The organism is Mycoplana sp. MJR14, from assembly GCF_029210525.1.
GTDB lineage: Bacteria > Pseudomonadota > Alphaproteobacteria > Rhizobiales > Rhizobiaceae > Mycoplana.
This window is the reverse complement of sequence record NZ_JARGEO010000004.1, coordinates 400,631-457,411: the sequence shown is the minus strand read 5'-3', so window position 1 is coordinate 457,411 and position 56,781 is coordinate 400,631. Positions and strand designations below refer to the sequence as shown.

Here is a 56,781-nt window from a genome sequence, read left to right as displayed (position 1 = left end):
TTCTCGTTGCAGGGCCACTGCACCGAGCCCATCTTCTCCAGATAGTCGTAGGAGACGAGCGCGAAGCTCGGCGTGGTCGCGGCGATCTCGTCCATGATCTCGGACGGATGGCTGTAGTTCCAGGCGAGCCCCATCGCCTGCGCCAGCTTCTGCGTCACCTCCCAGTCGGCAAAGCCGTTGCGCGGCGTCATCACCCGCCGCACGCGGTTGATGCGGCGCTCGGCATTGGTGAAGGTGCCGTCCTTCTCCAGGAAGGTGGAGCCCGGCAGGAAGACATGGGCGTAGTTCGCCGTCTCGTTCAGGAACAGGTCCTGCACGACGACGCACTCCATCGCCGCGAGACCCGCGGAGACGTGCTTCGTGTCCGGATCGGACTGCAGGATGTCCTCGCCCTGGATGTAGATGCCCTTGAACGAGCCCTCGACGGCCGCGTCCAGCATGTTGGGAATGCGCAGGCCCGGCTCGTTGTTCAGCTTCACGTCCCAGAGCTTCTCGAAGGTCTCGCGCGTCGCGTCGTCGGAGATGTGGCGGTAGCCGGGAAGCTCGTGCGGGAACGAGCCCATGTCGCAGGAGCCCTGGACGTTGTTCTGCCCGCGCAGCGGGTTCACGCCGACGCCCGGACGGCCGATATTGCCGGTCGCCATCGCGAGGTTGGCGATCGCCATCACCGTCGTCGAGCCCTGGCTGTGCTCGGTCACGCCGAGACCGTAGTAGATCGAGCCGTTGCCGCCCTTGGCGAACAGCCGCGCCGCGCCGCGGACGAGCTCGGCCGGAACGCCGGTAAGCGTTTCGACCGCCTCGGGGCTATGCCGCTCCTCGGATACAAAGCCGGCCCAGTCTTCGAATTCCGACCAGTCGCAGCGCTCGCGGATGAACTTCTCGTCGTAGAGCCCTTCGGTCACGATCACGTGCGCCAGCGCGGTGACGACGGCGACGTTCGTGCCCGGCCGGAGCGGCAGGTGGTAGCTCGCCTGGACATGCGGCCCCTTCACGAGATCGATCCGGCGCGGATCGATGACGATCAGCTTCGCGCCCTGCCGCAGCCGCTTCTTCAGCCGCGAGGCGAATACCGGATGGCCGTCCGTCGGATTGGCGCCGATGACGATGACGACGTCGGTCTGCTCGACCGAATCGAAGTTCTGCGTTCCCGCCGACGTGCCGAAGGTCTGGCCGAGGCCGTAGCCCGTCGGCGAATGGCAGACGCGGGCGCAGGTGTCGACATTGTTGTTGCCGAAGCCGGCGCGCACCAGCTTCTGCACCAGGTAAGTCTCCTCGTTGGTGCAGCGCGACGAGGTGATGCCGCCGATCGAATCGCGGCCGTACTGGTACTGGATGCGGCGGAACTCGCTTGCCACATGCGCGTATGCCTCCTCCCAGGTGACCTCCCGCCAGGGATCGGAAATCTTCTCGCGGATCATCGGGTTGAGGATGCGGTCGCGATGGGTCGAGTAGCCGTAGGCGAAGCGGCCCTTCACGCAGGAATGGCCGCGGTTGGCCTGCCCGTCCTTCCACGGCACCATGCGCACCAGTTCCTCGCCGCGCATCTCCGCCTTGAACGAGCAGCCGACGCCGCAATAGGCGCAGGTGGTGACGACCGAATGCTCCGGTTGGCCGATTTCGATCACCGACTTTTCCGTCAGCGTCGCCGTCGGGCAGGCCTGCACGCAGGCGCCGCAGGAGACGCATTCGGAGGCGACGAAGGCCTCGTGCTGGCCGGCCGAGACGCGGCTGTCGAAGCCGCGGCCCTCGATGGTCAGCGCAAACGTGCCCTGCACCTCCTCGCAGGCGCGCACGCAGCGCGAACAGACGATGCACTTGGAGGCGTCGAAGGTGAAATAGGGGTTGGATTCGTCCTTCGGCTGCCACTTGATGTTGATCGCGCCGTCGTTGCGGGCGCGCACATGGTTCTCGCCGTCATAGCCGTAGCGCACGTCGCGCAGGCCGACGGCACCCGCCATGTCCTGCAGCTCGCAGTCGCCGTTGGCCGCACAGGTGAGGCAGTCGAGCGGGTGGTCGGAGATGTAGAGCTCCATCACCCCGCGGCGCACGTCCTTCAGCCGCGACGTCTGGGTGGAAACGACGAGCCCGGGTGCGACCGGCGTCGTGCACGAGGCCGGCATCCCGGCGCGCCCCTCGATCTCGACGAGACAGAGCCGGCAGGAGCCGAAGGCGTCGACCATGTCGGTGGCGCAGAGCTTCGGGATCTCGATGCCCGCTTCCATCGAGGCGCGCATGATCGAGGTGCCTTCCGGCACGGTGACTTCGCGCCCGTCGATCGTCAGCGTCACCAGCTTGTCCGACCTGGAGGCCGGCGTGCCGTAGTCGATTTCGGGAACGAGGGGCATGAAAACCTCCGGATCAAGTCAGATGCGCCACGGGTGAGCCCGGACGACTGGGTTCAAGTTCTAAGACTTCTCGGCCAGCGTGGCCGCGACGAGCGCATTGGCATGGCCGTGACCGAGACCGTGCGTCTCCTTCAGGAACGCCACGATCTGCATGTGCGCCTTGCCGTCCTGCGCGCGGATGATCGCCTTCCAATGCTCGATCGGCTGGCCATACTTCTTCTCGATCGAAGGGAAGTAGGACGCCGGGCCCTTCACTTTCTCCGTCTCGCTCATTCCGCAGCCTCCACTCTCGGCGCCGGCGTAAAATCCTCCGGGAAATGCGTCATCGCGCTCATCACCGGATAGGGCGTGAAGCCGCCGAGCGCGCAGAGCGAACCGAACTTCATCGTGTTGCAGAGGTCGGCCAGAAGTTCGCGGTTCTTCTCGGGTTCGACGCCATGGGCGATGTTGTCCGCCACCTCGACGCCGCGCGTGGAGCCGATGCGGCAGGGCGTGCACTTGCCGCAGCTCTCGATCGCGCAGAACTCCATGGCGAAGCGCGCCTGGTGCAGCATGTCCACCGTATCGTCGAAGACGACGATGCCGGCATGGCCGATCAGCCCGTCCTTGGCCGCGAAGGCCTCATAGTCGAACGGCGTGTCGAACAGGGCGCGCGGGAAATAGGCCCCGAGCGGCCCGCCGACCTGCACCGCCTTCACCGGCCGGCCCGATGCCGTGCCGCCGCCGATATGGTCGACGATCTCGCCGAGCGACAGGCCGAACGCGGTCTCGTAGAGCCCGCCATGCTTGACGTTGCCGGCGATCTGGATCGGGATCGTGCCGCGCGAGCGGCCCATGCCGAAGTCCCGGTAGAACGCCGCGCCGCGGTCGAGGATGACCGGCACGGAAGCGAGCGAGATGACGTTGTTGATGACGGTCGGACAGTCGAACAGCCCCTTGTGCGCCGGCAGCGGCGGCTTGGCGCGGACGACGCCGCGCTTGCCCTCGAGGCTGTTGAGCAGCGCCGTCTCTTCGCCGCAGACATAGGCGCCGGCACCGACGCGCACCTCCATGTCGAACGCCCGTCCGGAACCCAGCACCGACGGTCCGAGCACGCCCTCGCGCCGCGCGACCTCGATGGCCGCGCTCATGGCGGCGATCGCATGCGGATATTCGGAACGGGTGTAGATGAAGCCCATCGTGGCCCCGGTCGCGAGCCCCGCAATCGCCATCCCCTCGATCAGCACGAAGGGATCGCCCTCCATGATCATCCGGTCGGCGAAAGTGCCCGAATCGCCCTCGTCGGCGTTGCAGACGATGTATTTCCGCTCGCCGGCCGCCTCCAGCACCGTCTTCCACTTGATGCCCGTCGGAAAGCCCGCGCCGCCGCGGCCGCGCAGGCCGCTGTCGGTGACTTCCCTGACGATGTCGCCCGGCGCCATTTCGATCGCCTTCTCCAGCCCCGTCAGGCCGCGGAAGCGCCGATAGTCGTCGAGCGAGAGCGGATCGACGATGCCGCAGCGGGCAAAGGTCAGCCGCGTCTGCTGCTTCAGGAACGGAATGTCCTTCGTCGCGCCGCGACAGAGCGGATGCGCGCCGCCCTCGAGGAAGCCGGCGTCGAACAGCGAGGCCACGTCGTCCGGCCGGACCGGACCATAGGCGATGCGCTCGTGACCCACGACCACCTCGACCAGGGGCTCGAGCCAGTGCATGCCGCGCGAGCCGTTGCGGACGATCGAGACCGCCACGCCGCGTGCGATGGCCTCCCGCTCGATTGCGGCCGCCACCCGGTCGGCGCCGAGCGCAAGCGCGGCCGCATCCTTCGGAACGTAGAGCTTCACCGTCATCGGCGTGCCTCCCGCACGAGTTCCGCCGCAGCCGTCGCGTCGAGGCGACCATGGACCTCGCCGTCCAGCATCGCGCTCGGCGCGCAGGAACAGAGCCCGAGACAGTAGACCGGCTCCAGCGTCACCGCGCCGTCGAGCGTCGTCTGGTGGAAATCGATGCCGAGCAGGGCCTTGACGCGGGCTGCGACGGCATCGGCGCCCATAGACTGACAGGCCTCCGCGCGACAGAGCTTCAGCACATGGCGGCCGGTCGGGTGGTCGCGGAAATCGTGATAGAAGGTGACGACGCCGTGCACTTCGGCCCGCGACAGGTTCAACTCCCGTGCGATCACCGGCACGCTGTCCTGCGGCACATAGCCGAACTCGGCCTGGATCTCGTGCAGGATCGGCAGCAGCGGCCCTTCGGCTTCCTTCATCGCCGTGACGATGGAAAGGGTTCTCGACGCGACCTCGCCGGAAACAGGCAGGTTCATGCACATTCCTCCCGAACGGCACCGGCGCCTCGCCCGAGGCGGACGCCTGCCGCAATCCTCAGTACCCGGCAATCACGCCCGCCCGCGTTTATGCCTGATATTTCAAGCTTCTCAGGGAAGCCGCGGGGGGTCAATAAGGCTGTTCCGTCAATTGATAGAAAATTCCTATCAATTCATCTCCTGCTCGGCCAGCAGGCGCGCCTCGTGCAGCAGCGCCGACACCAGCGGCGTGAACGGCTCACGGTGGGTCGCCACCAGTCCGACGACGTGATGGGGCGCCGGGTCGACGATCGGGATGATGTTGATCTCGTCGTGAAATCCGAAGGAAAGCGCCACATTCCGCGGCATGATACTGCACCAGCGGCCCGTCCTGACGTGGGAGAAAAGCACGATCATCGAGTTCGATTCGAGCGTCGGCGTCACGCCGACACCCGCCTCGGCGAAGTGGCTGTTGATGATCCGCCGGTTCTGCATGTCCGCGGTCAATAGACAAAGACTAAGATCGGCCACCTCCCGCCAGGTCACGCTTTCTCGATCGGCGAGTGGACCGTGCTTCGCCGTGATCAGGTGATAGTGCTCCAGATGCAGGGGGACGCTGGTCACGCGGCCGAGCGGCTCGTTCTCGAGATAGGTGAGCCCGGCATCGATCTCCAGGTTTTCCAGAAGGCTGAGGATCTGGAGTGAATTGGCGGACAGCACCGAGAAGGTGACGTCCGGGTGCTTTTCCCGAAAGGGCGCGATGATCCGCGGCACCATCGCGAGCGCCGTCGGGATGGCGGCCAGGCGGATATGGCCGGAAAGCCCCTTTCGCGCCGCGCGCATCTCCTCGCGCATCGTGCGCGCATCGCCGACGATCCGCCGGGCCCATTCCAGCACCCGCTGCCCTTCCGGCGTGAGCCCCTGGAAGCGCGAGCCGCGATTGACGAGCACGACGCCGAGCTGCTCCTCCAGCTGGCGGATCGCCGCCGACAGCGTCGGTTGCGATATGCCGAGCTCCTCCGCGGCCCTGGCGAAATGCCGCTCGCGCGCCAGCGCGATGAAATATTCCAGCTTGTCGATCATTCGCAGCCACTCCCCGCTCCCTTCATACAAAAGAACGGTGGCGCGACAAACCGGGCAGGTCCTATAGATGAAGAAGGAAGAGCGGGAAGGGAGGCACGGCATGACATTCAGGGCACTCCTCGTGGAGAAGGGTGAAGACGGCACGATCTCGGCCACGGTGCAGGAGCTTGCCGACGACCGCCTGCCGGATGGCGAGGTGACGGTCGCCGTCGAATATTCCACGCTGAACTACAAGGACGGGCTGTGCATCACCGGCAAGGGCGGCCTGGTGCGCAGCTTCCCGCACGTGCCCGGCATCGATTTCGCCGGAACGGTCGAGGCCTCCGCCGATCCCAGGTTCCGCCCCGGCGACCAGGTCGTGCTGACCGGCTGGCGCGTGGGCGAGACCTGGTGGGGCGGCTACGCCACCCGCGCCAAGGTCAAGGGCGACTGGCTCGTGCCGCTGCCCAAGGCGCTCACGCCCCGCGAGGCGATGGCGATCGGCACCGCCGGCCTGACGGCGATGCTCGCGGTCATCGCGCTGGAGAAGGCGGGTGTTTCGCCGCCCCGCGGCGAGGTGCTGGTGACGGGCGCGGCCGGCGGCGTCGGCTCCGTCGCGGTCGCCATTCTCGCCCGCCTCGGCTACCGCGTCGCAGCCGTCACCGGCCGGCCGGAAGCGGCAGCCTACCTGCGCGAACTGGGCGCCGACACGATCGTCGACCGCGCCGAGCTTGCCGAGGCCTCGACCAAGCCGCTGGAATCCGAACGCTGGGCCGGCGCGATCGATTCCGTCGGCGGCGACATGCTGATGCGGATCCTCAAGCAGGTGCAGTACGACGGCGCGGTCGCCTCGATCGGCCTGGCCGGCGGCGCCGCCATCCCCTCCTTCACCGTGATCCCGTTCATCCTGCGCGGCGTGAGCCTGCTCGGCATCGATTCGGTGATGCGGCCGCGCGATGAGCGCCGCGATGCCTGGAGCCGCATCGCCACCGACCTGCCGCTGGACAAGCTGGACGACATGGTGAGCGAGCACGGCCTCGCCGACCTGCCGCAGCTGGCGCCCGCCGTGCTGGACGGCAAGGTCCGGGGTCGCGTGGTCATCGATGTCCGCCGATAGGCCTGGATACAGGCGGCGTGGCTGCCGTGCCGACGGGGTTCACACACCCTGCTCGCGCGCCATCAGCGGCCGGCAGAAGACGTCGTAGAGCGTCCCCATGACCGCGATGACCTGCTCGTTGGCGAGCCGGTAGTAGACCTGCCGGCCATCGCGGCGCGTGACGACGAGCTGGTCCTGGCGCAGGCGCGCCAGCTGCTGCGACACCACCGCCTGCGGCAGGTCGAGGATCTCCTCGATCTCGCCGACCGTCTTCTCGCCGTCGGTCAGCAGGCAGAGGATCAGAAGCCGCGTCTCGTGCGACAGCGCCTTCAGGAAGCGGCTCGCCTTCCTGGCCTGATTGACGAACAGGTCGAAACTTGCGCCCGGCTCCGCACCCGGCTCGCTGAACTGCCTCATTTAAACTCCCGACGCCAGATGCAGCTCCGATCGCATCAAACCGAATCGCAGAGTGTTCTTGTTCGTCAAAAACAAGGCACAACGGTGGAGGCCCGGGCCGGCAGCCACATTTCCGCCGCAGCGTTGCCGATCCGCATCAGCCGTTCAGCAGATGAGTTGGCCGCCGTTCACTTCCAGCACCTGGCCGGTAACGTAGCCTGACAGCGCATTGGAGGCGAGGAACAGATAGGCGGGAGCGCAATCCTGCGCGGTGCCGAGCCGCTGCAGCGGGATCGACTTGCGCGTCGCCTCCAGCTTCTCCGGCGTCGAATAGCGCTCGTGGAAATCGGTGGTGATCGTTCCGGGCGAGACGCAGTTGACGCGGATGCCGTCGGGCGCCAGTTCGCGCGCCAGCGCCTTGGAATAGGTCGACACGAACGCCTTGGTCGCCGAATAGATCGCCGAGCCGGGGCTGCCGCCCGTCAGCGCCGAGATCGACACGGTGTTGACGATCGCAGCCGTTCCGGCCCGCCGCAACGCCGGCAGCAGCCCGCGCGTCACCTCCATCACCGAGGTCTGGTTGAGGCGCACGACGGTCTCGTACTGCTCGTCCGTCAGCGACCCGGCCGGAAACCGGCCGACCATCGTGCCGGCATTGTTGACCAGAACGTGCACGGCCTCGAACACGCTGTCGGCGTGGCGGACCACCGCGGCGACGCCTTCCGGCGCGAGGAAATCGGCGTAGACGATGTGTGCGCGGGCCTCCTCGATCGCTTCCTCCAGGAAGTCCGGCAGGGGATCGAGCGGCGTGCGGCCGCCGTGCAGGAGCACGTGCGCCCCGCAATCCAGGAACTGCCGTGCGACCTCCAGGCCGATCCCGCGGCCGGCGCCGGTGACGACGACATTGGCGCCCTTGAACAAGGCCGGATGGAACATGGCGATCTCCCCCAATCGATACGCAGCCAACACGAAATATCACAAAAATGCCCGCGCCCACCAACAGACCGCGGAAGGAGAATTGCGATGCTTTCGTTTTTGCATATGATGAACCAAAACGAAAGTGCGGGGAGGAACCGATGTTTCTGACAGGCCGGCAAGCGGAGATCCTGGAGCTTGCCAAGACGGAGGGCCGCGTGCTCGTCGAGGATCTGGCGACGCGGTTCTCGGTCACCCCGCAGACGATCCGCAAGGACCTCAACGATCTCTGCGACAACAAGGCGCTGACGCGCATCCATGGCGGCGCGCTCTTTCCGAGCGGCAACGAAAACGTCAAGTACGAGGCCCGCCGGTCGATCGCGGCGGCGGAAAAGCAGGCGATCGGCCAGGCCGCCGCCGCCATGATCCCCGACAATTCCTCGCTCTTCATCAATATCGGCACGACCACCGAGGCCGTCGGCGAAGCGCTGCTCGACCACAAAGAACTGATGGTCATCACCAACAACATCAATGTTGCCAACAGGTTGCGCGGCTTCCCGTCGATCGAGGTGGTGATCACCGGCGGCGTGGTCCGCGGCACGGACGGGGGCATCGTCGGCGAGGCGGCCGTCGATTTCATCCGCCAGTTCAAGGTCGACTATGCCGTGATCGGCGTCTCCGCGATCGACCATGACGGCGCGCTTCTCGACTTCGACTACCGCGAAGTGAAGGTCGCCCAGGCGATCATCGCCAATGCCCGCCACGTGATCCTGGTCTCCGATTCCACCAAGTTCGAGCGGACCGCTCCGGTGCGCATCGGCCACCTCTCCCAGGTCCACACCTTCATCACCGACCGCTGTCCCCTCGACAATATCCGCGCCATCTGCCTCGACCAGGACGTGCGCCTGATGGAAACCTCCGGCGGCTGATCGACTTTCCCTCCACATTCGTTTGACATTCGGAAAATTTTCGTTTTAACTTCCATAGCTTTCGCAATTGCGCAAAATTGTGCGCTGCGAAATCGAAGGGGAAAACGTGACGGACGACGCGGTCAGGGACATTTTCGTAATCGGCGGCGGCATCAACGGATGCGGCATCGCCCGTGACGCGGCCGGCCGCGGCTATTCCGTCGTCCTGGCCGAGATGAAGGACTTCGCCTCCGGCACCTCGTCCGCCTCCACCAAGCTCATTCACGGCGGCCTGCGCTACCTCGAGCACTATGAATTCCGGCTGGTGCGCGAGGCGCTGATGGAGCGCGAGATCCTGTGGGCCATGGCGCCGCACGTGATCTGGCCGATGCGCTTCGTGCTGCCCTTCCACAAGGCCGGCATCCGCCCCGCCTGGCTGATCCGCCTCGGCCTCTTCCTCTATGATCACATCGGCGGCCGCAAGCTTCTGCCGGCGACGCGCACCCTCGACATGCGCAGCGACCCGTCCGGCAAGCCGCTGAAGAAACTGTTCGACAAGGCCTTCGAATATTCCGACGGCTGGGTAGACGATGCCCGCCTCGTCGTGCTCAACGCGCGCGACGCGGCCGACCGCGGCGCCGACATCCGCGTCGGCACCCGCGTCGTCTCCGCCCGCCGCGAAAACGCCCATTGGGACGTCGAGACCGAGAACGTCGCCTCCGGCAAGCGCGACGTCGTCAAGGCGCGCATGCTGGTCAATGCCAGCGGCCCCTGGGTCGACAAGGTGCTTGCCGGCGCCTTCGGCCAGAACGACGTGCACAATGTCCGCCTCGTGCAGGGCAGCCACATCGTCGTGCGCAAGAAGTTCTCGGACCCGCGCGCCTATTTCTTCCAGAACCCCGACGGCCGCATTATCTTCGCCATTCCCTATCAGGACGATTTCACCCTGATCGGCACGACGGACCGCGACTATGAGGGCGATCCGCGCGATGCTAGGATCAGCGACGAGGAGATCGACTATCTCTGCCGCTCGGCGAGCGAGTATTTCGTCGAGCCGGTCAAACGCGACGACATCGTCTGGACCTATTCCGGCGTCCGCCCGCTGTTCGACGACGGCGCCAGCAAGGCGCAGGAAGCGACCCGCGACTACGTCCTGAAGACGGACGGCAACAGCCACCAGGCACCGTTGCTCAACGTCTTCGGCGGCAAGCTCACGACATACCGCCGGCTGGCGGAATCGGCGCTGGAGAAGATCGGCGAAGCGATCGGCGAAAAGGGGCGCAAGTGGACGGCCGGATCGCGCCTGCCGGGCGGCGACTTCGGCGTCGGCGAATTCGACGCGGAGGTCGCCCGGCTGGCGAAGCGCTATCCCTTTCTCGCGCCCGCCCACGCACGCCGGCTGGTCCGCCTCTACGGCACGCGGGCATCGCAGCTTCTGGGCCAGGCGAGGACGATCGAAGACATGGGCCGCCATTTCGGCAGCGATCTCTACGAAGTCGAGGTCCGCTGGCTGATGGCGGAGGAATGGGCGCACCATGCCGAGGACGTGCTGTGGCGCCGCACCAAGCGCGGGCTGCACCTGACGGCCGCCGAGGCGGACGCACTTGAAGACTACATGACGAAGGCGTTGCGACCCCCGAACTGACGGGGCTTCCAATGGCTGGGAGGAGCATTGGAGACATGAATGCTTGAACTGAAAGACACCGCGAAGGTTGTGGGAGGGGAGACACATATCCACCCGACCAACCTCGTGCTCGAGCGCGGGTCGCTGAACGTGCTGCTCGGCCCGACACTATCCGGCAAGACCTCGCTGATGCGGCTGATGGCCGGCCTCGACAAGCCGACCTTCGGCTCGGTCTGGTTCGACGGCAAGGACGTCACCGGCCTGCGCGTGCAGGACCGCAGCGTCGCCATGGTCTACCAGCAGTTCATCAACTATCCGGCGATGACGGTCTACGAGAACATCGCCTCGCCGATGCGCATCAAAGGCGCCGACCAGGCGACGATCGACCGCGAGGTGCGCAAGGCCGCCGACCTCCTCAAGCTCACGCCCTATCTCGACCGCACGCCGCTGAACCTGTCCGGCGGCCAGCAGCAGCGCACGGCGCTGGCGCGCGCCATCGTCAAGAATGCCAGCCTCGTCCTCCTCGACGAGCCGCTGGCGAACCTCGACTACAAGCTGCGCGAGGAGTTGCGCGAGGAGCTGCCGAAGATCTTCGCCGCCTCCGGCGCGATCTTCGTCTATGCGACGACCGAGCCGTCCGAGGCGCTGTTGCTCGGCGGCAATACCGCAACGCTGTCGGAGGGGCGCATCACCCAGTTCGCCCCCACCATCGACGTCTATCGCCGCCCCGTCGACCTGATCACGGCGGAGACCTTCGCCGATCCGCCGCTGAACACCTTCGCGCTGACCAAGGCGAACGGGCACTTCGTGCTGGAAGGCGAGCGCGTCCTGTCGGTCCCGGCCCATCTGCGCGGCATTCCGGACGGCCCCTGCACGGTCGCGTTCCAGCCGCATCACCTGGCGCTGAGCCCGCAATCGGCGTCCGCCGCCCCGGTGACGGTCCGCACGGCGATCTCGGAGATCGCCGGTTCCGAAAGCTTCGTCCATGTCGAGTTCGCCGATACGCGCTGGGTCATGCTCGCGCCCGGCATCCACGACATCGAGCCGGACGCCGCGATCACCGTCTATGTCGACACGCGCCACCTGATGGCGTTCGCACCGGACGGCAGGGCGATCGCCCGCCCGGCGGCGGCCTGAGGAGAAAGCCATGGCACGCATCAATCTCGAACATATCCGCCACGCCTACGGCGAGAAGCCGAAGTCGGAAGCCGACTACGCCCTGAAGGAGGTCCATCACGAATGGAACGATGGCGGCGCCTATGCGCTGCTCGGTCCCTCCGGCTGCGGCAAGACCACGCTGCTGAACATCATCTCCGGCCTGCTGCAGCCCTCCGATGGCAAGATCCTGTTCGACGGCAGGGACGTGACCCGGCTTTCGACCCAGCAGCGCAACATCGCCCAGGTGTTCCAGTTCCCGGTGATCTACGACACGATGACCGTCTACGACAACCTGGCCTTCCCCTTGCGCAACCGGCGCGTCCCGGAGCCGGAGGTCGATCGGCGCGTCACCGAGATCATCGAAATGATCGGCCTTTCCGGCTGGGCGAAGAAGACGGCGCGCGGGCTGACCGCCGACCAGAAGCAGAAGATCTCGCTCGGTCGCGGCCTGGTGCGCAACGACGTCAACGCCATCCTCTTCGACGAGCCCCTGACGGTCATCGATCCGCACATGAAGTGGATCCTGCGCTCGCAGCTGAAGAAGCTGCACCGCCAGTTCGGCTTCACCATGGTCTACGTCACCCACGACCAGACCGAGGCGCTGACCTTCGCCGACAAGGTCGTCGTCATGTATGACGGCCAGATCGTCCAGATCGGCACGCCGGCCGAGCTGTTCGAGCGGCCGAGCCACACCTTCGTCGGCTACTTCATCGGCTCCCCGGGCATGAACCTGCTGCCGGCGCAGATCGACGGCAGCCGGGTGTCGCTCGGCACCGACACGATCGCGCTGGACTACAGCCCGAAGGTCGCCGCAGGCGCCAAGACCGAGCTCGGCATCCGCCCCGAATTCATCCGCCTCGGCCGCGAGGGCATGCATGTCCGCGTCAACAAGGTCGAGGACATCGGCCGGCAGAAGATCGTCCGCGCCGAATTCGCCGGCCGGCCGATCGCGATCGTCGTCCCGGAAGACGGCGAGATCCCCGCCGATCCGCGCGTCACCTTCGATCCGTCCGCCGTCAACATCTACGCCGACAGCTGGCGCGTCGGCAGGGAGGCCTGAGCCATGGAGAGAACCTGGAACAACAAGGCCTGGTTCATGGTGCTGCCGGTGTTGCTGCTGGTCGCCTTCTCGGCCGTCATCCCGCTGATGACGGTGGTGAACTATTCGGTCCAGGACACGTTCGGCAACAACCAGTTCTTCTGGGCCGGCACCGACTGGTTCGTCGAGATCCTGCATTCCGACCGCTTCTGGGAGGCGCTCGGCCGCAACCTGCTGTTCTCGGCGATCATTCTGTCGATCGAGATCCCGCTCGGCATCCTGATCGCGCTGAACATGCCGAAGAAGGGCCTCGGCGTGCCGGTCTGCCTCGTGCTGATGGCGCTGCCGCTCCTGATCCCGTGGAACGTCGTCGGCACGATCTGGCAGGTCTTCGGCCGCGTCGATATCGGCCTGCTCGGTTTCACCCTGAAGGCGCTCGGCTTCGACTACAACTACGTCAACGACGTCTTCGACGCCTGGATGACGCTGATCGTCATGGACGTCTGGCACTGGACGAGCCTCGTCGTGCTGCTCTGCTATGCCGGTCTCGTCTCGATCCCCGAGGCCTACTACCAGGCCGCCAAGATCGACGGCGCCTCGCGCTGGGCCGTCTTCCGCTACATTCAGCTGCCGAAGATGAAGCGCGTGCTGCTGATCGCCTTCCTGCTGCGCTTCATGGACAGTTTCATGATCTATACCGAACCCTTCGTCGTCACCGGCGGCGGTCCCGGCAACTCGACCACCTTCCTGTCGATCGACCTCGTCAAGATGGCGATCGGCCAGTTCGACCTCGGCCCGGCCGCGGCCATGTCGATCATCTACTTCCTCATCATCCTGCTGCTGTCGTGGATCTTCTACACGGTCATGACCAGCAGCGACGAACAGGCGTGAGGAGGAAACGATGACCGCCCGCGTTCAGACAGAGACATCCGCCCCCGCAACCGCAACGGCCACCGCGCCCGCACGGACACACACGATCGCGCTGGAGGAAGCCCCGCGCCGCAACCTCGGCTGGATCGTGCCGACCCTCTACATCGTGTTCTTGATGCTGCCGATCTACTGGCTCGTCAACATGAGCTTCAAGACCAACACCGAGATCACCGGCACCTTCTCGCTGTGGCCGCAGAGCCCGACGCTCAGGAACTATGCGGTGATCTTCACCGATCCCGCCTGGTATTCCGGCTACATCAACTCGATCATCTACGTGGTGATGAACACGGCGATCTCGGTCGCCGTCGCGCTGCCGGCGGCCTACGCCTTCTCGCGCTACCGCTTCCTCGGCGACAAGCACCTGTTCTTCTGGCTTTTGACGAACCGCATGGCGCCGCCGGCGGTCTTCGCCCTGCCCTTCTTCCAGCTCTATTCGGCCTTCGGCCTGATCGACACGCACATCGCCGTCGCGCTCGCCCACTGCCTGTTCAACGTGCCGCTCGCCGTCTGGATCCTCGAGGGCTTCATGTCGGGCGTGCCGAAGGAGATCGACGAGACCGCCTATATCGACGGCTATTCGTTCCCAAAATTCTTCGGCAAGATCTTCGTGCCGCTGATCGCCTCCGGCATCGGCGTCGCCGCCTTCTTCTGCTTCATGTTCTCCTGGGTCGAGCTTTTGATCGCCCGCACGCTGACGACGACCGACGCCAAGCCGATCGCCGCCACGATGACGCGCACGGTTTCGGCCTCGGGCATGGACTGGGGCGTGCTGGCCGCAGCCGGCGTGCTCACCATCATCCCCGGTGCGCTCGTCATCTACTTCGTCCGCAACTACATCGCCAAGGGCTTCGCGCTCGGGAGGGTATGATGGCCGTAACCACGAACAACAACAGCCGCTGGCCGCTGGCCCTGCTCGCCGTGCTGCTCATTTATGCGCTTGCGACCGGAATGCTGGTGCTGTCGCTGCCGGTCAAGGACGGCGACCGCGACTGGTTCGCCCCGCTCGTCCCCGGCGGCTGGATGGCCTGGTCGTTTCCGACCGCGATGTTCTTTCTCAGCATCTTCACGCTGCTGGCGCTGATGGCGGTGTGGGAATATGCGCGGCCGGGCGGACATCCGCGCGTCGGCATCCTGCGCTTCGAGACGACGCGCGGCGATCGCCTGTTCATCTCGCTGCTCGGCTCGGCATTCATCAATCTCGCATGGCTGGGGCTGGTCGGCCCCAACCTGTGGTGGGCACTCGCCTTGTGCGTGGTCTACGCCATCGGCGTGTTCCGCTACGTCTGACGCATCCAAGCTCGAAGGACCGGGGTCCCGATCCTTCAACCCGCATTCGCAAACCCCAGGGAGGACACTATGCGAAGGCATCTTCTGACGACTACGGCAGCCATGCTGCTCGCCTTCACCGGCACGGCATTCGCGGACATGGAGGCGGCGAAGAAATTCCTCGACGCCGAGATCGGCGACATGTCGACCCTCGATCGCGCCGCCCAGGAGGCGGAGATGCAGTGGTTCATCGACGCCGCCAAGCCCTTCGCCGGCATGGACATCAAGGTCGTGTCCGAGACGATCACCACGCACGAATACGAATCCAAGGTGCTGGCCAAGGCCTTCTCCGACATCACCGGCATCAAGATCACGCACGACCTGATCGGCGAAGGCGACGTCATCGAGAAGCTGCAGACGCAGATGCAGTCGGGCGAGAACATCTACGACGCCTATGTCAACGATTCCGACCTGATCGGCACGCACTGGCGCTATCAGCAGGCGCGTTCGCTGACCGACTTCATGGCCAACGAGGGCAAGGACGTCACCAACCCGGGCCTCGACCTCGCCGACTTCATCGGCACCTCGTTCACCACCGCTCCGGACGGCAAGCTCTACCAGCTGCCCGACCAGCAGTTCGCGAACCTCTACTGGTTCCGCTACGACTGGTTCAACGACGAGAAGAACAAGGCCGACTTCAAGGCGAAGTACGGCTACGACCTCGGCGTGCCGGTCAACTGGTCGGCCTATGAGGACATCGCCGAATTCTTCACCGGCCGCGAGATCGACGGCAAGAAGGTCTATGGCCACATGGACTACGGCAAGAAGGACCCCTCGCTCGGCTGGCGCTTCACCGACGCCTGGCTCTCGATGGCCGGCAACGGCGACAAGGGCATCCCGAACGGCAAGCCGGTCGACGAGTGGGGTATCAAGGTCGATGACCAGTCGCGTCCGGTGGGCTCGTGCGTCGCCCGCGGCGGCGACACCAACGGCCCGGCGTCGGTCTATTCGATCGAGAAATACCTGCAGTGGCTGAAGGCCTATGCGCCGGCCGCAGCCCAGGGCATGACTTTCTCCGAATCCGGCCCGGTCCCGAGCCAGGGCGAGGTGGCCCAGCAGATGTTCACCTACACCGCGTTCACCGCGGACTTCGTGAAGCCGGGTCTTCCGGTGGTCAACGAGGACGGCACGCCGAAGTGGCGCTTCGCCCCCAGCCCGCACGGCGTCTACTGGAAGGACGGCATGAAGCTCGGCTACCAGGACGTGGGCTCCTGGACCCTGCTCAAGTCCACGCCGGACGACCGCGCCAAGGCCGCCTGGCTCTATGCGCAGTTCGTCACCTCCAAGACCGTCGACGTCAAGAAGAGCCATGTCGGCCTGACGCTGATCCGCGAGTCGACGATCCAGCACAAGAGCTTCACGGATCGTGCGCCGAAGCTCGGCGGCCTGATCGAGTTCTACCGTTCGCCGGCCCGCGTCCAGTGGTCGCCGACCGGCACGAACATCCCGGACTACCCGAAGCTCGCGCAGCTGTGGTGGCAGGCGATCGGCGACGCGTCCTCGGGCGCCAAGACCGCCCAGGAAGCGATGGACTCGCTCTGCGCCGAGCAGGAGAAGGTGCTGGAGCGCCTCGAGCGCGCCGGCGTCATGGGCGACATGGGTCCGAAGCTCGCCGAAGAGCACGATCTGGAGTACTGGAACAAGGACGCCGTTTCCAAGGGCAACCTCGCTCCGCAGCTGAAGATCGAGAACGAGAAGGAAAAGCCGATCACCGTCAACTACGACGAGCTCGTCAAGAGCTGGCAGACGAACTGATCGGACGAGGACGGGGCTCACCGCGGACCTGAGCCCTGACGAACACGCCGCCCGGAGGGAAACTTCCGGGCGGCTTTCGTTTGAGCGAGTCCGGTGAAATCCTGAACCGGCGCCTACGTCCTGGTTCGGATAGAATCTGCAGCGGCGGCGCATTGTGGCGTCCGGTGCGGTCACATTGAAGGCACCGTGTCGCAGGACCCAGGAACACCGCCGCACGCGCCCCACCGGCCGGCGACTGCCGCCGGCGGTACTGGCAGGCGCCGGATCGGGCCGATTTTGCGAATGTCTCGGCCGCTCTAGATCCGCGTCGCCCCGAGCCGATCCTCGTCGAGCGTGACGCCGAGCCCGGGCGCCTCGCCGAGCTCCAGCCAACCATCCTTGTGCTGCAGCGGCCGGACCATCGGATAGTCGCGCCGGGCCTCGCTCCACTCGGGATTATCGTAGGGATATTCCAGGAACGGCGCGTCGCCGCAGCCGGCGGTCAGGTGCGCATTGGCGAGCACGCCGATGCCGTTCGTCCAGCTGTGCGGCGTGAACGTCACGCCCGCCTCGCGCGCCTGGTAGGCCAGCCTGCGGCAGCCGGTGATGCCGCCGACGAGCGCCACGTCCGGCTGGATCACGTCAAAGGCCCGCTCCTCGATGATGTCGCGGAACTCGTAGAGCTCGCGGGTCATCTCGCCGCCGGCGATCCGCACCGAGGTCGCCTCCTTCAGCGCCTTCATGCCCTTGCGGTCGGCGCGGAACAGCGGCTCCTCCATCCAGTAGATGCCGAGCCGCTCCAGCTCCTTCGCCACCGCCAGCGCGTCCTTGAAGGTCCAGGGCAGCGTCGTATCCCAGGGCATCCGCCAACCCTGGTTGCAGTCGACCATCAGCTCCAGCCGGTCGCCGACGCGGGCGCGGATCGCCTCCAGCGCCTTCACGTCGTCGCGCCAGCCGTCGCGACCGCCGGCGGACGAGGAGAAGCGCACCTTCATCGCCGGAAAACCCTCCGAAAGGTAGCGCTCCGCCTGGTCGGCCATGGCGGCGGGTTCGCGCAGCACGCCGGAGGACGCATAGAGCCGCACCCGGTCGGCGCGGCCGCCGAGCATGCGCCAGACCGGCTCGCCGGTGATCTTGCCGGAGAGATCCCAAAGCGCCAGGTCCAGCGGCCAGCAGCGGCCATAGTGGAAATTGATGTGTGACAGCACCTCGTAGTGCCGCTCGAGATGACGCGGGTCCTGGCCGACGAACAGGTCCTCGTGCCCCTCGAAGCCCTTCATCAGATCGCCCGAGCCGATGCCCTCGCGCCCCTCGTCGTCGCGCACGCGCACGATCGTGGCGTCGAAATGCCGGCGCGGCCGGCCGTCCCAGCTCGCCTTGAACGGCGGGTCCAGCGGCAGGCGATGGTGGGAAATCTCGATCGAAACGATGCGGCTCATGCTGTCTCTTCCCTCTTGTCTGTTGGCATCCCACGGCCCCTCATCCGCCTGCCGGCACCTTCTCCCCGTGAACGGGGAGAAGGGCGACCACCGCGCCCTTGCTACCCCCACCAGAACTAGGGTTTGCCACGTCCCCTCTCCCCGCCTGCGGGGAGAGGGCCAGGGTGAGGGGCAGGCGCCCGTGCGACGGCAAGTCATGTTTCACCCGAACTGCTGCCAGATCGTCTTGTAGTCGCAATATTTGTCGATCGCATGCACCGACCGGTCGCGCCCGAAGCCGGATTGCTTGAAGCCGCCGAAGGGGGTTGCGAAGGTCGACATGTCGTAGGTGTTGATCCAGACCGTACCCGCATGCAGGCCTTCCGAAAAACGGTGCGCCCGGTCCATGTCCCTGGTGAAGACGGCGCCGGCGAGACCGTAGATCGTGTCGTTGGCGATGGCGAGCGCCTCCTCCTCCGTATCGAACGGAATGGCCGCCAGCACCGGCCCGAAGATCTCCTGCCGCGCCAGGTTCATGTCGTTGGTCATGTCGACGAAGACGCCCGGCGAGACATAGTAGCCGCCGGTCTCCGAAAGCACCCGTTCGGCGCCGAAGGCGCGGCGCGCGCCTTCCCGTTCGCCGGCGGCGATCATGGAAAGCACCTTCTCCATGTGCGCCTCCTCGATCAGCGCGCCGATCTGGGCGGACGGATCGAGCGGATGCCTGAGCGCGATCTCGCGCTCGGTGACGTCCCTGATCCTCGCGATCAGCTCGTCCTGGACGGAACGCTGGACCAGAAGCCGCGTCGAGGCATGGCAGGTCTCGCCGGAATTGTAGAAGCAGCCCCAGGCGGCGGCCGAGGCGGCCGCATCGAGATCGGCGTCCGCGAAGACGACGAGCGGCGACTTGCCGCCGAGCTCCAGCGCCACCCGCTTGACGTTCGATTGCGCCGCATAGCCCATGATCAGCTTGCCGACCTCGGTCGAGCCGGTGAACGCGATCATGTCGACGTCCATGTGCAGCGCCAGCGGCTTGCCGGTCTCCTCGCCGTAGCCGGTGACGACGTTCAGCACCCCGGCCGGCAGGCCGGCCTCGTGGCCAAGTGCTGCCAGCCGCAGCGCCGACAGCGACGACTGCTCGGCCGGCTTCAGCACCACGGAATTGCCCGCGGCGATCGCCGGTCCGAGCTTCCAGGCGTCGATGATCATCGGGTAGTTCCACGGCGTGATCGCGCCGATGACGCCGAGCGGCACCTTCCGCACCAGCGCCCGCGCCTTCGGCCCGGTGGGTGCGATCTCGTCGTACATCTTGTCGATCATCTCGCCGTAGTACTGGATGCCGTCGGCGCAGAGGCGCACGTCGACATGGAGCGAGGCCATCACCGGCTTGCCGACGTCGATCGTCTCGAGCATCGCCAGTTCCTCGCCATGGGCGCGGATCAGCTCCGCCCACGTCAGCATGATCTTCTTCTTCTCGCCGGGCTCCTTGTGGCGCCAGACGCCGCTTGCGAACGCGGCCCGCGCCGAGGCGACGGCAGCATCGACATCGGCGGCGTTCCCGCGCGAGAGCGTGCCGCCCGGCCTGCCGTCCATCGGCCGGATGCGGGTGAAGGTCTCGCCGGAAACAGACGGCTGGAATTCGCCGTCGATGAAGTGGCGCCCCTCCAGCGTCAGACCGGCGAGCAGCTTCTCCCAGTGGTCACGGCTCAAATGCGTGGTCATGTCTCACCTCGAATGTCAGAGCGTCTTCGGCAGCGCCATGATGCGCCGGGCGAACGCATCGATGTCGGCATCGGAAATCTCGCGGACCGTCGCGCGCTGCATCGGCTGGTTCTCCGGCGCGCGCATCTCGCCGGCCAGTGCCGGGGCATCGTGGCCGGCAAAGGCTTTCGGCAAGGCACGCTCGATCCCCGTGCGGTCCATCAGGTTCGAAACGAAGGCGGGCAGCTCGGATGCCGAACCGAGGCCGCAGGCGCGGGCGGCCGCATTCAGCTCCGGCGTGTCCGCCTCGACCAGCCAGCCGAGCGTGGCCTCGAAGCCGAGCGCGGTCGCAAGCCCGTGGTGGACCGGCGCGAGCCCCGCCAGCGCATGGCTGATGTTGTGGGCGACCGCCGTGCCACAATTGTCGATCGCCACACCGGCATAGCAGGAGCCGAGCAGCACCTGCCCCCGCGCCTCCAGGTTCTGCGGCTCCCTGACCGCCGTCTCCAGCGCCCCGGAGAGAAGCTTCAGCGCCGCGTGCGCATAGAACTGGCCGCCGGCATGGGTGTTCCGGTTCGTCGCCGCCTCGAAGGCATGGATGAAGGCGTCGAGGCCGCACCAGGCCGTCAGGTTCGAAGGCAGCGTCGCCGTCAGCACCGGATCGAGCAGCACCAGATCCGCCTTCGTCTCCCGCCCCCAGATCCAGAGCTTCTTGCCCTCCGCACTTGCGAAGATGTTCGTGGCCGAGGTCTCCGAGCCGGTTCCGGCGGTCGTCGGCACGAGGATCTTCTTCAGCGGATTTTCCGGCAACGGGTTGGCGGCCAGCGCGTAGTGCATCGCATCCTTGCCGGAGGCCGCGCAGCAGGCCGCGATCTTGGCGATGTCCAGCGCCGATCCGCCCCCCACGCCGATCACGAGGTCGCATCCGGTGACGACGGCCGTCGCCTCGCGGACGTGCTTCAGCTTCGGCTCGCCCGAAAAGCCCGAGAAAGTCCGGCTGTCGATCCCCTCTTTTGCAAGCTGCGCGGCGATCCCATCGGCGAGCCCGGCCTGCGCCAGGAAGCCATCGACCACGATCGCCGCCCGCCTGGCGCCGAGGCCGGCGGCCGCCTTGCCGACGGTCTCGTGGAGATTGTTGCCGAAGCGGATTTCGGGAACGAAGGACGTGGTGAACTGCACGGGCGGCTCCTGATGCCGATGACTCCAGGACTTTACCCTGCATCACGATCTGATATTTTCAAATCCATCGAATTTTCGGCAATTTCGATAACTTCAAGTCATGATAAGGCCATGCTCGACAAGATCCCGCTCGAAGCCTTCCGCGTCTTCGACGCAGCCTGCCGGCACATGAACTTCTCGCGCGCCGGCCGCGAACTGAACATCACCCAGGCCGCCGTCAGCCGCCGCATCAAGGGGCTGGAGGGCCATCTGAACGCCGACCTGTTCGTCCGCCGCGGCAAGAACCTGGAACTGACGCCGGGCGGCGAACGGCTGTTCCAGCGCATCCGCGCCACGCTGGACTATCTGGAGGAGAGCCTGGAGCCGTTCCGCGGCAGTTCCGGGCAGACGATCGCCATCGCCGCCAGCGGTTCGGTCTCCCATCTCTGGCTCGGCCGGCGGCTGCGCGAATTCGGCAAGGCCAATGCCGGCCTGTCGATCCGCCTGCTCACCTCCGACAGTCCGTCCGATCTCGCCTCGGAGAACAACGACCTCGTGATCCTCTACTGTCTCGGCGAGCATCCCCGCTGGCTGCTGACCCCCCTTCTCGCCGAGGAGCTGGCGCCGGTCGCAGCCCCTGAATACCTGCGAAGCCGCGGGATCGACGATCCGGCCACCCTTACGCTGCCGGAGCTCGCAAGGCTCGACCTGATCGACTACGACCGCTTCAACGCCAATTGGGTCTCGTTCCGGCAATGGTTCGACCGGCTCGGCGCACAGGCCGAGGCAAGGGCGGCGCGGCCGCGCTTCACCTTCTCGACCTATCTGATGGCGGTGGACGCCGCAGTCCGCGGCGACGGCGTAGCGCTCGGCAGCCTCGGTCTTCTGCGGGAGGCGCTGGGCGAAGGACGGCTGGTCACCCTCGGCTCCAGAAGCCTCAGGACCGGCTACGGCTACTATCTCGGCCTGCCGCGTTTCCGTACCTCGCCGCAGGACGTCCTCGACCTGCACGCGGCGCTGGCCGCACCGGAGGAGGCCGCAGCCGGGACCGAGGCCTGACCACCCCCTCTTTCTGACGCTTGCCGGATGCCCCGTTGTGCCCTATCACCGGACGCCGGCAATCCCGGCGCCACCGGCCGACCGGCCCGAACCGGTCCGGTGACCGCGCAGCGATCGGGCAACGTCATTGGCGGCATGGCGGACCGTGAGAAGGGCAGATCCGGCAAGTTCCTGTTTGCGCTGCTGACGCTGGGCATCCTCTCTGCCATCGCGGCGACCGTGCTGCTCGCCAACGACTACCGCAACCTGAACAGGCTGCTCCAGCATTTCGGCTATCCCGCCATCCGATCGCAACAGGTGGCGCGGGAGCCGCGGTCCTACGAGATCCGCGGCAACCGGATCCCCCGGCCGCGGGTGGAGATCCCCGAGAGGCTGGTGTCGCGCATCGCCCCGATGGAGACGAAGTTCACCCGCCCGGTGCGCCGCGACCCCAGGCAGCTTTGCGAGGCGATGGAGCCCGCAGGCTTCGCCAGCGGCGGCTGGCAGGAGGGTCTGGCCGGCGGCGGCTGGGAATGCACCTCCCTGCGGGAGTTTCCCGCCGAAGGTGACGGCGACGGCGCAAAGACGTCGGCCTATCTCTCCATCCGCGGCAACGACGAGGAGCGCTTCAGCTCCTTCCGGATCAAGCTGAATCTCGAAAACGACAGGAGCCGTACCGCCCTGACCGACGCCGCCATCGCCGCGATCGACATCTTCTTCAAGGAACTGCGCTGGAGCGACGTGCCGGAAGTCGCAGAAAACATCCGGGCGCTGAAGGACTTCAACATCGTCGTGTTCGGCAACCGCTTCCAGCTGAAGCGGGAATTCGGAGAGACGCCGCGCTACAACTTCACCATCACGCCGGACCGCACCCGGCCGAAGAACACCTACCTGCCGGACTACTTCAACCGCGACCAGTGGCTGCCGATGCCCGAGCAGCCGATGGCCGACCGCAAGTGACGGAAACGCGTTCTCCCAAAGCGCATGATGAACTAAGCTGTGACGATGCAATCGTCGTCATACCGCCTCGTCGAAATCCCGGTCCGCCATCGCGCCAGGCGCAGGCTGCGCCTGGAGGGGCCGCCGCCGGCCATCTATGCCGTTGGCGACGTCCACGGCTGCTACGACCAGCTCGTCGCGGCTGAAGCACGGATCCGCCAGGATGTGGCGCGGCGGTCGGGTGGGGCGGCCCTGGTCGTCTATCTCGGCGACTATGTCGACCGCGGCCCGCAGTCGGCCGCCGTCCTGGATCACCTGACGAAGCCGCACGACGACGGCCTCGCCCGCATCGCCCTTTGCGGCAATCACGACGACACGTTCCTGAATTTCCTGGAAGACCCGGCCGGCTCCATGTACTGGCTCGGGCCGAATTTCGGCGGCGCAGTGACGCTGCAATCCTATGGCATCGACCCGGAGGAGGTCCTGTGGCGGGAGGGGGCCGGGCTCATGCGCACCGTTCCGCAGGCGCACCTGGCGTTCCTCGCCGCGCTGCCGGTCTTCCTGCACGTCGGGAACTATCTCTTCGTCCATGCCGGCGTGAGGCCGGCGATCGCGCTCGAAGACCAGGAGGACGAGGACCTCATCTGGATCCGCGAGCCGTTCCTGACCGACGGGCCCGGACTGCCGCTGATCGTGGTGCACGGCCACACGCCGAGCGCCGAGCCCGACCTCGCACCGGGCCGGATCGGCATCGACACGGGTTGCTTCGCCACCGGCCGATTGACCGTGCTGAGGGTCGACGGGACGGGGGCAAGGTTCGTCTGACCCGCCCCCGAAATCGCGCTATTGCCGCCCGAACTCGTCCTCGATGCGGATGATGTCGTCCTCGCCGAGATAGGATCCGGTCTGCACCTCGATCAGTTCGAGCAGGATCTTGCCGGGATTGGCCAGCCGATGCAGTTCGCCCTGAGGGATATAGACGGATTCGTTCTCGCGCAGCGGGATCACGCGCTCGCCCACGGTCACCTCCGCCGTGCCGCGCACGACGATCCAGTGCTCGGAGCGATGGTGATGCTTCTGCAGCGACAGCCTGCGCCCCGGCTTGACGAACAGCCGCTTCACCTGGAAGCGGTCGCCGCTCAGCACCGACGTATAGCCGCCCCAGGGGCGATAGGAGGTGCGATGGGTTTCGGTCAGCGGCGCGGTCGCCTTCTTCGAGGCGAGGAACTTCACCAGCTTGCCGACGTTCTGGCTGTCCTCCATCCGCCCGACATAGACGGCGTCCTCGCTGGCGATGACGGCGATGTCGGAAAGCCCCTGCACGGCCACATGGATGTCCTTGGACAGCACCAGCGAGTTGCGGGTGTCGAGCAGCGTCGTGCGGCCGTCGGCGACGTTGCCGTCGTCGTCCTGTGCGCCGAGCTTCCAGACCGAATCCCAGCTGCCGAGATCGGACCACTCGATCGGCGAGGGCACGACGGCCGCCATCGGCGTCTTCTCGAAGATCGCATAGTCGATCGAGATGTCCGGCGCTTTGGAAAAGGCGTCCTCGTCCAGCCGCACGAAATCGAGATCGTCCTTGGACGCCGAGACAGCCTGCGTGGCGGCGTCCATGACCTCGGGCGCAAGCTGCCGCAGCTCCTGCAGGAACAGGCCGACAGGCAGCATGAACATGCCGGAATTCCACAGGTAGCCGCCATCGGCGAGCAGCCGCTCGGCCTTCTCCTGGTCCGGCTTTTCGATGAAGCGCTTGACCGCGTAGGCGCCGCCGCCGAGGTCATCCCCCTTCTCGATGTAGCCGTAGCCGGTCGCCGGCTCCGTCGGCGTGATGCCGAAGGTCACGAGCCGTCCCTTGGCCGCGGCTGCGCGCGCGCGCGCCACGGCATCGAAATAGGCCTCGTTCTCGACGATCTCGTGGTCCGATGCCAGGACCTGCATGATCGCGTCCTCGCCGGATTCCCGCGCCACGACCAAGGCCGCGACCGCAAGCGCCGGCGCGGTGTTGCGCGCCACCGGCTCCAGCAGGATCTTGGCGAGCGGCCGGTCGATCAGGCGTGCCTGCTCGGCGACGAGAAAGCGGAATTCCGCATTGGTCAGGATGATCGGCGCCTCGTAGAGTTCATCGTTTCCGACCCGCTCGAGGGTGCGCTGGAACAGCGTCTTCCTGCCCATGAGGTCCATGAACTGCTTCGGAGCCGTCGAACGTGAGAGAGGCCACAGCCGCGTGCCCTTCCCGCCCGCCATCACGACGGGGATGATTTTCTGAGACATCGATCCTCATTCCGATACGTATAAGAGCCCGGCGCGCTGGCACCGGCGCCATTCAAGCAGCAAACCGCCGCGTTTTCAAAGCAAATAGTCCCGCCGCAGCGGCCGACTTTGCCATGTAGTTAAAGCAGGTCCGGCCGCGACGGTTCCATCATTTCAACAAAAAACCCCGCCGAAGCGGGGTTTGAATGGAGCTATTCAGCCTTTCAGGCGGGCAGGATCGTACCCTGCACGGTGCCGAGCTGGGCAATATAGCGCTCGATGCTGGCGCGATGCTCGTCGTTCGGGGCCGCATCGAGCTCGCCGCGGGCGACCTCGATCCGCTTGGCGATGTCGTCGCGGCTGATCTCGTCGATATGGACGGCCGATTCCGCCAGGAGCGTGCAGCCGGTCGGCAGGATGTCGGCGAAGCCGCCGAACACGACGTAGCGGTCCGTCTGGCCGTCGGCGAACGAGACCGTCACGACGCCGGGCTGGATCGTCGTCATCGTCGGGGCGTGGTTGGCCATGACGGTCATCTCGCCTTCCGAGGCCGGAATGACAACCGCGGTCACGCTGCCGGAGAGCAGCAACCGCTCGGGAGAAACGAGTTCAAAGTTGAAACTGTCGGCCATGACCATTCACTTCTGCTGATTTCATCAGGTCAGGAACGGACGCCCGCCGGGCAGGCAGGCATCCGGACTGTCGGGATCAAGCGGCTTCGGCAGCCAGCTTCTTCGCCTTCTCGACGGCTTCCTCGATGGAGCCGACCATGTAGAAGGCGGCTTCCGGCAGGTGGTCGTACTCGCCGTTGACCAGGCCCTTGAAGCCCTTGATCGTGTCTTCGAGAGCGACGAGCTTGCCCGGCGAGCCGGTGAAGACTTCGGCGACGAAGAACGGCTGGCTCAGGAAGCGCTCGATCTTGCGGGCACGGGCAACGGCCAGCTTGTCGTCTTCCGACAGCTCGTCCATGCCGAGGATGGCGATGATGTCCTGGAGCGACTTGTAGCGCTGCAGGGTCGTCTGCACCTTGCGCGACACCTCGTAGTGCTCCTCGCCGACGATCATCGGGTCGAGCATGCGCGAGGTGGAGTCCAGCGGATCCACGGCCGGGTAGATGCCCTTTTCGGCGATCGAGCGCGACAGAACCGTCGTTGCGTCCAGGTGGGCGAACGAGGTTGCCGGTGCCGGGTCGGTCAAGTCGTCGGCGGGAACGTAGATCGCCTGCACCGAGGTGATCGAGCCCTTGGTGGTGGTGGTGATGCGTTCCTGCATCTGACCCATGTCGGTTGCGAGCGTCGGCTGGTAGCCCACGGCCGAAGGAATACGGCCGAGCAGAGCCGACACTTCCGAGCCTGCCTGGGTGAAGCGGAAGATGTTGTCGACGAAGAACAGAACGTCCTGGCCCTTGTCGCGGAAGTCTTCGGCGATGGTCAGGCCGGTCAGGGCGACGCGGGCGCGCGCACCCGGCGGCTCGTTCATCTGGCCGTAGACGAGGGCTGCCTTGGAGCCTTCGCCGCCGCCGAGCTTGTTCACGCCCGACTCGATCATCTCGTGATAGAGGTCGTTGCCTTCGCGGGTACGCTCACCCACGCCTGCGAACACCGAGTAACCGCCGTGGGCCTTGGCGACGTTGTTGATCAGTTCCATGATCAGAACGGTCTTGCCGACGCCGGCGCCGCCGAACAGGCCGATCTTGCCGCCCTTGGCGTAGGGCGCGAGCAGGTCGACGACCTTGATGCCGGTGACGAGGATCTGCGCTTCCGTCGACTGCTCGACATAGGCCGGGGCGTCCTGGTGGATCGCGCGCCTGGCCTTGGTCTTCAGCGGACCGGCTTCGTCGACCGGCTCGCCGATGACGTTCATGATGCGGCCGAGGGTTTCGTCGCCGACCGGAACCGAGATCGGTGCGCCGGTGTCGACGACGGGCTGGCCGCGGACCAGACCTTCGGTCGCGTCCATGGCGATCGTGCGAACGGTGTTCTCGCCGAGGTGCTGGGCGACTTCGAGAACGAGGCGGTTGCCGTTGTTGTCGGTCTCAAGCGCGTTGAGGATGAGCGGCAGCTCACCGTCGAAGGCGACGTCGACGACGGCGCCGATGACCTGCGTCACGCGCCCGGTTGCGCCCTTTGCGGAGACGGCTGCCGATGCGGTCGGAGCGGCCTTGGCGGCTGCCGGCTTGCGCGGGGCAGCGGGCTTCTTCGCCGCTGCGGTTTCTTTCGGGGTAGCTGCCTTAGCCATGATTCTTACCCTCTTTGTCCTGGTCCTTAGAGCGCTTCGGCGCCCGAGATGATTTCGATGAGTTCCTTGGTGATCTGAGCCTGACGCTGGCGGTTGTAGCTGAGCGTCAGCTTGTTGATCATCTCACCGGCATTGCGCGTCGCGTTGTCCATGGCGCTCATCTTGGCACCCATCTCGCCGGCGACGTTCTCGAGCAGGGCCCGGAAGATCTGGACGGAAATGTTGCGCGGGATGAGATCGCCGAGGATCGCCGCCGCATCGGGCTCGTGGTCGTAGATCGCATCGGACTGCTCCGCCGCCTCGCCGGCCGAGGCCGGGATCAGCTGCTGGGCGGTCGGGATCTGCGCGATGACCGACTTGAACTCCGAATAGAACAGCGTGCAGACGTCGAACTCGCCCTTGTCGAACAGCGCGATGACCTTGCGGCCGATCTCGTCGGCATTGGTGAAGCCGATCTTCTTGACTTCGCGCAGGTCGACACGGTCGATGATCAGCGACGCGAATTCGCGGCGAAGGATGTCGAAGCCCTTCTTGCCGACGCAGATGATCTTGACCGTCTTGCCGTTGGCCAGGAGCTTGCGCGTATGGTCGCGGGCAAGGCGGGCGATCTGCGAGTTGAAGCCGCCGCAGAGGCCGCGTTCCGCCGTGCAGACGACGAGCAGGTGCACGTCGTCCTTGCCGGTGCCCGTCATCAGGCGCGGCGCGGTATCGTCCTGGCCGACCGCCTGGGCGATATTGGCCAGCACCGCGCTCATGCGCTGCGAATAAGGCCGGGCGGCCTCGGCCGCCTCCTGCGCACGCCGAAGCTTCGCCGCGGCGACCATCTTCATCGCCTTGGTGATCTTCTGCGTCGCCTTGACGGAGGCGATCCGGTTCTTCAGATCCTTAAGTGAAGGCATCCGTTTTCCGTCCTAGAATGGAGCCCGATCAGGCGAAGGATTTGGCGAAGGCGTCAAGAGCGGCCTTGAGCTTGCCCTTGGTGTCGTCGCTGATGGCCTTCTCCGTGCGGATCGACTCGAGGACGCCCTTGCCTTCCGTACGCATGTAGGAAAGCAGGCCCTGCTCGAACTTGCCGACCTGGTTGACCGGCAGCTTGTCGAGGTAGCCGTTGACGCCGGCGAAGATCACCGCGACCTGCTCTTCCGTCTTCAGCGGCGAGAACTGCGGCTGCTTCAAAAGCTCGGTCAGGCGTGCACCGCGGTTCAGCAGGCGCTGGGTCGCAGCGTCGAGGTCCGAACCGAACTGGGCGAAGGCGGCCATTTCGCGATACTGGGCGAGTTCGCCCTTGATCGAGCCTGCGACCTGCTTCATCGCCTTGATCTGCGCGGACGAGCCGACGCGGGAAACCGACAGACCGACGTTCACGGCCGGACGGATACCCTGGTAGAACAGGTCGGTTTCGAGGAAGATCTGGCCGTCGGTGATCGAGATCACGTTGGTCGGGATGAACGCCGAAACGTCGTTGCCCTGGGTCTCGATGACCGGCAGCGCCGTCAGCGAGCCTGCGCCCATCTCGTCGTTCAGCTTTGCAGCGCGCTCGAGCAGACGGGAGTGCAGGTAGAAGACGTCGCCCGGATAGGCTTCGCGGCCCGGCGGGCGGCGCAGCAGCAGCGACATCTGGCGGTAGGCGACGGCCTGCTTGGAGAGGTCGTCGTAGCCGATCAGCGCATGCTTGCCGTTGTCGCGGAAGTATTCACCCATCGCGCAGCCGGCGAACGGAGCGAGGTACTGCATCGGCGCCGGGTCGGAAGCGGTCGCAGCGACGATGATCGAGTACTGCAGCGCGCCGCGCTCTTCGAGCACCTTCACGAACTGGGCAACCGTCGAACGCTTCTGGCCGATGGCGACGTAGACGCAGTACAGCTTGTCCTGGTCCGGGCCGTTGTCGTGGATCGGCTTCTGGTTCAGGAACGTGTCGAGGATGATCGCGGTCTTGCCGGTCTGGCGGTCGCCGATGACGAGCTCGCGCTGGCCGCGGCCGACCGGGATGAGCGCGTCGATGGCCTTGAGGCCGGTCGACATCGGCTCGTGCACCGACTTGCGCGGAATGATGCCCGGAGCCTTGATGTCCACACGGGCGCGCTTCTTGGCGTTGATCGGGCCCTTGCCGTCGATCGGGTTGCCGAGCGCGTCGACGACGCGGCCGAGCAGTTCCGGACCGACCGGGACGTCCACGATGGCGCCGGTCCGCTTGACGGTGTCGCCTTCCTTGATGTCACGGTCCGAACCGAAGATAACGACACCGACGTTGTCGCTTTCGAGGTTCAGCGCCATGCCGCGAATTCCGCCCGGGAACTCGACCATTTCGCCGGCCTGGACGTTGTCGAGGCCGTAGACGCGGGCGATACCGTCACCGACGGAAAGCACCTGGCCGACTTCCGAGACTTCCGCCTCTTTGCCGAAGTTTTTGATCTGATCTTTGAGAATTGCGGAGATTTCCGCGGCGCGGATATCCATCAGCCGACCTCTTTCAGTGCAAGCTTAAGGGTAGAGAGTTTGGTGCGAAGCGAAGTGTCGATCTGGCGGGACCCGACCTTGACGATCAGACCACCGAGAATGGACGGGTCGACGGTGACGGCGATCGCCACGTCTTTGCCGGTGACGCTCTTGAGCGCCGCCTTCAATTCGGTCTCCTGCGCGGCGGAAAGCGCGTGCGCGGAGGTGATTTCTGCGGTGATCTCGCCGCGCTGGCGGGCAGCGATCACGCGGTAGGCCTTGACCATCCCCGGCACGGCGAAGAGCCGGCGGTTGGACGCCACGACCTTGAGGAAGTTTGCGACGAGGCCGGAGATGCCTGCCTTGGCGACGATAGCGGCAATGGCCTTCGTCTGCTCTTCGGCGGAGAAGACCGGGCTCTGGATCAGGCGCTTGAGGTCAGCGCTCTCATCGATCATCGCCTGGAAACGGGCGAGATCGGAACCCACCGCATCGACGCTCTTGGCTTCGAGCGCCAGCTCGAAAAGCGAGGACGCGTATCTTTCTGCAACACCGGAAATAAGCTGGGATGTGTCTGCCACGGGCACAAGCTTCTCTTATTTTCATCCAGAGCAGCAGCTTGCGGATTGCCCGTAAACCTAACACCCTGAATTCGTTGCGATTATCTTCAGTTCTCGCAAGCTGGGACGCCCGCTTTTTCTGAAATTCGCGGTTCGTCTAGCATAGGAACTTCGGACTCGCAACACGCGGCAGCACAGGAATCCTTGATAAGTGGGGCACCTTTGGCAGGAATTCCGGCAAAATTAGATTCGCCGGGATAAAAGCTGTGTCCGCCAGCGAAAAAAGCCTCAGACAAATCCGAAAACATAGGCGAGCGGCAGCAGCGACAGGACAAACTGCACGAGGAGCAGCGCCAGGTTCCTGAGCGTGAACGAAGCATCTGACATCATCGACAGGATCCGGCCGAACGACGCGAGCGCAAAGGCCGATCCGACCGCGAGATAGGCCCAGTCCTGCGCCACCATCACCGCGCAAAGCGCAAGCCCCGCATGGAAGCCGCCCAGTGAACGGGCCGCGGCGTAGCCTTCGTTGCTGCCGTCGCGCAACTGCAGACCGTTCAACCGCAAAGACAACCGCGGGGCGAACAACCCGACGAGACCCAAGAGGCAGGCGGCGAGTGCGGCGCAGAAGGCCAGAAGCTCGCCCGTATCGGTCGGAATGTAGAACTCCATGTGCGCTCCCCGGGCTGTCCTGATCCGTCCGCCTTATGGCACACTCGCACGCCGCACGGAATCCACCGGTGCCGGTTTTGCACGGCCCGGGCGAACATGGGTAGCGGGAGAAAGCCGCGCCCCGTCGGGCGAACACCTGCGACAAAGTGACACCGACGCACAGGCCATATCCCTGCGAGCGACACGCCCTACAGAAAGCTCTGCGGATCGATGTCCACCTGCACGAGCACGGAGCCGCGCTCCTTCGGGCCGTTCGAGAGCATCGTCCGGAGATAGGCCTGCATGTCGCTCGAACGCTGCCCGTGGACGAGAAGCCGGAACCGATGCCGGCCGCGCACCAGCGCCAGCGGCGCTTCCGCCGGCCCGAGGATCGCCACGCCCGAGACAGCGGGCGCCGACTGCCGCAGGCCGCGGGCATGGCCTTCCGCCTCCGCCCGGCTGTCGGCGGACACGATCACCGAGGCGAGCCGGCCGAACGGCGGCAGCAGCGCCTTCTCCCGTTCGCCGATCTCGCGCTCGTAGAAATCGCGGGCATCGCCGGAGACGATCGCCTGCATGACGGGATGCAGCGGCTGGTAGGTCTGGATCAGCCCGTGGCTCTTCAGGCCCGTGCGTCCGGCGCGGCCCGTCACCTGCGACAGAAGCTGGAAGGTCCGCTCCGCCGCCCGCGGGTCGCCGTTGGAGAGGCCGAGGTCCGCGTCGACGATGCCGACCAGCGTCATCAGCGGGAAGTTATGGCCCTTGGCGACGAGCTGCGTGCCGATGACGATGTCCGCCTCGCCCTTGGCGATCGCCTCCAGTTCCAGCCGCAGCCGCTTCACCCCCATCAGGTCCGACGACAGCACGATGGTGCGCGCCTCGGGAAAATGCCGCTCCACTTCCTCGGCAATTCGTTCCACCCCGGGACCGCAGGCTGCCAGATGGTCGAAGGTGCCGCATTCGGGGCAGGCCTCCGGCGTCCGCTCGGCATAGCCGCAGTGGTGGCACTGGATCTGGCCGCGGAAGCGATGCTCGACCAGCCAGCTCGAGCATTGCGGGCACTGGAAGCGGTGGCCGCAGACGCGGCAGAGCGTCAGCGGCGCGTAGCCGCGGCGATTGAGGAACAGCAACGCCTGCTCGCCCTTCTCGACGGTCTTGCCGATGGCGCGCAACATCACCGGCGACAGGAAGCCGCCGCGCTGCGGCGGATGCCGGCGCAGGTCGACGAGATGCAGGTCGGGCAGCGCCGCCTCGCCGAAGCGGGTCGGCAGGTGCAGCGCCCGGTAGCGCCCGCTGTCAGCGTTGACGCGGCTTTCGACAGACGGCGTTGCCGAGACGAGCACGGCCGGGAAATCGCCGATCCGGGCCCGCACCACCGCCATGTCGCGGGCGTTGTAGAAGACCCGCTCCTCCTGCTTGTAGGCCGGGTCGTGCTCCTCGTCGACGATGACGAGGCCGAGATCCTCGAAAGGCAGAAACAGCGCCGAGCGCGCGCCGGCGACGACCCGGACCTCGCCGGTCGCGACCTGCCGCCAGACCTTCTCGCGCGTCCTGGGCGCGAGGTCCGAATGCCACTCCGCCGGCTTGGCGCCGAACCGGTCCTGGAAGCGCTCGAGGAAGCTCGCCGTCAGCGCGATCTCGGGCAAAAGGATCAGCACCTGCCGCCCCTGCCGAAGCGTCTCGGCGATCGCCTCGAAATAGACCTCCGTCTTGCCGGAGCCGGTGATGCCGTCGATCAGCGCCACGGCGAAGCGGCCGTCGCGAACCTGCTCGACGAGATCGGCCGCCGCATCCGTCTGCGGCCCCTCCAGCCGCGGCGCGGCATAGCCGGGATCGGGTCTGGCCACCACCGGCGGCGGCGGCAGGAAGATCGTCTCGAAACTGCCCTGCGCCGTCAGCCCGTCGATGACGCTGGAAGACGTGCCGGCCGCATGCGCGAGCCCGGACCGCGTCCAGGGGATGCCCTCTTCGGCAAGCGCCAGCACCCGCTCGCGCGCCGCCGTCATCCGCTCCGGGCGGGTGCCGGTGAAGCGCAACCCCTCGACCATCGGCTCGGGGTCGAAGGCGGCGGGCGCCCGCAGCGCCATGCGCGCGACGAGGCCCGGCGGCGTCAGCGTATAGGCGGAGACCCAGTCGACGAAGGCGCGCATCTCCTTCGTCAGCGGCGGGCAGTCGAACACCTTCTCGATCGGCCGCAGCTTCTTCGGATCGACATCGTCCTCGCCCAGCCGTTCCCAGACGACGCCGGCGACCAGGCGCGAACCGAGCGGCACCTGCACGATCGAGCCGGGCTCGACCGCCATGCCCTCGGGCACCGAATAGGAATAGGGCCGCGGCGCCGGCATCGGCACCAGCACCGGCACGGTCCGAAGCCTGGGCGGGCCGCCGAAGAGATCGTCGGTCAGCCGGTTCATCGCCAGCCGCTCCTGCCGCGGACGCCGGCGGACGAACGGCGCACGGGGAAGACGCCACCGGTCATCCGTCCTCCTCCGCGATCTCGCCGGTCAGCCGCATCCCCTCGATCCAGGTGGCGCCGTCGTTGCGGATCACCCGCCTCGCCCGTACGCCGCAGCGGCTCTCCACCTCGCGCGCCAGAAGCTCCGAATGGGTGACGAGCCACACCTGGCTGGAGAGCGAGGCCCTGGCGATCATCGCCGCGAGCGGCGGCAGCATCGAGGGGTGCAGGCTCGCCTCCGGCTCGTTCAATGCCACCAGCGGCGGGCAGCGGTAGGACAGGAGCGCTGCCGCCAGCGCCAGAAAACGGATCTGCCCGTCGGAGAGCTCGCGCGGCTGGAACAGCCGCTGAGGAAACTGCGGAAAGACGAGCCCGAAGGAAGCGAATTCGCCGGGCTCCGGCACGGAAAGCCGCGCGCCCTCAAAGGCGTCGGCGATCGAGCGGTCGAGATCCGTCGTGTCCTGGCGGATATGGGAAAGCGTCGCGAACACGGCGGCGAGGTTGCCGCCGTCCTCGTCCAGCATCGGGCTGGTGACGGAAAGGCAGGGCTGGCGCAGCGGCGAGGAGCGATCGGTCCTGAATCCGTGGAAGAAGCGCCATTGCAGCACCGCGCGCCGGAAGGCGCCGATCTCCGGATAGTGCCCCGCATCGCCGAGGAGGGCGAGCGCCGTCTCCGAGGCGAGCGCCTGTTCGGGATGTTCCTGCATCCGTCCCGTCTCACCGCGCACCATGATCCCCGGCCCGGCCCGCTTCAGGACGGTCACCGGGCGCCGCCCGGTCTCGATCGAAAGCTCCTCGGTCTTGACCTGCGGCTCGAAGACGAAACCTGCGGCCGCCGGCGGGCGGAGCCCCGCCTCGATCAGATAGCGGAACGTGATCGCCCTTTCCGTATCGAGGAGTTCGGCCTCCAGCCGGATGCGGACGGGCTCGTTCGGCCGACGACGCCCGGTCCAGAGCGCCGAGGCCATGCCGCCTTCCGCCGCGATCTCGCCTGCGAGCGTCCCGCGCGCCGCCGCCTGTACGAGCTGCAGCGACCGGTAGAGGTTCGACTTTCCCGTGCCGTTTTCGCCGACGAACAGGTTCACCTGGCCGAGATCCATGCGGATCGACCGCAACGAACGGTAGTTTTCGGCAAGCATGGAGCGCAGCATCATCGCTTCAACTAAGCGATTCCGGCCATGGGAGAAAAGCGAAAAAGCAGCGCCCGCGGTCAGCGGGGGGCAAACCGTGCGTCCGGGTCGTCGCCGAGCGAAAAGACGCAATGGCGTTCCAGCGCCTTGGTAACGTCGATCGGATCGCCGGCCAGCTGGTCGGGCTGGATCATGTTGCCGACGGTGAACTCGAAGCGATTGCTCTTCTTGTTCAGGAGCTCGTGGAACACCGTCATGTCGCGCAGTTCGGTCGACCATTTGGCCAGCCAGTAGAACAGCCCGGAATTGCGCGCCTTCATGTGCACCGGCAGGATCGGCAGCTCGTACTTGCGGGCAAGCGACACGGCCGAGATCTTCCACGGCCGCTCGTTCAGCCGCCCGTCCGCCCAGTATGCGATGCGGCCGGACGGAAACAGGACCGCAGCCTTGCCCTCGGCGATCGCCCGGTTGGTGATCTGCAGCGTCTCGCGCGTCTTTAGCTTGCTCTTGTGCTCCTCCCGCCATTCGACCGGGATGATCATCTCGACGAAACGCGGATTGACGCGGATGGCGTCGCGGTTGGCGAAGAACATCATGTCGGGCCGGCGGTTCTTCATGAGGTCGAACACGGCGACCCCGTCGGCGATCCCGGTCGGATGGTTGCTGACGAGCAGGAAGCCGCCCTTCTCCGGGATCCGTTCCTCGTGCCGCACCGCCACGTCCAGCTTGAGGGCCGAACTCAGGAACTCGAATGCCTGGAAGCCCGGCATGTTGGCAACCGCATCGGCAAATTCGATCGCCCGGCGATAGTTGAGGATGGTGTAGAGGAAGGGCCGCATCACCGGCCAGAGCGGATGCTCGACGATGCGCGTGCCCCGCTCGGCGATCAGCGTATCGACGATATGGCCGGGCTGCCCGTGCGAGACGAGCGCCACCGTCTCCGCGAGATGTGCGAACGCTGTTCCCGAATCACGTCTTGCCATGGGTCCGCCTGCTCGAGTCCAGCACCGTATCGCAGTTCCATATGATCTAAGCGTGACAACCGCGAAGTCAATGTTAACAAATGTCTAACTCCGGACGGTCTAGTCTCTGTCCGGATCGAGGCGAACATGGATCAACTGCTCATCATTGCCGACCCGGCCCTGCTTTCCGAGCGCGCCGCCTGGCTTTCGGCGCTGGCCGAGGAACGGCGGCTCTCCGGCAATACGCTGGAGGCCTATGAGCGCGACACGCGCCAGTTCCTGGCCTTCCTCACCGGCCATCTCGCCGCCCCCGCCCGCCTGAAGGACATCGGCAACCTGCGGCCGGCGGACCTGCGCGGCTTTCTCGCCGCTCGCCGCCGGGACGGGGCGGGCGCACGCACGCTCGGCCGCGGCCTGGCCGGCCTGCGCTCCTTCCTGCGCCATCTGGAGCGGAAGGGTCTCGTCAACGCCGCCGGTGCCGCCGCGATCCGATCGCCCAAGCAGCCGAAATCCCTGCCCAAGCCCCTGACCGACAGCCAGGCGCTCGCCGTCGTCGACACCGGGGCGCAACTGTCCGAGGAGCCCTGGATCAGCGTGCGCAACGCGGCCGTCCTGACGCTTCTCTACGGCTGCGGCCTGCGCATCTCGGAGGCGCTGGCTTTGACGCCGGACGATTTCGCAAGCACCTCCGGCGCGCTGCGCATCACCGGCAAGGGCGGCAAGACCCGCATCGTCCCCTTGCTTGCGGCCGCACGCGCGGGCGTCGAGGACTATCTGCGCCTTTGTCCCTTCCCGCTTGCCAAAGACCGGCCGCTCTTTCGCGGCGCCCGCGGGGGCCCGCTGCAGCCGGCGATCATCCAGCGCGAGATGCAGAAGCTGCGCGGCGCGCTGGGTCTGCCCGACAGCGCCACCCCGCACGCGCTCCGCCATTCCTTCGCCACCCATCTGCTCGCAGGCGGCGGCGACCTGCGCACGATCCAGGAACTCCTGGGGCACGCCAGCCTGTCCACGACCCAGGTCTATACCGGCGTCGATTCGGCCCGGCTGCTGGAGATCTACGACCGCGCCCACCCCCGCGCCTGACGGCGCACTCATGGCTGCCAGGCCGGTGCGCCATAAATTGGCGACGCCCCGGGCGTTAAGGGATTGTGAGGGGCTGGACAGCTAGGGTCGAACCAAAATCGCAGGGAAAACATACTCCATGAAACGATTGCCGCTCCAGCCACGCGCCCACCTCGCCGACCGCATCGCCGACACGGCCCTGGGGGTCCTCGCGACGCTTCATGCTCTCGTTGCCGCATCGCTCCTTTTCGTCCTGCTTTCGCTCTCGCCTGCGAGCGCGGCCGAACCGCCGGCCTGCACCGGCAAGAACCTGCTTCCCGATTTGCAGGCGAGCGATCCGGCGGCCTATGCGAAGCTGGTCGGCGAAGCGAAGACGGAGACGAACGGCGAAGGCATCTTCTGGAAGATCGAGAAGCCCGGCACGTCCCCCTCCTATCTCCTCGGCACGATGCACGTGACCGATCCGCGCGTGGTCGCAATGCCGGATGCGGCGCAGGCGGCCTACGAAGAGGCGCAGACGGTCGTCGTCGAATCCGATGAAATCGCCGACGTCAGGAAGGCCAGCGCCACGATCCTGACCCGTCCCGACCTGACCATGTTCACCGACGGCCGGACGATACCCGGGCTGCTGGGCGAGAAGGATGCGGCCATCCTCGCCGAGGGGCTGAAGGTGCGCGGCCTGTCGCTGACGGCGGTCGCGCGCATGAAGCCCTGGATGATCATGAGCTTCGTCGCCCTTCCCGCCTGCGAAATGGCGCGCAAACAGGCCGGCCTGGCCTTCCTCGACCAGAAGCTCGCCCAGGATGCGCTCGCCGACGGCAAGACGCTGAAGGGGCTGGAGACGATGATCGAGCAGATCAGCGCCCTCGACGGCCTGCCGCTCGAGCCGCAACTGGCGGGCCTCCTGCAGGTGGTCCAGCTCGGCGACGGCGTGAAGGACGTCATCGAGACGATGAGCCAGCTCTATCTCTCCGGACAGACCGGGATGATCATGCCGTTGATGCGCATGCCGCCGCCGGGCGTCGAAAGCGACGACAACGCCTACGCCGATTTCGAACAGCGGATCATCATCGATCGCAACCACCGCATGGCCGAGCGCGCCGCGCCAATCCTCGCCGAAGGCAACGTCTTCATCGCCGTCGGCGCACTGCACCTGCCCGGAAAGGAAGGCGTGGTGGAACTGCTGCGCTCGCAAGGTTTCACTTTGACGCCGGTGCGGTAGGCCGCACGCACGACAAGAAGAAGCCCCGGTCCGCGCCTGCCGACCGGGGCTTTTTCTGTTCCGATCCTGGCCGGATCACATGTGGATCGGCTTGAAGAAGGCGCCGAGCGCAGCCTCCTTGACCGCTTCCGACATGGTCGGGTGTGCGTGGCAGGTGCGGCCGAGATCTTCCGCCGAGCCGCCGAACTCCATCAGCACGGTGATCTCGTGGATCATCTCGCCGGCGCCGAAGCCGACGATGTGGCCGCCGAGCACCCGGTCGGTCTCCTTGTCGGCGAGGATCTTCACGAAGCCGTCGGTCGCCAGCATGGCGCGCGCCCGGCCGTTGGCCGAGAACGGGAACTTGCCGACCTTGTAGGCGACACCCGCCGCCTTCAGCTCTTCTTCCGTCTTGCCGACGGATGCGACCTCCGGCTGGGTGTAGACCACGCTCGGGATGACGTCGTAGTTCACATGTCCGGCCTGGCCGGCGAGGATTTCGGCCAGCGCCACGCCCTCGTCCTCCGCCTTGTGCGCCAGCATCGGCCCGCGCACGACATCGCCGAGCGCGTAGATGCCCGGCACGTTGGTCTGGAAGTGGCCGTCGATCTCGACGCGGCCGCGGTTGTCGAGCGCCACGCCGGCCTCGGCGAGCCCCAGCCCGTCGGTGTAGGGACGGCGGCCGGTGGCGACCAGGACGACGTTTGCCTCCAGCGTCGTCGCCTCGCCGCCCTTGACCGGCTCGAACGTCACCTTCGCGCCGGACTTGGTCTTCTCGACGCCGGTCACCTTCGCGCCGACGCGGATGTCCATGCCCTGCTTGGCGAGCATCCGCTGGAACTGCTTGGAGACCTCGCCGTCCATGCCGCCGAGGATCGTGTCGAGGTATTCGACGACCGTGACCTTCGAGCCGAGGCGCATCCAGACCGAGCCGAGCTCGAGCCCGATGACGCCGCCGCCGACGACAATCAGATTTTCCGGCACTTTCTCAAGCGCGATCGCGCCGGTGGAGGAGACGATCACCTTCTCGTCGAAATCGACCTTGACGCCCGGAATGCCGGCGACGTCCGAACCGGTGGCGATCACGATCGCCTTGGTCTCCAGCACCTGTTCCTCGCCCTTGTCGCTGGTCACGGCGACCTTGCCGGCGCCGAGCACCTTGCCGGTGCCCTGGAAGCCGTCGATCTTGTTCTTCTTGAACAGGAAGGCGACGCCGTCGACGTTCGACTTGACCGTCGCGTCCTTGTGGCCGAGCATCTTGGCAAGGTTCAGCTTCGGCGCCAGTCCCTCGATGCCGAGGCTGTCCATGCCGTGGGCGGCGTGGCTGTACATCTCCGAGGCGTGCAGCAGCGCCTTGGACGGAATGCAGCCGATGTTGAGGCAAGTGCCGCCATAGGTCGCGCGCTTCTCGACGACGGCGACCTTCAGGCCGAGTTGGGCCGCCTTGACGGCGCAGACGTAGCCGCCGGGACCGGACCCGATAACAACGAGATCATATGCCATTGAATATCCTTCCTGAGCGCGGACGGCCTACCGGCCGCCGCTGACGTTGAGGGCGGCACCCGTGACATAGGATGCCGCGTCGGAGAGTAGATAGAGAACGGACTGCGCCACTTCGTCGGGCGTTCCGGGTCTCTGCATGGGAATGGCCGGCGCCATCTCGCGCGCCCGGTCCGGCAGCCCGCCGGAGGCGTGGATGTCGGTGTCGATGATGCCGGGACGCACCAGGTTGACGCGGATGCCTTCGGCCGCGACCTCGCGTGCAAGCCCGATCGTGAAGCTCTCGATCGCCCCCTTGCTCGCGGCATAGTCGACATACTGCCCCGCCGAGCCGAGTACCGCAGCCATGGACGATATGTTGACGATCGCGCCGCCGCGGCCGCCATAGCGCGTCGACATCCTGCGGATGGCTTCCTGCGCGCAGCGGATGGAGCCGATGACGTTGACCGCGAACATGCGGTCGAGGCGCTCGACGCTGATTTCGTCGACGCGCGCCGGAAGGCCCACGATCCCGGCATTGTTGACGAGACCGTCGAGGCGCGAGAACGTCCCGTCCACCGTCGAGAAGATGGAGGCGAGCCCGGCTTCGCTGCCGACATCGCCTTCCACCGCGATCGCCGACCCGCCGGCCTTGCGGATGTCGTCGACCACCGCTTCGGCCGCCTCGGCATTGGAGGCATAGTTGACCGCGACCTGCCATCCGGCCGCCGCCGCCAGCCGGCAGACGCTGGCGCCGATGCCGCGGCTTCCGCCGGTCACGAGCAGCACGGGACTGTCGATCATTGCGCACACTCCTTGTAGGCCAGCACGTCCCAGGGAACGGTGGTGAGCTTCTTCTCTTCCCAGGCATTGGAATAACGCAGCGCCGGACCGAAGCCCGCAAGCAGCAGGCGATCTGCCGCCTCCGCGTCTGCCTCCGGCACCGCCTCGCCGATTTCGCCGTCCGCGCCGAGCGGATAGATCACCCCTTCCCAGACGGTGCAGGCGGCGATCTCCTCGCCGGTCACGTCACCCGTCGGGCAGTTGTGCATGATCATTCCGTTCGACCGGACCACCTCGTCGCCTGGCATGATGTGGCCGTTCAGGAAGAGATCGCCCTTCGCCAGCCGGATCTTGAAGAGGTGGCTGACCACGGCTGCCTCGGAACCGACCGGCTCGAAGGCGAGTTCGTAGACCCCGTCCCGATCCGCATAGATCGCCTGCGCCTGCGGGCACTTCGCAGCCAGGGCTGTGCCCGAAACCGAGAGCGACAGGACCGATGCCATCAGGAAAGGGCCGCGGACGCGCATGGATCAACCGGCCCGTTCCGTCGCAAGCTTGATGCCGAGCGCGATGAAGACCACCCCGCTCGTGCGGTCGATCCACTTGCTGGCGCGCGAGAACGCCGCCCGCATCCGGGGCGTCGTCATGAACAGGGACACGCCGATGAACCAGGAGATCAGGCACGTCGCCATCACCAGCCCGTAGCCGAGCTTCACGGTCATCGGCGTATGCACGCTGACGACGCTGGAGAAGATCGACAGGAAGAAGAACACCGCCTTGGGATTCAGCGCGTTCGCCATGAAACCCAGGCCGAAGGCCCGCAGCGCCGATTGCCGTTTGCCGTCCGCAGCGCCGGACGCCGCCGGGGCATCGATCTCCGTCCGGCCGGCGCGCAGGGCCTTCACGCCGATATAGACGAGATAGGCGACGCCGCACCACTTGACGATGTTGAAGAGGTAAATCGACTGGGAGATCAAGAGGCCGAGGCCGAGGATCGTGTAGCTGACGTGGAACATCAGCGAGGCGCCGATGCCGAACGAGGTAATGATCGCCGACCGCCTGCCGTGCACGATCGACTGGCGCATGACCATGGCGAGGTCGGCGCCGGGGGAGACGATGGCGAAGGCGAAGATCGCCATCAAAGAAGCGAGCTCGATCAGATAGGTGTGCATCCCAGTCTCCGGTGCGCCCGATCGGCGGGCGCGGCGCGTCGATCACAATACGAGGGCAGCGAACATCATGAAGAGCCCGGCCAGCGAGCCGAGCCAGATCAGCGAGCGGACATAGGCGATGCCCGCGAGATAGAGCGGTATGTAGATAAGGCGGCACGCAAACCACAGGAGCGCGCCGTTGTAGCCCCAGCCGGAAGGATCGCCGGCAAGGGCAAGGGCAAGCGCCAGGCCGACGAAGGCCGGATAGGTCTCGCGCAGGTTGGCCGAGGCCCGCTCCACCCGCCCGGCGAGCTTGCCGAGCGGCTTGGCCTCGCCGTCGCGCGGGCCGGCGTTCCAGTCCGCCCCGCGTTCATGGGTGGCCAGCGCCCCCTGCAGCATCACCTGGACGACGAGCAGCGCCGCACTCCACGCCACGAGCGTGAGAAACGGTGAGGCGGCAAGCGCTGCGGCGTCCATCCCGGGCGATCCTTACAGGTCCAGGACGAGGCGTTCCGGATCCTCCAGGCTTTCCTTGACCCGGACCAGGAACGTCACGGCTTCCTTGCCGTCGACGATGCGGTGGTCGTAGGAGAGCGCCAGATACATCATCGGGCGGATGACGACCTGGCCGCCGATCGCCACCGGGCGCTCCTGGATCTTGTGCATGCCGAGGATGCCCGACTGCGGCGCGTTCAGGATCGGCGACGACATCAGCGAGCCGTAGACGCCGCCGTTGGTGATGGTGAAGGTGCCGCCCTGCATGTCGGCCATCGACAGCGAACCGTCGCGGGCAGCCTTGGCCAGGCGTGCCAGTTCCTTCTCGATCTCGGCGATCGACATCTGATCGGCGTCGCGGATGACCGGAACGACGAGACCCTTGTCGGTGCCGACGGCCATGCCGATGTGGCAGAAGTTCTTGTAGATGATGTCGGTGCCGTCGATCTCGGCGTTGACCGCCGGCAGTTCCTTCAGCGCATGCGTGACCGCCTTGGTGAAGAAGCCCATGAAGCCGAGCTTCACGCCGTGCTTCTTCTCGAAGATGTCCTTGTACTTGGCGCGCAGGTCCATGACCGCCTTCATGTCCACCTCGTTGTAGGTGGTGAGCATGGCGGCCGTGTTCTGGGCATCCTTCAGGCGCTTGGCGATCGTCTGGCGCAGGCGCGTCATCTTCACCCGCTCCTCGCGCGGCGCATCCGCCTCGGAGGACGGTGCACGCGCCTGGATCTGGATCGGAGCCGCCGGGGCTGCCGGCGCGGAAATGCCCTTGGCGACGGCGGCGAGCACGTCGCCCTTCAGCACCTGGCCGCGCTTGCCGGAGCCGTCGACCTGGTCTGCCGAAAGGTTGTTCTCGGCGAGCATCTTGGCGGCCGCCGGCGCCGGAGGCATGGAGGAGGAAGCTGCCGGTGCCGCAGCGGCGGCCGGTGCGGCTGCTGCCACAGGCGCGGGCGCAGGCGCCGGCTCGGCAGCCTTTGCGGCGGGGGCAGCACCTGCCGAGGCGCCCTCGGCGATCTGGCCGAGCAGTGCCCCGAGGCCGACCGTCTCGCCGTTCGGCGCAACGATCTCCGACAGGACGCCCGAGGCCGGTGCCGGCACTTCGACGGTTACCTTGTCGGTTTCCAGCTCGACGAGCGGCTCGTCCGCCTTGACGGTGTCGCCGACCTTCTTGAACCAGGTGCCGACGGTCGCTTCGCTGACGGATTCGCCGAGGGTCGGTACGCGGATTTCAGTAGCCATTGTTCAAGTCCTGAAATGTTGAATGGTTGAATTCTGTTGCGGAACCGGCGTGTTACGACCGGAGAATCAGGGTCGGCATCGGCGCAATATCGAACCGGAAGCCGATGTCGGCAAGGATCACCGGATCGGCGTCGGCGAGCGAGCGGGCCGCCTCGGCGTCGCCCACCTCGACGACGGCCATCCCCCAGGCGCCTTCGCCCTCGAAGACCGGGCCGACGGCGATTGCCGTGCCGGCCGCAGCCTTCTCGCGCCAGTAGTCTGCATGACGGTCCATGGCCTTCATCTCCGGCTCCGTCGCATCATGCGGGAAGCTGGGGCGCGGCGGCACGAGTCTCAGGTGAAAATATGCCATCGCGCCACCCTCCCCTTAGCCGCCGAGCGCATCCTCGAGGAACGCCGCCAGCTGGGCCAGATGCTTGGACATCAGGCCCGTCGCCGGCGAGGCCGCCGCCGGCCGGCCGGTATAGCGGACGCGCTGGTGCTTGGCGTCGATATGGGCCAGCACCCACTCCAGATACGGGTCGATGAACGACCAGGCGCCCATGTTCTTCGGCTCTTCCTGGCACCAGACCATCTCCGCATGGCGGAAGCGCGACAGCTCGTTGATGAGCGCCTTGGCCGGGAACGGGTAGAGCTGTTCGAGACGCAGCAGGTAGACGTCGTCGATGCCGCGCTTCTCGCGCTCCTCGAGCAGGTCGTAGTAGACCTTGCCCGAGCACATGACGACGCGGCGGATCTTGGCGTCCTTCTGCAGCTTGATCGGGCCGTCCTTGATCACCTCGGCGTCGTCCCACAGGAGACGGTGGAACGAGCTTTCGCCGGCGAGTTCCGACAGGCTCGACACCGCCCGCTTGTGGCGCAGCAGCGACTTGGGCGTCATGATGATCAGCGGCTTGCGGAAGTCGCGCTTGATCTGCCGGCGCAGGATATGGAAGTAGTTCGCCGGCGTCGTGACGTTGGCGACCTGCATGTTGTCTTCCGCGCAGAGCTGCAGGAAGCGCTCGAGCCGGGCCGACGAATGCTCCGGCCCCTGGCCTTCATAGCCGTGCGGCAGGAGGCAGACGAGACCCGACATGCGCAGCCACTTGCGTTCGCCCGACGAGATGAACTGGTCGAACACGACCTGCGCACCGTTGGCGAAGTCACCGAACTGGGCTTCCCACAGCGTCAGCGCGTTCGGCCGCGCCAGCGAGTAGCCGTATTCGTAGCCGAGCACCGCTTCTTCCGAGAGCATCGAGTTGATGACCTCGTAGCGCGCCTGGGTGGGCGAGAGGTTCGCCAGCGGAATGTAGCGTTCCTCGGTCTCCTGGTCGTAGAGCACCGAATGGCGCTGCGAGAACGTGCCGCGCTCGCAATCCTGGCCGGAGAGGCGGATCTTCGTGCCTTCGACGGCGAGCGAACCGAAGGCGAGCGCCTCGCCCATCGCCCAGTCGAGACCTTCGCCGGTCTCGATCATCTGGGCGCGGTTGTCCATGAAGCGCTGGATCGTCCGGTGTGCCTTGAAGCCCTCCGGAATGGTGGAGAGCTTGCGGCCGATTTCCTTCAGCTGCTTCATCGGCACCGAGGTCTTGCCGCGGCGCTGCTCGTCGGCATTGTCGGCCGTGCGCAGGCCCGACCAGACGCCATCCAGCCAGTCGGCCTTGTTCGGCTTGTAGGACTGGCCGGCGTCGAACTCCTGCTCCAGGTTCGCGCGCCAGTCGGCCTTCATCTTCTCCAGTTCGCCCTCGGTGATCAGGCCTTCGTCGATCAGGCGCTGGCCGTAGATCTGCACGACCGTCTTGTGGGCACGGATCGCCTTGTACATCTTCGGCTGCGTGAACGCCGGCTCGTCGCCTTCGTTGTGGCCGAAGCGGCGGTAGCAGAACATGTCGATCACGACCGGCTTGTGGAACTTCATCCGGTATTCGGTGGCGATCTTGGCGGCATAGACGACCGCTTCCGGATCGTCGCCGTTGACGTGGAAGATCGGCGCCTCGATCATCTTGGCGACGTCGGACGGGTACGGCGACGAACGCGAGAAGGCCGGATTGGTGGTGAAGCCGATCTGGTTGTTGATGATGACGTGCATCGTTCCGGCGACGCGGTATCCGCGCAGGCCGGACAGTCCGAGGATCTCCGAGATCACGCCCTGGCCGGCAAAGGCCGCATCACCGTGGATGAGAAGCGGCATCACCTTCACGCGCTCGCGCAGCGGAATGATGTCGCCTTCGAAGACCGTCGCCATCTGGTCCTGCTTGGCGCGCGCCTTGCCCATGACGACCGGGTTAACGATCTCCAGGTGCGACGGGTTCGCCGTCAGCGACAGGTGGACCTTGTTGTTGTCGAATTCGCGGTCGGAGGAAGCGCCGAGGTGGTACTTCACGTCGCCCGAGCCTTCGACGTCGTCGGGCGCATAGGAGCCGCCCTTGAACTCGTGGAAGATCGCCCGGTGCGGCTTCGCCATCACCTGCGACAGCACGTTCAGGCGGCCGCGGTGGGCCATGCCGAGAACGATTTCCTTCAGACCTTCCTGGCCGCCGCGCTTGATGATCTGCTCCAGCGCCGGGATCAGCGATTCACCGCCGTCGAGGCCGAAGCGCTTGGTGCCCTTGTACTTGACGTCGATGAACTGCTCGAAGCCTTCCGCCTCGATCAGCTTCTGCAGGATCGCCTTCTTGCCTTCCGGCGTGAAGTCGACGCCCTTGTCCGGACCTTCGATGCGCTCCTGGATCCACGCCTTGATCTCGGGATCGGAGATATGCATGAACTCGACGCCGAGCGTCGAACAATAGGTGCGCTCGAGGATCTCGATCATCTGCGGGATGGTCGCGTATTCGAGACCGAGCACGTTGTCGAGGAAGATCGGGCGGCTGTAGTCGGCCTCCGTGAAGCCATAGGACTTCGGCGACAGCTCGTCATAGTCCTCCACCGGATCGGCGAGCCCGAGCGGATCGAGCTTGGCATGCAGGTGGCCGCGCATGCGGTAGGCGCGGATCATCATGATGGCGCGGACGCTGTCGCGGCTCGCCTGCTGGACGTCGCTGGCGTTCACCGGCACCCCGGTCGCAACCGCTGCGGCCTCAGCCTTGGCGACGATCTTCTTTTCAACGGCCTTTTCGACCGTGCCCCAGTCGCCGTCGAGCGCCGATACGAGCTCGCCATTGGCGGCGATCGGCCAGTTCTTCTTCTTCCAGGACGCGCCCTGGGCCGCCTTGAGGATATCGGCCGGCCGGTCGTCGAGCGACTTGAAGAACCCCTGCCATTCGGGCGCCACCGAGGAGGGATCCTGCTCGTAGCGCGCGTAGAGCTGCTCGATATAGGCAGCGTTCGCACCGTCGAGGAACGACGTCACCTGAAACTGTTCGTTGGCGTCTTGTCTTGCCATGGTCGCTCGCGGGCGCCGCGCCCGCCTCCTGACTGTAATCCGCCCCGGAAGAAGCGCCCGGGAGAAACGCCCGCCCGACATCCCGTCCTCGTTGACGAGTGAGGCGGCAGGAACAGGCGGCCGGCCATCGGCCGACCGCCTTCGATCGTCAGTCTCAGCCCTTCAGGACTTCGACGAGGGTCTTGCCGAGACGTGCCGGGGACGGCGAAACCTTGATGCCGGCCGCTTCCATGGCCGCGATCTTCGATTCCGCGTCGCCCTTGCCGCCGGAAACGACGGCGCCGGCATGGCCCATGGTGCGGCCCTTCGGCGCCGTGCGACCGGCGATGAAGCCGGCCATCGGCTTCTTGCGGCCCTTCTTGGCTTCGTCGATCAGGAACTGGGCCGCGTCTTCCTCGGCCGAGCCGCCGATCTCGCCGATCATGATGATCGAGGTCGTGGCCGGGTCGGCCAGGAACATCTCCAGCACGTCGATGAACTCGGTGCCCTTGACCGGGTCGCCGCCGATGCCGACCGCCGTCGTCTGGCCGAGGCCTTCGTTGGAGGTCTGGAAGACCGCTTCATAGGTCAGCGTGCCCGAGCGGGAAACGATGCCGACCGAACCCTTGCGGAAGATCGAGCCCGGCATGATGCCGATCTTGCATTCTTCCGGCGTCAGGATGCCCGGGCAGTTCGGGCCGAGGAGGCGCGACTTGGAGCGGTCGAGGCGAGCCTTCACGCGCACCATGTCCATCACCGGGATGCCCTCGGTGATGCAGGTGATGAAGGGGATCTCGGCGTCGATCGCCTCGATGATCGCTTCGGCTGCGCCTGCCGGCGGAACGTAGATCACGGTCGCGTCGGCGCCGGTCTTTTCCCTGGCTTCGGCCACGCTCGCGAAGATCGGCAGCACGGTGCCGTCGACGCCCGACGACCAGGTTTCGCCACCCTTCTTCGGGTGGATACCGCCGACCATCTTGGTGCCGTAGTAGGCGAGTGCCTGTTCGGTGTGGAAGGTACCGGTCTTGCCGGTCAGGCCCTGAACGAGAACCTTGGTGTCTTTGTTGACGAGAATAGACATTCTTTCGGTCCTTCCGGATTAGGCCTTGATCGCCGCGACGATCTTCTTCGCCGCGTCGTCGAGATCGTCGGCAGCCGTAATCGCCAGACCCGACTCGTTGAGGATCTTCTTGCCGAGCTCGACATTGGTGCCTTCGAGGCGAACGACGAGCGGAACCTTCAGACCGACTTCCTGAACCGCCGCGACGACGCCCTCGGCGATGACGTCGCAGCGCATGATGCCGCCGAAGATGTTGACGAGGATGCCCTCGACCTTCGGGTCGGCGGTGATGATCTTGAAGGCCGCCGCGACCTTCTCCTTGCCGGCGCCGCCGCCGACGTCGCAGAAGTTCGCCGGCTCCTTGCCGTAGAGCTTGATGATGTCCATCGTCGCCATGGCGAGGCCGGCGCCGTTGACCATGCAGCCGATGTTGCCGTCGAGCGCGACATAGGCGAGGTCCCACTTCGAGGCCTCGATTTCCTTGGCATCCTCTTCGGTCTCGTCGCGCAGCGCCTTGACGTCGTCGTGACGGAACAGCGCGTTGCCGTCGAAGGACATCTTGGCGTCGAGAACGCGCAGGTGGCCGTTCTGCATGACGATCAGCGGGTTGACCTCGAGCAGCGCCATGTCCTTCTCGCCGAAGGCCTTGTAGAGCGCCGGAAACAGCGCCTTGGCGTCTTCGGCGGCAGCGCCGGTCAGCTCGAGTGCCTTGGAGATCGCGGCAACGTCGGCTGCGGTGACGCCGGCTTCCGGATCGATCGCGATCGTGTGGATCTTCTCCGGCGTGTCGTGGGCGACCGCTTCGATGTCCATGCCGCCTTCGGTCGAGACGACGAAGGCGACGCGACCGACAGAGCGGTCGACCAGCAGCGAGCAGTAGAGCTCACGGGCAATGTCGGCGCCGTCTTCGATGTAGAGGCGGTTGACCTGCTTGCCGGCCTCGCCCGTCTGCGCGGTCACCAGCGTGTTGCCGAGCATTTCCTTGGCATGCGCCACGACTTCGTCGATCGACTTGGCGAGACGAACGCCGCCCTTGGCGTCGGGGCCGAGTTCCTTGAACTTGCCCTTGCCGCGGCCGCCCGCATGGATCTGGCTCTTGACGACATAGAGCGGCCCGGGAAGCTTCTTCGCGGCGGCCTCGGCCTCTTCGACCTTGAGGATGGCCACGCCTTCGGCGACCGGTGCGCCGTAGCCCTTCAGCAGAGCCTTGGCCTGATATTCATGGATGTTCATGGAAAAATTCCTCTCTCTTGGCCGAAGCGATTACTTCAGCGCCGGAGCGATGTTGATGCAGGCTTCGCACAGGCCGGCGACGGCGCCGACCGACTTGTCGAAGGCTTCCTGCTCGTTCTTGTTGAGGTCGATCTCGATGACGCGCTCGACGCCGCCGGCGCCGATCACGGTGGGCACGCCGACATACATGTCCTTCACGCCGTACTGGCCGGAGAGATAGGCGGCGCACGGCAGCACGCGCTTCTTGTCCTTCAGGAAGGATTCGGCCATCTCGATGGCGGATGCGGCCGGCGCATAATAGGCCGAGCCGGTCTTCAGCAGGCTGACGATTTCCGCGCCGCCGTCACGGGTGCGCTGGATGATCTGCTCCAGGCGTTCCTGGGTGCACCAGCCCATCTTGACGAGATCGGTCAGCGGGATGCCGGCGACGGTGGAGTAGCGGGCGAGCGGCACCATCGTGTCGCCATGGCCGCCGAGAACGAAGGCGGTGACGTCCTGGACGGAAACGTTGAATTCTTCCGACAGGAACAGGCGGAAGCGGGCCGAATCGAGCACGCCGGCCATGCCGACGACCATGTTCTTCGGCAGGCCGGAGAACTTCTGCAGCGCCCAGACCATCGCGTCGAGCGGATTGGTGATGCAGATCACGAAGGCGTTCGGGGCATACTTCTTGATGCCGGCGCCGACCTGTTCCATGACCTTGAGGTTGATGCCGAGCAGGTCGTCGCGGCTCATGCCCGGCTTGCGGGCGACGCCGGCGGTGACGATGCAGACGTCCGCGCCCTCGATCGCCGCATAGTCGCTGGCGCCGGTGAGCGAGGCGTTGAAGCCTTCGACAGGCGAGGACTGGGCGATGTCGAGACCCTTGCCCTGCGGAATGCCGTCGGCGATGTCGAACAGGACGATGTCGCCCAGTTCCTTCAGGCCGGCGAGATGCGCCAGCGTGCCACCGATCATTCCAGAACCAATAAGTGCGATCTTCTTGCGCGCCATGAAAGTGCTTCCTTTGCGATCCATCTCCGATCGGCCAGCGTCGCAAACGTCCGGGCCGTCCGGGCAAACGGATTAGCGCCCAAAGCCTTAAATATCAACTAATACTTTCCGACCCAGGTATTTCAATCGGTTAGAACTCAAAATTCTTACGTAAACGTAAGAATTTCCGTCGCGAGATCGTCATAATTCAGCAGCATTGCGCCGATGGTTCTCCGCGTACTCGACGCTTCTGATCTCGATCAGCCTGGAAACCGTCCGGTCGAACTCGAAACCCTCGGTCCCCTTCTTGGCGACGAGCAGGCTCTCCGGCGCCGCGGCGGCGGAGGCGAACAGGCGGGCGCCGTGGTCATAGATCGTGTCGACCAGGTTGATGAAGCGCTTCGTTTCGTTGCGCCGATCCGGACCGAGAAGGGGGATGTGGTCGAGGAAGATCGTGTCGTAGCGCTGAAGGACCGCAAGATAGTCGGCCGCCCCCATGGGCTTCTCGCACAGGTCCGCGAAGGAGAAGCGCGCCGCGCGTCCGGCCGCCGCAGGCACGGCGATCTTGCGCCCCCGGAAGCCGATCGTCGCGGGCGCCGCTACGGCCCCTGCCGTCTCCCGCTCCCAGGCCTTGTCCATGGCCCGGTCCGCCTCCGCACCGAGCGGATGCCGGAAGACCGGCAGGCCCTCGTCCTTCTCCAGCCGGTAGTCCGTCCCCGAATCCAGCGCGACGATGTCGACGTGCTTCTTGAGAAGATCGACGAAAGGCAGGAACAGGCCGCGGTTGAGGCCGTCCTTGTAGAGATTGTCGGGCTCGACATTCGAGGTCGCGACCAGGATGCAGCCGCGCGCGAACAGCTCCGAAAACAGCCGCGACAGGATCATCGCATCGGCGATGTCCGTCACCGAGAACTCATCGAAGCACAGAAGCCGCGCCTCGGCGATCAGCGCCTCGGCCACCGGCGGCACCGGATCGGCCTGCTTGGTTTCGCCGTTCTTCAGTTTCTGCCGATGCTGGTGGATGCGGTCGTGCACATCGGCCATGAACTCATGGAAATGCGCCCGCCGCTTGCGCTTGATCGGCACGAGCGAGAAGAACAGGTCCATCAGCATGGTCTTGCCGCGCCCGACCCCGCCATGGATGTAGAGGCCGCGCGGAACTGCGGATTTCTCGGGCTTGCGCGTCGCGAATAACCAGCCGAGCGCGCTCGACTTGCGCGCCGGCCGCTGCGCCTGGATGGCCTCGAGCAGCGCGTCGAACCGCTGCGCCATCGCCGCCTGCAGCGGATCGGGCTGCATCTCGCCTGCGGCCACCTTCGCCATCAGCTTGTCGGTGACGCCGTGTTCCGGATAGGCGGAGACCTTGTCCCAATCCTGCTTCATGGGCACGACAGACGATCTCCGTGAGGGATGGTTTTCGTCGGATCAGCGCGACAGGCTGATCGGCTGGCCGCCGCTGGTGGAGCCGTCGAAGCGCGAGTCGGCGGTCCGGTAGAGACGGGCGATCTCGTTGCCGTCGCGGTTCTTCAGGACGACCTGCTTGCCGGCCACTTCCCAGGAGCCCATCTGCGTCAGTTCGCCGGCGCAGCCGCGGGTACCGCCGCGCGAGCCGGAGCCGAGATTGGTCAGGGTCAGGAACATGTCGCAGGAGGTCGGGCCGTTGCTGACGCGCCAGTTGCCGACCATCGCCTCCTTCTTGACGTCCATCGCCGCGGCCGACGCGCCGGCATCGGCACCCGGAACGCCGCCTGCGCCCGGCGTCGCCATGGCGGTGTCGGTGGTGGGGGCGGCGGGGAACTGCGAAGCGCCGGTGGTGCTGGTGGAGGGATCGGGAAGCTGGCTGGACGAGACGGTGCCGACCGGTGCGGGCTGCAGCGGCGCTGCCGGCTGCGTGTCGATGCCGCCCATCGAAGTCCGCTGGCAGCCTGCCAGCGCAAGCGCCATCATCAGTCCGCCTGCCACCTGTACAATCCGCATGTCGAAACTCCTGCCCCTTCGTCGATGCTGTGGATACGCGACAATCATGGCGGATTACCGTGAATCGACGGTTTAAATCAAGTGTTAGCCATCATGTTTCGCCGCGTCGCCTGGACACGCCGCCCAACAGGAGCCGGGAACCCCATATGAAAATGCCGGGCGCAAGGCCCGGCATTGGCAGAGTTTCCGTGACGGGTCAGAGCCGCCGCTCGACCAGCATCTTCTTGATCTCGCCGATCGCCTTGGCCGGGTTCAGACCCTTCGGGCAGGCCTGGGCGCAGTTCATGATCGTGTGGCAGCGATAGAGGCGGAAGGGGTCCTCGAGGTTGTCGAGGCGCTCGCCGGTGGCCTCGTCTCTGCTGTCGATCAGCCAGCGATAGGCCTGCAGCAGCACGGCGGGGCCGAGATAGCGGTCGCCGTTCCACCAGTAGCTCGGACAGGAAGTCGAGCAGCAGGCGCACAGGATGCACTCGTAGAGGCCGTCGAGCTTCTGGCGGTCCTCGTGGCTCTGCTTCCATTCCTTGGCCGGCGTCGGCGACACCGTCTTCAGCCAGGGCTCGATCGAGCGGTGCTGGGCGTAGAAGTGCGTCAGGTCCGGCACCAGATCCTTGACGACGGGCATGTGCGGCAGCGGATAGATCTTCACCGCACCCTTCACCTCGTCCATGCCCTTGGTGCAGGCGAGCGTGTTGGTGCCGTCGATGTTCATCGCGCAGGAACCGCAGATGCCCTCGCGGCAGGAGCGGCGCAAGGTCAGCGTCGGGTCGATCTTGTTCTTGATGTAGAGCAGCGCGTCCAGCACCATCGGGCCGCAGTCGTCGATATCGACATAGAAGGTGTCGATCGACGGGTTCTTGCCGTCGTCCGGGCTCCAGCGGTAGACGCGGAACTCGCGGGTGTTGGTGGCGCCGGCCGGCTTCGGCCAGACCTTGCCTTCGGTGATCTGCGAGTTCTTGGGAAGAGCGAGTTCAACCATTGGACGTTACCTATATGTCTTGAGACACTTCTTGTTTTACGTTGACCAGTCTCGACTTGAGCATCTTGTGGAAGGCCTCTATCTCTCTAGCGATAGTTTTCCGTCTTTGCTCATATTGCTCCGCTTGGGCCAACGCGCCGATCTCTGAGGCTCGGATATTGAAGATTACTTTCATCTGCACCTCGCAGATTGAAAGCATGACCATATATAGTTCGATCTTGTGATAAACCGACGCGAATAAGACGCCGAGCCTTTCGTCTTTCGACAACAGCGCGCGAACGTGGGCGCCATAACTCCAATGTGCATGATCGCTTAAATAGCCGTACAACTTTCCAACGCGCGGCTCTATGCGCTTAAGTTTCGATAGGGAAGATTGCGCTTGGATTCTTCGCGCCTTCTCTGGGTCGGGCTCACGATCAACAGCGCATATCCACGCAAGCTGCTCGATTTGCATCCTCGCAACCACAAGCCCCTCGAATAAAGCGCCGCGATTTGCAATTGCCAGCAACTGTAAAAAGCTAAATTCTTGCCTCAGAAGCGCGAATTCAGCCAGTATGCGACCAACGGTTCCATCTTCGTGATGCGTGAGTTCTTCTACCAGCAGGTAAAGGAAGGAATGACTCTCTTTTAAGAAAGAGGCAATTTTCACATCTTCTCGAGAAGCTTCCTCATCTTCAAATTCGTGCACATAGTTCTTGCGAGTGTAATCCACAGATTTAAGGCCAAACTGAAGTGAAATGAGCGCGGCCAGAAGCCTTTCTTTTAGTTCAGCAGGGTATGAGGAGCAAAGCGCAATCGGCCAAGCCGCGTTGACAAATGCAGAATCGAAATCAAGGCTAGGGAAAAGAGGATAGAGCCGAGTAATCGGCTCCACTTCCTGTAAAAAATCTCCGGTCCCTTGATATCGAGACATGGTCAATACACGCGGGCCTTGGGCTCGATCTTCTTCGGATCGATCCCTTCGGCGATGAGGTCGGTATGGACCGGCCGGTAGTCGAGCTTGACGTTGCCGTCCGCATCGACCCAGGCGAGCGTGTGCTTGCGCCAGTTGACGTCGTCGCGGCCGCCGAAGGGGCCGGACGTGTAGTCCTCGCGCGCGTGGGAGCCGCGGCTCTCCTTGCGCGCCTCGGCGCCGACGACCGTCGTGATCGCGTTGGCCATGAGGTTTTCCAGTTCCAGCGTTTCGACCAGATCGGAATTCCAGATCAGCGACCGGTCGGAGACCTTGATGTCGGCCATCTCGCCCCAGATCTCCTTCATGCGGCGGCAGCCGTTCTCCAGCGATTCCTGGGTGCGGAACACGGCCGCGTCGTCCTGCATGGTGCGCTGCATCTTGTCGCGCAGCACCGCCGTCGGCGTGCTGCCGTTGGCAAAGCGCAGCCGGTCGAAGCGCTCCATGATCCTGTCGCAGGCCGCCTTGTCGAGCGCGGGGATCGGCTCGGACCGGTCGATGACTTCACCGGCCCGGATCGCCGCGGCGCGGCCGAAGACCACGAGGTCGATCAGCGAGTTGGAGCCGAGCCGGTTGGCGCCGTGCACCGAGGCGCAGCCGGCCTCGCCGACCGCCATCAGGCCGGGCGCGATGCGCTCCGGATTGGCGCTGTCGGCGTTGAGCACCTCGCCCCAGAAGTTCGTCGGAATGCCGCCCATGTTGTAGTGGACGGTGGGCAGGACCGGGATCGGCTCGCGGGTGACGTCGACGCCGGCGAAGATCTTCGCGCTTTCCGAAATACCGGGCAGCCGCTCGTGCAGCACCGCCGGGTCCAGGTGGTCGAGATGCAGGAAGATGTGATCCTTGTTCTTGCCGACGCCGCGGCCCTCGCGGATCTCCAGCGTCATGCAGCGGGAGACCACGTCGCGCGAGGCAAGGTCCTTCGCCGACGGCGCATAGCGCTCCATGAAGCGCTCGCCCTCGGAGTTGACGAGATAGCCACCCTCGCCGCGGGCGCCCTCGGTGATCAGACAGCCGGAGCCGTAGATGCCGGTCGGGTGGAACTGCACGAACTCCATGTCCTGCAGCGGCAGGCCGGCGCGGGCGATCATGCCGCCGCCGTCGCCGGTGCAGGTGTGCGCCGAGGTCGCCGAGAAGTAGGCGCGGCCGTAGCCGCCGGTCGCCAGCACCACCATCTTCGCCGAGAAGCGGTGGATCGTGCCGTCGTCCAGGTTCCAGGCGACGACGCCGGTGCAGCGGCCGTCGGCCGACATGATCAGGTCGAGCGCGAAGTACTCGATGAAGAATTCGGCATTGTTGCGCAGCGACTGGCCGTAGAGCGTGTGCAGAATGGCGTGGCCGGTGCGGTCGGCGACCGCGCAGGTGCGCTGCACCGGCGGCCCCTCGCCGTAGTTCTGCATGTGGCCGCCGAACGGGCGCTGGTAGATCTTGCCTTCCTCGTTGCGCGAGAACGGCACGCCGTAGTGCTCGAGCTCATAGACCGCCTTCGGCGCCTCCATGGCGAGATACTGCATGGCGTCGACGTCGCCGAGCCAGTCCGAGCCCTTGACGGTGTCGTAGAGGTGCCACTGCCAGCTGTCCGGCGTCATGTTCTGCAGCGAGGCGGCGATGCCGCCCTGGGCTGCGACGGTGTGCGAGCGGGTCGGGAACACCTTGGTGATGCAGGCCGTCTTCAGACCCTGCTCGGCCATGCCGAGGGTCGCGCGCAAGCCCGCGCCGCCCGCGCCGACGACGACCACATCGAAGGCGTGATCCACATACTGGTAGGCTTTGCCGTTTGTCGCCGGCGAGGAATTCGGTGCCATGGTGAATTATCCTGCGAAGGCGATCTTCAGGACGGCGAAAAGACAGAGCCCGCCGACCAGGACCGCAAAGAAGGTATTGAGCATGAGGAGGGCGATCTTGACGCCTTCGGCGTGAACATAGTCCTCGATGATGACCTGCATGCCGAGCTTCATGTGATAGAGCGCGGACAGCACGACCAGGACCATCAGCACGGCGACGATCGGATGCGACAGCGCCGCCCGGACCTCTGCATAGGGCGCGCCGGCGTAACAGACGAGGAAGCCCACGAAGAAGAGCATCAGCGGTACGTTGGAGACCGCCGTCAGCCGCTGGCGCCAGAAGTGCTCCGTTCCTTCCTTGGCCGAGCCAAGGCCGCGAACGCGGCCGAGAGGTGTACGCATATCCATGTCAGTTGTTCCTCAGCGCACCAGAAAGCCGATCGCCCAGACCAGCACCGTCAATGCAAGCGATATGACCAGCGACGCCTTCGCAACCTTCGTGGCGAAGTGCTTCTCGTAGCCGTGTCCCGTATCCCATGCGAAGTGTCGGAAGCCGCCGACCATGTGGTGGAACAGCGCCCAGGTGTAGCCGAGCAGGATCAGCATGCCGATCCAGGTGCCGAAGAACCAGCTGACCCAATTGAAATAGGCCTCGCCCATCGATGCCGCGATCAGCCACCAGGCCACGAGCACCGTGCCGAAATAGAGCGCGCCGCCGGTGATGCGATGGACGATCGACATGACCATGGTGGGAATTGGCTTGTAAATCTGGAGATGCGGCGAGAGCGGCCGGCCTTTTGTGACGTTCGTCATCAGAACCCTCACGGAAATCCCGGAGAATGGCCCCGATATCTGGACATTTTCGCTCCGGAATTGCACGTCGTTTGTGTGCAATGCAATGCCTGCGACGTTTAATCGCCGGAATGCGGAACCACAAGTGTCATCGTCGGGCAAAATCAATTTAATCGATTAAGACAAAAGTATGATGATGAGGGACCTCCGAAAACGTTAACCATTGTTAACATTTCTTACCGGTTTCTTAACCAAACCAGTGACTTTCCAGCCGATTTGAACCAGAGTGATTGTCAGGAACCGTTACGCGTAACCTGGAGGCGAAACAGAATGAGTCTGTTTTCCCGAGCCCGCATGACTGCAATCGCGCTCGCCGCCCTGTCCCTTCCGCTCGTCGTCTCGCCGATCGCCGAGGCACGCGACCGCAACGACGGCGCAAGCCACCGCAGTTTTTCCTCCCACAGCACCAGCAGAGCGGACCGGAGCCGCGACGACGACTGGCGGCGCCGGCACCATGTGCACCGCGACCGCGACG

53 protein-coding genes (2 of these 53 only partly in view) are annotated in these 56,781 nt (G+C 65.7%); 15 read left to right on the top strand and 38 right to left on the bottom strand.

Annotated elements, in window-relative coordinates; genetic code table 11:
* From fdhF to P0086_RS12690, 5 genes are all read right to left on the bottom strand, one after another.
* Positions 1–2,345: the 5' portion of a formate dehydrogenase subunit alpha gene (gene fdhF, locus P0086_RS12710; protein WP_275785945.1), read on the bottom strand. It extends 535 nt beyond the left edge of the window; only the first 2,345 of its 2,880 coding nucleotides appear in the window; it begins with the start codon at positions 2,343–2,345; the stop codon falls past the left edge of the window.
* A gap of 60 nt (positions 2,346–2,405) precedes the next feature.
* Positions 2,406–2,618, bottom strand: a complete 213-nt coding sequence (locus P0086_RS12705; protein WP_112595341.1) for a DUF4287 domain-containing protein — start codon at positions 2,616–2,618, stop codon at positions 2,406–2,408.
* A complete protein-coding gene (locus P0086_RS12700; protein WP_275785940.1) occupies positions 2,615–4,171 on the bottom strand; it encodes an NADH-quinone oxidoreductase subunit NuoF in 1,557 nt (518 codons plus the stop codon). The genes P0086_RS12705 and P0086_RS12700 overlap by 4 nt, the downstream gene beginning before the upstream one ends.
* Positions 4,168–4,650 carry a formate dehydrogenase subunit gamma gene (locus P0086_RS12695; protein ID WP_275785937.1) on the bottom strand — a complete coding sequence of 161 codons (483 nt, stop codon included), beginning with the start codon at positions 4,648–4,650 and terminating at the stop codon, positions 4,168–4,170. Before P0086_RS12695 ends, P0086_RS12700 begins: the two co-directional genes overlap by 4 nt.
* Positions 4,651–4,812: 162 nt before the next feature.
* On the bottom strand, positions 4,813–5,706 hold the full coding sequence (locus P0086_RS12690; RefSeq protein WP_112614633.1) for a LysR family transcriptional regulator: 894 nt from the start codon (positions 5,704–5,706) through the stop codon (positions 4,813–4,815).
* A 100-nt stretch (positions 5,707–5,806) separates the two neighbouring features.
* Here P0086_RS12690 and P0086_RS12685 point away from each other — a divergent pair, with 100 nt between their 5' ends.
* Complete coding sequence (locus P0086_RS12685; protein WP_275785933.1) at positions 5,807–6,802, top strand: MDR family oxidoreductase; 996 nt, start codon at positions 5,807–5,809, stop codon at positions 6,800–6,802.
* A gap of 39 nt (positions 6,803–6,841) precedes the next feature.
* On the opposite strand, the gene P0086_RS12680 is transcribed toward P0086_RS12685, so the two are convergent.
* Both P0086_RS12680 and P0086_RS12675 read right to left on the bottom strand, forming a co-directional pair.
* Positions 6,842–7,198: a metalloregulator ArsR/SmtB family transcription factor gene (locus tag P0086_RS12680; RefSeq protein ID WP_112595351.1), complete on the bottom strand. Its 357-nt coding sequence runs from the start codon at positions 7,196–7,198 to the stop codon at positions 6,842–6,844.
* 144 nt (positions 7,199–7,342) lie between these two features.
* Complete coding sequence (locus P0086_RS12675) at positions 7,343–8,113, bottom strand: SDR family oxidoreductase (RefSeq protein ID WP_275785930.1); 771 nt, start codon at positions 8,111–8,113, stop codon at positions 7,343–7,345.
* Positions 8,114–8,253: 140 nt separating this feature from the next.
* Here P0086_RS12675 and P0086_RS12670 point away from each other — a divergent pair, with 140 nt between their 5' ends.
* From P0086_RS12670 to P0086_RS12635, 8 genes are all read left to right on the top strand, one after another.
* Positions 8,254–9,021 (top strand): DeoR/GlpR family DNA-binding transcription regulator, encoded by a 768-nt coding sequence (locus P0086_RS12670; protein WP_275785927.1) that lies wholly within the window; start codon positions 8,254–8,256, stop codon positions 9,019–9,021.
* Between the two features lie 106 nt (positions 9,022–9,127).
* Positions 9,128–10,645, top strand: a complete 1,518-nt coding sequence (gene glpD, locus P0086_RS12665) for a glycerol-3-phosphate dehydrogenase (protein ID WP_112608574.1) — start codon at positions 9,128–9,130, stop codon at positions 10,643–10,645.
* 39 nt (positions 10,646–10,684) lie between these two features.
* Positions 10,685–11,761, top strand: coding sequence for an ABC transporter ATP-binding protein (locus tag P0086_RS12660; protein ID WP_275785921.1), 1,077 nt, complete (start codon positions 10,685–10,687; stop codon positions 11,759–11,761).
* Positions 11,762–11,771: 10 nt separating this feature from the next.
* Positions 11,772–12,842, top strand: coding sequence for an ABC transporter ATP-binding protein (locus P0086_RS12655; protein WP_275785918.1), 1,071 nt, complete (start codon positions 11,772–11,774; stop codon positions 12,840–12,842).
* A 3-nt stretch (positions 12,843–12,845) separates the two neighbouring features.
* Positions 12,846–13,712, top strand: a complete 867-nt coding sequence (locus tag P0086_RS12650) for a sugar ABC transporter permease (RefSeq protein WP_112595359.1) — start codon at positions 12,846–12,848, stop codon at positions 13,710–13,712.
* A gap of 10 nt (positions 13,713–13,722) precedes the next feature.
* Entirely contained in the window at positions 13,723–14,619 is an 897-nt protein-coding gene (locus tag P0086_RS12645; RefSeq protein WP_275785915.1) for a carbohydrate ABC transporter permease, read from the top strand.
* A complete protein-coding gene (locus P0086_RS12640) occupies positions 14,619–15,038 on the top strand; it encodes a DUF2160 domain-containing protein (RefSeq protein WP_275785912.1) in 420 nt (139 codons plus the stop codon). The genes P0086_RS12645 and P0086_RS12640 overlap by 1 nt, the downstream gene beginning before the upstream one ends.
* 69 nt (positions 15,039–15,107) lie before the next feature.
* Positions 15,108–16,832, top strand: a complete 1,725-nt coding sequence (locus P0086_RS12635) for an ABC transporter substrate-binding protein (RefSeq protein WP_112595363.1) — start codon at positions 15,108–15,110, stop codon at positions 16,830–16,832.
* A gap of 296 nt (positions 16,833–17,128) precedes the next feature.
* Here the strand turns inward: P0086_RS12635 and P0086_RS12630 are convergent, their stop codons facing one another.
* The 3 genes from P0086_RS12630 to P0086_RS12620 all read right to left on the bottom strand — a co-directional run bounded on the left by P0086_RS12630 (position 17,129) and on the right by P0086_RS12620 (position 21,109).
* Positions 17,129–18,250, bottom strand: a complete 1,122-nt coding sequence (locus tag P0086_RS12630; protein ID WP_275785909.1) for a mandelate racemase/muconate lactonizing enzyme family protein — start codon at positions 18,248–18,250, stop codon at positions 17,129–17,131.
* Positions 18,251–18,451: 201 nt separating this feature from the next.
* Positions 18,452–19,951 (bottom strand): aldehyde dehydrogenase family protein, encoded by a 1,500-nt coding sequence (locus P0086_RS12625; protein WP_275785907.1) that lies wholly within the window; start codon positions 19,949–19,951, stop codon positions 18,452–18,454.
* 15 nt (positions 19,952–19,966) lie between these two features.
* On the bottom strand, positions 19,967–21,109 hold the full coding sequence (locus tag P0086_RS12620; RefSeq protein WP_275785904.1) for an iron-containing alcohol dehydrogenase: 1,143 nt from the start codon (positions 21,107–21,109) through the stop codon (positions 19,967–19,969).
* Positions 21,110–21,220: 111 nt separating this feature from the next.
* Here P0086_RS12620 and P0086_RS12615 point away from each other — a divergent pair, with 111 nt between their 5' ends.
* The 3 genes from P0086_RS12615 (at position 21,221) to P0086_RS12605 (ending at position 23,890) form a co-directional block, all read left to right on the top strand.
* The gene (locus P0086_RS12615; protein WP_275785901.1) at positions 21,221–22,147 is read left to right on the top strand and encodes a LysR substrate-binding domain-containing protein; all 927 of its coding nucleotides are present in this window, start codon (positions 21,221–21,223) and stop codon (positions 22,145–22,147) included.
* 99 nt (positions 22,148–22,246) lie between these two features.
* Positions 22,247–23,086: a DUF6030 family protein gene (locus tag P0086_RS12610; RefSeq protein WP_275785898.1), complete on the top strand. Its 840-nt coding sequence runs from the start codon at positions 22,247–22,249 to the stop codon at positions 23,084–23,086.
* A 45-nt stretch (positions 23,087–23,131) separates the two neighbouring features.
* Complete coding sequence (locus P0086_RS12605; protein WP_275786189.1) at positions 23,132–23,890, top strand: metallophosphoesterase family protein; 759 nt, start codon at positions 23,132–23,134, stop codon at positions 23,888–23,890.
* 18 nt (positions 23,891–23,908) lie between these two features.
* On the opposite strand, the gene P0086_RS12600 is transcribed toward P0086_RS12605, so the two are convergent.
* The 10 genes from P0086_RS12600 to P0086_RS12555 all read right to left on the bottom strand — a co-directional run bounded on the left by P0086_RS12600 (position 23,909) and on the right by P0086_RS12555 (position 35,768).
* Positions 23,909–25,336, bottom strand: coding sequence for a mannose-1-phosphate guanylyltransferase/mannose-6-phosphate isomerase (locus P0086_RS12600; protein ID WP_275785895.1), 1,428 nt, complete (start codon positions 25,334–25,336; stop codon positions 23,909–23,911).
* Positions 25,337–25,539: 203 nt separating this feature from the next.
* Positions 25,540–25,947, bottom strand: coding sequence for a F0F1 ATP synthase subunit epsilon (locus P0086_RS12595; protein ID WP_112595799.1), 408 nt, complete (start codon positions 25,945–25,947; stop codon positions 25,540–25,542).
* Positions 25,948–26,023: 76 nt separating this feature from the next.
* Positions 26,024–27,553, bottom strand: coding sequence for a F0F1 ATP synthase subunit beta (gene atpD / locus P0086_RS12590; protein ID WP_112595377.1), 1,530 nt, complete (start codon positions 27,551–27,553; stop codon positions 26,024–26,026).
* Positions 27,554–27,579: 26 nt separating this feature from the next.
* Complete coding sequence (locus P0086_RS12585) at positions 27,580–28,452, bottom strand: F0F1 ATP synthase subunit gamma (RefSeq protein WP_275785891.1); 873 nt, start codon at positions 28,450–28,452, stop codon at positions 27,580–27,582.
* Positions 28,453–28,480: 28 nt separating this feature from the next.
* The gene (gene atpA / locus P0086_RS12580; RefSeq protein WP_112595381.1) at positions 28,481–30,010 is read right to left on the bottom strand and encodes a F0F1 ATP synthase subunit alpha; all 1,530 of its coding nucleotides are present in this window, start codon (positions 30,008–30,010) and stop codon (positions 28,481–28,483) included.
* Positions 30,010–30,576: a F0F1 ATP synthase subunit delta gene (locus P0086_RS12575; protein WP_112595383.1), complete on the bottom strand. Its 567-nt coding sequence runs from the start codon at positions 30,574–30,576 to the stop codon at positions 30,010–30,012. Before P0086_RS12575 ends, atpA begins: the two co-directional genes overlap by 1 nt.
* Positions 30,577–30,837: 261 nt before the next feature.
* The gene (locus P0086_RS12570; RefSeq protein WP_112595385.1) at positions 30,838–31,221 is read right to left on the bottom strand and encodes a DUF4345 domain-containing protein; all 384 of its coding nucleotides are present in this window, start codon (positions 31,219–31,221) and stop codon (positions 30,838–30,840) included.
* Positions 31,222–31,409: 188 nt separating this feature from the next.
* Positions 31,410–33,614 (bottom strand): primosomal protein N', encoded by a 2,205-nt coding sequence (locus tag P0086_RS12565; protein WP_275785884.1) that lies wholly within the window; start codon positions 33,612–33,614, stop codon positions 31,410–31,412.
* 61 nt (positions 33,615–33,675) lie between these two features.
* On the bottom strand, positions 33,676–34,809 hold the full coding sequence (locus tag P0086_RS12560; RefSeq protein ID WP_275785881.1) for an AAA family ATPase: 1,134 nt from the start codon (positions 34,807–34,809) through the stop codon (positions 33,676–33,678).
* Between the two features lie 56 nt (positions 34,810–34,865).
* The gene (locus P0086_RS12555) at positions 34,866–35,768 is read right to left on the bottom strand and encodes a 1-acyl-sn-glycerol-3-phosphate acyltransferase (RefSeq protein ID WP_148189187.1); all 903 of its coding nucleotides are present in this window, start codon (positions 35,766–35,768) and stop codon (positions 34,866–34,868) included.
* A gap of 126 nt (positions 35,769–35,894) precedes the next feature.
* Here P0086_RS12555 and P0086_RS12550 point away from each other — a divergent pair, with 126 nt between their 5' ends.
* The gene (locus P0086_RS12550; RefSeq protein WP_112605626.1) at positions 35,895–36,830 is read left to right on the top strand and encodes a tyrosine recombinase XerC; all 936 of its coding nucleotides are present in this window, start codon (positions 35,895–35,897) and stop codon (positions 36,828–36,830) included.
* Positions 36,831–36,948: 118 nt separating this feature from the next.
* Complete coding sequence (locus P0086_RS12545; protein WP_275785876.1) at positions 36,949–38,031, top strand: TraB/GumN family protein; 1,083 nt, start codon at positions 36,949–36,951, stop codon at positions 38,029–38,031.
* A 75-nt stretch (positions 38,032–38,106) separates the two neighbouring features.
* On the opposite strand, the gene lpdA is transcribed toward P0086_RS12545, so the two are convergent.
* The 18 genes from lpdA to sdhC all read right to left on the bottom strand — a co-directional run bounded on the left by lpdA (position 38,107) and on the right by sdhC (position 56,267).
* On the bottom strand, positions 38,107–39,513 hold the full coding sequence (lpdA, locus tag P0086_RS12540; protein WP_112595397.1) for a dihydrolipoyl dehydrogenase: 1,407 nt from the start codon (positions 39,511–39,513) through the stop codon (positions 38,107–38,109).
* A 27-nt stretch (positions 39,514–39,540) separates the two neighbouring features.
* Positions 39,541–40,293, bottom strand: a complete 753-nt coding sequence (locus P0086_RS12535; protein WP_275785873.1) for an SDR family oxidoreductase — start codon at positions 40,291–40,293, stop codon at positions 39,541–39,543.
* Positions 40,290–40,775, bottom strand: coding sequence for a hypothetical protein (locus P0086_RS12530; RefSeq protein ID WP_275785870.1), 486 nt, complete (start codon positions 40,773–40,775; stop codon positions 40,290–40,292). The genes P0086_RS12535 and P0086_RS12530 overlap by 4 nt, the downstream gene beginning before the upstream one ends.
* Before the next feature lie 27 nt (positions 40,776–40,802).
* On the bottom strand, positions 40,803–41,444 hold the full coding sequence (locus tag P0086_RS12525; RefSeq protein WP_275785868.1) for a LysE family translocator: 642 nt from the start codon (positions 41,442–41,444) through the stop codon (positions 40,803–40,805).
* Positions 41,445–41,486: 42 nt separating this feature from the next.
* Positions 41,487–41,900 carry an MAPEG family protein gene (locus tag P0086_RS12520; RefSeq protein ID WP_148651556.1) on the bottom strand — a complete coding sequence of 138 codons (414 nt, stop codon included), beginning with the start codon at positions 41,898–41,900 and terminating at the stop codon, positions 41,487–41,489.
* Positions 41,901–41,912: 12 nt separating this feature from the next.
* A complete protein-coding gene (gene odhB, locus P0086_RS12515) occupies positions 41,913–43,157 on the bottom strand; it encodes a 2-oxoglutarate dehydrogenase complex dihydrolipoyllysine-residue succinyltransferase (RefSeq protein WP_148150112.1) in 1,245 nt (414 codons plus the stop codon).
* A gap of 52 nt (positions 43,158–43,209) precedes the next feature.
* Entirely contained in the window at positions 43,210–43,509 is a 300-nt protein-coding gene (locus tag P0086_RS12510; protein WP_112595408.1) for a YciI family protein, read from the bottom strand.
* 15 nt (positions 43,510–43,524) lie between these two features.
* On the bottom strand, positions 43,525–46,521 hold the full coding sequence (locus P0086_RS12505) for a 2-oxoglutarate dehydrogenase E1 component (RefSeq protein WP_112595410.1): 2,997 nt from the start codon (positions 46,519–46,521) through the stop codon (positions 43,525–43,527).
* Between the two features lie 154 nt (positions 46,522–46,675).
* Positions 46,676–47,581: a succinate--CoA ligase subunit alpha gene (gene sucD, locus P0086_RS12500; RefSeq protein WP_112595412.1), complete on the bottom strand. Its 906-nt coding sequence runs from the start codon at positions 47,579–47,581 to the stop codon at positions 46,676–46,678.
* Between the two features lie 18 nt (positions 47,582–47,599).
* The gene (gene sucC / locus P0086_RS12495; RefSeq protein WP_112595414.1) at positions 47,600–48,793 is read right to left on the bottom strand and encodes an ADP-forming succinate--CoA ligase subunit beta; all 1,194 of its coding nucleotides are present in this window, start codon (positions 48,791–48,793) and stop codon (positions 47,600–47,602) included.
* A 30-nt stretch (positions 48,794–48,823) separates the two neighbouring features.
* Positions 48,824–49,786, bottom strand: coding sequence for a malate dehydrogenase (gene mdh / locus P0086_RS12490; protein ID WP_097141215.1), 963 nt, complete (start codon positions 49,784–49,786; stop codon positions 48,824–48,826).
* 180 nt (positions 49,787–49,966) lie between these two features.
* On the bottom strand, positions 49,967–51,148 hold the full coding sequence (gene zapE / locus P0086_RS12485) for a cell division protein ZapE (RefSeq protein WP_275786187.1): 1,182 nt from the start codon (positions 51,146–51,148) through the stop codon (positions 49,967–49,969).
* A 42-nt stretch (positions 51,149–51,190) separates the two neighbouring features.
* Positions 51,191–51,742: an AprI/Inh family metalloprotease inhibitor gene (locus P0086_RS12480; protein WP_112595418.1), complete on the bottom strand. Its 552-nt coding sequence runs from the start codon at positions 51,740–51,742 to the stop codon at positions 51,191–51,193.
* A 196-nt stretch (positions 51,743–51,938) separates the two neighbouring features.
* Complete coding sequence (locus P0086_RS12475) at positions 51,939–52,718, bottom strand: succinate dehydrogenase iron-sulfur subunit (RefSeq protein WP_112595420.1); 780 nt, start codon at positions 52,716–52,718, stop codon at positions 51,939–51,941.
* A gap of 10 nt (positions 52,719–52,728) precedes the next feature.
* Positions 52,729–53,631 carry a hypothetical protein gene (locus P0086_RS12470; RefSeq protein WP_275785854.1) on the bottom strand — a complete coding sequence of 301 codons (903 nt, stop codon included), beginning with the start codon at positions 53,629–53,631 and terminating at the stop codon, positions 52,729–52,731.
* Positions 53,632–53,633: 2 nt separating this feature from the next.
* Positions 53,634–55,475 (bottom strand): succinate dehydrogenase flavoprotein subunit, encoded by a 1,842-nt coding sequence (sdhA, locus tag P0086_RS12465; protein ID WP_112605651.1) that lies wholly within the window; start codon positions 55,473–55,475, stop codon positions 53,634–53,636.
* A gap of 6 nt (positions 55,476–55,481) precedes the next feature.
* Positions 55,482–55,862, bottom strand: coding sequence for a succinate dehydrogenase, hydrophobic membrane anchor protein (sdhD, locus tag P0086_RS12460; protein WP_112595424.1), 381 nt, complete (start codon positions 55,860–55,862; stop codon positions 55,482–55,484).
* A 12-nt stretch (positions 55,863–55,874) separates the two neighbouring features.
* Positions 55,875–56,267: a succinate dehydrogenase, cytochrome b556 subunit gene (gene sdhC / locus P0086_RS12455; RefSeq protein ID WP_112595426.1), complete on the bottom strand. Its 393-nt coding sequence runs from the start codon at positions 56,265–56,267 to the stop codon at positions 55,875–55,877.
* Positions 56,268–56,600: 333 nt separating this feature from the next.
* Here sdhC and P0086_RS12450 point away from each other — a divergent pair, with 333 nt between their 5' ends.
* Positions 56,601–56,781, top strand: the 5' portion of a protein-coding gene (locus tag P0086_RS12450; protein WP_275785849.1) for a hypothetical protein. 482 nt of this gene lie beyond the right edge of the window; the window shows 181 of its 663 coding nt (coding positions 1–181); its start codon is at positions 56,601–56,603; the stop codon falls past the right edge of the window.

Coding starts and splice junctions, on each gene's coding strand:
- P0086_RS12705 (WP_112595341.1), bottom strand. CDS start 2,618: ATGAGCGAGACGGAGAAAGTGAAGGGCCCGGCGTCCTACTTCCCTTCG.
- P0086_RS12700 (WP_275785940.1), bottom strand. CDS start 4,171: ATGACGGTGAAGCTCTACGTTCCGAAGGATGCGGCCGCGCTTGCGCTC.
- P0086_RS12695 (WP_275785937.1), bottom strand. CDS start 4,650: ATGTGCATGAACCTGCCTGTTTCCGGCGAGGTCGCGTCGAGAACCCTT.
- P0086_RS12690 (WP_112614633.1), bottom strand. CDS start 5,706: ATGATCGACAAGCTGGAATATTTCATCGCGCTGGCGCGCGAGCGGCAT.
- P0086_RS12685 (WP_275785933.1), top strand. CDS start 5,807: ATGACATTCAGGGCACTCCTCGTGGAGAAGGGTGAAGACGGCACGATC.
- P0086_RS12680 (WP_112595351.1), bottom strand. CDS start 7,198: ATGAGGCAGTTCAGCGAGCCGGGTGCGGAGCCGGGCGCAAGTTTCGAC.
- P0086_RS12675 (WP_275785930.1), bottom strand. CDS start 8,113: ATGTTCCATCCGGCCTTGTTCAAGGGCGCCAATGTCGTCGTCACCGGC.
- P0086_RS12670 (WP_275785927.1), top strand. CDS start 8,254: ATGTTTCTGACAGGCCGGCAAGCGGAGATCCTGGAGCTTGCCAAGACG.
- P0086_RS12660 (WP_275785921.1), top strand. CDS start 10,685: ATGCTTGAACTGAAAGACACCGCGAAGGTTGTGGGAGGGGAGACACAT.
- P0086_RS12655 (WP_275785918.1), top strand. CDS start 11,772: ATGGCACGCATCAATCTCGAACATATCCGCCACGCCTACGGCGAGAAG.
- P0086_RS12650 (WP_112595359.1), top strand. CDS start 12,846: ATGGAGAGAACCTGGAACAACAAGGCCTGGTTCATGGTGCTGCCGGTG.
- P0086_RS12645 (WP_275785915.1), top strand. CDS start 13,723: ATGACCGCCCGCGTTCAGACAGAGACATCCGCCCCCGCAACCGCAACG.
- P0086_RS12640 (WP_275785912.1), top strand. CDS start 14,619: ATGGCCGTAACCACGAACAACAACAGCCGCTGGCCGCTGGCCCTGCTC.
- P0086_RS12635 (WP_112595363.1), top strand. CDS start 15,108: ATGCGAAGGCATCTTCTGACGACTACGGCAGCCATGCTGCTCGCCTTC.
- P0086_RS12630 (WP_275785909.1), bottom strand. CDS start 18,250: ATGAGCCGCATCGTTTCGATCGAGATTTCCCACCATCGCCTGCCGCTG.
- P0086_RS12625 (WP_275785907.1), bottom strand. CDS start 19,951: ATGACCACGCATTTGAGCCGTGACCACTGGGAGAAGCTGCTCGCCGGT.
- P0086_RS12615 (WP_275785901.1), top strand. CDS start 21,221: ATGCTCGACAAGATCCCGCTCGAAGCCTTCCGCGTCTTCGACGCAGCC.
- P0086_RS12605 (WP_275786189.1), top strand. CDS start 23,132: ATGCAATCGTCGTCATACCGCCTCGTCGAAATCCCGGTCCGCCATCGC.
- P0086_RS12600 (WP_275785895.1), bottom strand. CDS start 25,336: ATGTCTCAGAAAATCATCCCCGTCGTGATGGCGGGCGGGAAGGGCACG.
- P0086_RS12595 (WP_112595799.1), bottom strand. CDS start 25,947: ATGGCCGACAGTTTCAACTTTGAACTCGTTTCTCCCGAGCGGTTGCTG.
- atpD (WP_112595377.1), bottom strand. CDS start 27,553: ATGGCTAAGGCAGCTACCCCGAAAGAAACCGCAGCGGCGAAGAAGCCC.
- P0086_RS12585 (WP_275785891.1), bottom strand. CDS start 28,452: ATGCCTTCACTTAAGGATCTGAAGAACCGGATCGCCTCCGTCAAGGCG.
- atpA (WP_112595381.1), bottom strand. CDS start 30,010: ATGGATATCCGCGCCGCGGAAATCTCCGCAATTCTCAAAGATCAGATC.
- P0086_RS12570 (WP_112595385.1), bottom strand. CDS start 31,221: ATGGAGTTCTACATTCCGACCGATACGGGCGAGCTTCTGGCCTTCTGC.
- P0086_RS12565 (WP_275785884.1), bottom strand. CDS start 33,614: ATGAACCGGCTGACCGACGATCTCTTCGGCGGCCCGCCCAGGCTTCGG.
- P0086_RS12560 (WP_275785881.1), bottom strand. CDS start 34,809: ATGATGCTGCGCTCCATGCTTGCCGAAAACTACCGTTCGTTGCGGTCG.
- P0086_RS12555 (WP_148189187.1), bottom strand. CDS start 35,768: ATGGCAAGACGTGATTCGGGAACAGCGTTCGCACATCTCGCGGAGACG.
- P0086_RS12550 (WP_112605626.1), top strand. CDS start 35,895: ATGGATCAACTGCTCATCATTGCCGACCCGGCCCTGCTTTCCGAGCGC.
- P0086_RS12545 (WP_275785876.1), top strand. CDS start 36,949: ATGAAACGATTGCCGCTCCAGCCACGCGCCCACCTCGCCGACCGCATC.
- lpdA (WP_112595397.1), bottom strand. CDS start 39,513: ATGGCATATGATCTCGTTGTTATCGGGTCCGGTCCCGGCGGCTACGTC.
- P0086_RS12535 (WP_275785873.1), bottom strand. CDS start 40,293: ATGATCGACAGTCCCGTGCTGCTCGTGACCGGCGGAAGCCGCGGCATC.
- P0086_RS12530 (WP_275785870.1), bottom strand. CDS start 40,775: ATGGCATCGGTCCTGTCGCTCTCGGTTTCGGGCACAGCCCTGGCTGCG.
- P0086_RS12525 (WP_275785868.1), bottom strand. CDS start 41,444: ATGCACACCTATCTGATCGAGCTCGCTTCTTTGATGGCGATCTTCGCC.
- P0086_RS12520 (WP_148651556.1), bottom strand. CDS start 41,900: ATGGACGCCGCAGCGCTTGCCGCCTCACCGTTTCTCACGCTCGTGGCG.
- odhB (WP_148150112.1), bottom strand. CDS start 43,157: ATGGCTACTGAAATCCGCGTACCGACCCTCGGCGAATCCGTCAGCGAA.
- P0086_RS12510 (WP_112595408.1), bottom strand. CDS start 43,509: ATGGCATATTTTCACCTGAGACTCGTGCCGCCGCGCCCCAGCTTCCCG.
- P0086_RS12505 (WP_112595410.1), bottom strand. CDS start 46,521: ATGGCAAGACAAGACGCCAACGAACAGTTTCAGGTGACGTCGTTCCTC.
- sucD (WP_112595412.1), bottom strand. CDS start 47,581: ATGTCTATTCTCGTCAACAAAGACACCAAGGTTCTCGTTCAGGGCCTG.
- sucC (WP_112595414.1), bottom strand. CDS start 48,793: ATGAACATCCATGAATATCAGGCCAAGGCTCTGCTGAAGGGCTACGGC.
- mdh (WP_097141215.1), bottom strand. CDS start 49,786: ATGGCGCGCAAGAAGATCGCACTTATTGGTTCTGGAATGATCGGTGGC.
- zapE (WP_275786187.1), bottom strand. CDS start 51,148: ATGAAGCAGGATTGGGACAAGGTCTCCGCCTATCCGGAACACGGCGTC.
- P0086_RS12480 (WP_112595418.1), bottom strand. CDS start 51,742: ATGCGGATTGTACAGGTGGCAGGCGGACTGATGATGGCGCTTGCGCTG.
- P0086_RS12475 (WP_112595420.1), bottom strand. CDS start 52,718: ATGGTTGAACTCGCTCTTCCCAAGAACTCGCAGATCACCGAAGGCAAG.
- P0086_RS12470 (WP_275785854.1), bottom strand. CDS start 53,631: ATGTCTCGATATCAAGGGACCGGAGATTTTTTACAGGAAGTGGAGCCG.
- sdhA (WP_112605651.1), bottom strand. CDS start 55,475: ATGGCACCGAATTCCTCGCCGGCGACAAACGGCAAAGCCTACCAGTAT.
- sdhD (WP_112595424.1), bottom strand. CDS start 55,862: ATGGATATGCGTACACCTCTCGGCCGCGTTCGCGGCCTTGGCTCGGCC.
- sdhC (WP_112595426.1), bottom strand. CDS start 56,267: ATGACGAACGTCACAAAAGGCCGGCCGCTCTCGCCGCATCTCCAGATT.